This is a genomic window from Pedobacter africanus, from assembly GCF_040548825.1.
Taxonomy (GTDB): Bacteria; Bacteroidota; Bacteroidia; order Sphingobacteriales; family Sphingobacteriaceae; genus Pedobacter; species Pedobacter africanus_A.
Genome location: NZ_JBEPSL010000006.1, coordinates 230,687 through 288,357, shown reverse-complemented (window position 1 = coordinate 288,357; position 57,671 = coordinate 230,687). Strand labels below are relative to the sequence as shown.

Here is a 57,671-nt window from a genome sequence, read left to right as displayed (position 1 = left end):
TTTTCAAAATCATCGTTATATTCGTAAGTGATCAGGGTATCTGCCTGGTTTACCGGCTTGCTTAGTTCTACATCAAAATACCCATTGCAGTATTTCAATAAACTATCGGGATAAATGGTATGTGTTTTAAGCTGAAGGGGTGCAAGCCGGTGAGTTGTTATGGACTTTGCATCAAGCCATAACTTAAGGATGGCATCTTTGTCGAAAACACGGTGGTTAAATACTTTTCCCTGAACCCGGAGCCCTTTAAAATTAAAATCACCCTGCATATGAAAGTGCCCCGCTTTAAACTGCCCTGTTCCTGTGTATTCCTCAAATACATAAGCCAGGTGTGCGCTTAGCGCTTTTAGTTTTTTGATCCCTGGATCGGTGTCTGGCAGGAAATTTTCCCTGTTCATGAGCTGTTCCAAAATCTCCTGAACATTTTCTTTTTTCAGGGAATACGCAACCGCAAATGTCTGCTCATTAAAGGCAACCGTCAGCCCTCCGTTTGCTGAACTTCCGAGGATGTATTTACCCGTATTTTTAAATCTGGTTATCCCCAGCTTTTTGTTGATGAACACCCGCAGCTCAGCAGTATCCGAAACCGGCAGACTGCAGAAGTATGTTTGTGCAGATCTGGAATGAACAGTGTAGATAAAAACATTGGCCGGAATATCCAGACCTGTTTTCAGGGAGTTTCTTTTGCTTTTTTTATAATGAGATGAATTCAACAGGTAATCTGCCGCAAGTGTACGGTAAATCCTGTCTACATCAACTTTGATGATGAAGGCCGCATCAGAATGGATGCGATGCCTGTAAGAAGTATACCGGCGTAAGGACAGATAACCATAAGCAAGGGCAAGCAGCAGTAAGACAACTGCTGCCAGCATTGCAATAATGCGTTTAAGCTTATTTTTGCGCGTCTTCAATAATAGAGAACAGGTATTTTAAAGCATTGGGTTGATTGGCAGGAATATCCATACTTAGCTGGCCGGACAACACATTCCCCTTAAGCGGGTCTGACTTCAGGTAAATATCGCCCATGCTGTTCAATACCCGGTTAACCTTATCCAGTTTCTTGCCCAGCTCTTCTGCCGGGATTTTTCCGGACAGCTTCTTCGCGCTGAAATAGGCTGAGTAATTACTGCTCAGCAAAGCCTTTTTATGTTTGGCCGAAACCTTTGCCACATACCTGTCAGCAGCAATATTATCCATTTCTGCCTTACTGGTACCAAAGAAAATAATTCCATCCTTAATGGTAAAATAAAGCGCCAGCGGGCTTTTAGGAATGCTGATCTCATAATAGCCTGCTCCCCTTTTTACCAGTTCCTTTTTTACCCCATAGGCAATGAGTTTGTCAATTAAACGGGTGTCCTCGGATGAAACCATGAGTAGAAAATCGGGTAAAGTTTCTTTCTTTGTTTTCATTACCTCTTTGCTCTCGAAGTTCTCTTCGTTGTATTCGTAAGATTTATAGCTGACTTCGCTTCGCGACAAGCCGTTAAAAATAAACAGGGCATCTCCCTTTACCACCTTCGCTACCGCGGCCTCATCCAGCAAAAGGGAAAGCAGGTCTGTTGCCATTCCCACTTCATCAGCGTACACAGAACCGTATAACTTTGACATCAGCTTGGGATATTCTTCCAGGTAGGCTTTGGTATCCAGGGCATAGCCCATATAACCGATCATGCGGTCCTCATTTACGTATTTCAAAAAGCGTTTGTTCAACTTCCGCTGGTGCACCTTTTTAAAAACAGCGGCAATTTCATTGCTGAAGGTCATACTTGTGGCCAGGCGGATCAATTTGTCTTCCAGGTAAAACCGGGCGTTTGCACTGCCATAACCATTCAGAAAGTTCATCCCCTTCAGATAATTAAGGGCAGGCATATAGGTATTGAACAGCTTGTCGGCCCCGGAAATCCAGATGATCGCTTCAGCATCCGGGTCCAGGCTTTTCATAAAATCGTTATTGTCCAGTATAGATGCTTTGTTCGTACCCGCAAAAAAATCGTTCACCATATTTTGTACCCAGCCGGCAACAATGGATTTCTTTAGCTGTTCGTCTCCGTAACCGAAATCTGACACGGCCACAGCGGAGTCGGCAGCAACCGCTTCTCCTTCCTCTTCAACCGCTACAATTGCCGAATCGGCAGCAACAGCATCTTCAACGGCTACAGCCGCCGAATCTACCAGTACTTCTTCTGCCGGACTGATAGCTGTCAAACCAAAACGCTCAATTACCTCAGGGCGCAGGAAATATTCCTTTTTAGCACTTCCTGTTACAAAAAGAAAGGTATCGGCATTCCAGTGTGCTACTTCGGTAGAATCGGAATTATAATAAGACCTCAGTCCGTTTTTTACACTGAACTTCTGGCTTGCCTGCTGATAAAGCGCATCTACCTGGGCAAGGTCCTTAACAGGTGCAAGGAAACAGTTATAAGTTACGCTGTCATTGCTCCTGTTGTAATAATAAAATGAAGAACTGAGGTTAAAGCCAAGATCTTCAATGGTTGCAAAAGCTTTGTCAGATTTTTTTGAAAGTTTGGCAAGGATCTCTTTTCCGATAAAAGTATGGTTAAACTCATTTAAGGACATGAGCGTTGTTAAATTCTTACCCTTAATTGTAGCTACGGCAAGTGCATCCGAAGGTATTTTATGCACCAGGTCCTGGGCAGCAGCAGCAAACGTAAAGCTGGTAAAAAATAAAGCAATTAAGCATTTGTAAAGCGAATTCATAGATAGAGTATAATTTAAATGGTAATGTTACTTTGTAAGTGTAATGCTATTGGACAGGTCGGCTTTTCCATTGATCAAACCAAGGACACCTGTATTGAGCATAACAGCTTTTTTTGATTTAGATAGCTTAGCAAGCGGATTGTTACTGGAAGCAACAGGCTGTTCGAAGCGGTAAATACTGGTATAAGTGGCATCCTTAAACACCTTCTTCACTTCCGGCTTCAGCTTGTTGTACTGCACAACGGCATCTTTGGCATGCTGATAACTGCGTTGAAAAACCTGGTTTTTAGGATTATACGTATAAGAAGAATTGCTAACCCCTTTAACCTTCAGTTTTTTAAGCACGTCCTGATTTACATTGTTGATGTTCGCAATGTCTTTAAATGCAAAAGAGACACTTACAATATAGTTCTCAAAATCGACTTTCTTCTGTACATTGCTGATACCAGGCGACTGCCTTAAATAAGCCACAACCTCATCCAGTTCTTTCTGGATTTTTTGTTTAGAGGGTACCTTATAACCCTGAATGCTATCCATCAGCATTACAGAAGCCACCTTTGTTTTACTCGCGCTAAGGTTCAAGGTTAAATTAACAGTTCCTGATCCGGCTTTGGTCAGGTTAATTTCTTCAATAACCTGAAAGCAGGAAGAAAAGCAAAGCAAAATGAATATGGGAAGCAGGTATTTATACTTTGAAGGCATTATACTGGTGTTTTTTATAGGTATGCGGCAAAGATATCATTTTACCTACACAATATAAGTACCTGACCAGCGACTAAAATTTATAAGTAAAGCCTGCGCCAAATATCTGTTTTACCTGCAAGGCTTTATGTTTTTCTGTGATCCCGTTTACTGTTTTACTGATGTCTGTATTGTCGTCATAGATCATCTGCACGCCGGCATTAACGGTAACGAATTTATTGACCTTCATAAACAGGTTGGCCGTATAATCAACATCTACATTTTGCGGCTTGTCCAGGTAGTTGGAATAGAGTTTCAATATATTTTCCAGGCTGATGTTCTCTACCAGGTTTACTTTATAATAAGCATCCAGTGAGGCACCAAATTCGAAACGCGTATTTTTTCCGGGATCGACACCAAAAGCGCCCTGATTTGCCAGCTCATCATCGAATACCATTACGATCCTGGACGCTACAGGCGAGATGTTAACCCTGAAATTATCAGATTTTTTATAGGCAAAACCCGGACCAAAGGTAAGGTAGGCCGGGGCAAAAGCATTGGAAATTAAAGTTCTGTTATTTCCTTCGTATTTATAGCCTTTGGCAAATTGGGTCTGGAAGTTGACATAAAATGTATACAACCAATACTCAGACGCCTTGTAGCCCAGCAAGCTGTTCAGAATGATCCTGTCGTCATTTTTTCTGACACCGATATCCTCCTGTTTGCTCAGTCCATAACCCGCAATCACCTTATTGTCCCAGCTCCATTTGTTCTTTTTGTAATTGAAATCGTAATTAAAGACCAGGTTACCGGCAATCGCATTTACGCCTCCGGCCGACCAGTTGGAGAATGAACTTTGATTGATCAGGAAGGTATTTTCGCCATGGATAGTCCAGTTTTTAGTGGTATCGGCCTTAGGGGCATCCTGGCCATAACCTGCAGCAGCACTGGCCAGCAGGGCAAATAACAATGTAATTTTTCTCATTCGAGGTAAGATTAAGCGTAATCAATAGCTGAATTTAAGTATCTGAGTTGAATATAATTGAATTATACATTAGTTCAAATTGTTCATTAAAAAATGTCTGGCACAAAAAAGTAAACAGAAATATCCGGATTCAAAAGAACCTGGAACGTGATTGAAATAATTTTTCTCTCATTTGTTTTAACTTAGCCATTAAGTAATATAATCTGATGAAAAAAACGAGTTTCCTTTTAGCGCTGTTTACAATTTTGATTTTAGGCACAGCAGCCTATGCCCAAAAAAGGCCAAACGTGATTGTTGTGCTTACTGATGACATGGGCTATGGGGATCTGGCCTGCTACGGCAATCCCTTATTCAAAACCCCTTTTCTGGATAAAATGGCTGGCAAGGGGGTGATGGCCACTAATTTTGTAACCACTTCTCCTACCTGCTCCCCGTCACGTGTTTCCACACTTACCGGGCGGTATTGCAGTCGCGCTAAAATGCCCCGCGTTATTGGCCCGGGCGACAAAACCGCTATACCTGATGAGGAGGTGACCATTGCCGAGATGCTAAAAACCTCGGCCTACCGTACCGCCTGCATCGGTAAATGGCATATTGGCGACTATGGTACCGGCTTGCCCAACAAGCAGGGTTTCGATCTGTTTTATGGCATGCTGTACAGTCACGATTTCAGGGCGCCTTATGTAAAAACGGATACTGTCATTAAAATATTCAGAAACCAGAAACCAGAAATCTACCGTCCCAACGATACCATCCTCACTAAAGCTTATACTGCCGAAGCCATTAAATTCGTAAAGGCATCGGCACAGAAAAAACAGCCATTCTTTTTGTACCTGGCCTACAACATGCCGCACCTGCCGGTGGCTTCTGCCGTACGTAAAGGCAGCCCTAAATCTGCCGGAGGCGAACTGGGCAGTGTGATTGAAGAGATGGATACCGAAATGGCCAGGTTATGGAAAACCCTGGAAGAGAACGGAGAGGCAGACAACACCATTTTTATATTTACGAGCGACAACGGCCCATGGCTGAATGCGCCGCAGCGCATGTACGATGATGGTTTTACCAAGCCTTATCATGTAGGTACAGCAGGTATGTTCAGGGGCTCAAAGGCCACCTCTTACGAAGGCGGCCACCGTGTGCCTTTTATTGTTTATTACAAAAACCACACTGCTGCCCAGGTGCTGAGGACACCCGTATCTAACCTGGATATTTTACCAACCATTGCTGAATGGACACATACAGCGCTCCCTGAGCGGGTGCTGGATGGGGAATCAGTAGTTAAACACCTGTCGCAAAAAGACTATACTGTTCCCCATAAGCCCATTTATTATTTCAATTATACTTTGCAGGGTGTAAAAGACGGCGACTGGAAACTCCGGATCATTAAACAGGATGACAAGACGACAAATGAATTGTTTAACCTTGGCTGGGATCCCACAGAGCGGTACAACTTGTTTGACGATCCCAGGTATGCCAAAGCGCAGCAGCATTTGCAGGCTTTATTTGAAAATTATCCGGACAAATAGAGATTTAACCAAATTCAAAATACTTCCGGACAAATTTGAAAGGCTGCAGCTTCATGCACTCCTATCTTTATTCTTAACAAAGAATAAAAAATCAGACTATGAACAAGACCTTAGGCATCCTCCTGGCTTTTGCCTTTAGCAGCTTAACCAGCTTTGCACAACACGCGGCAATCAGCAAAGTAAGCTTTGACCCCATTAACCTGGCTTATCCCGGATTGGAGAAAGTGAGCAAACTGGTATCAGATGGCAAATACGATGATGCCGCCAAAGCACTGCTGGCCTATTATCAGAAAAAAAGCAAATCCAGGGAACCTGATTTCAGCAACTCCGAAAAGCCTGCCGACCTGCACCAACCTGTTAATAAGGTAACCCAGGAAATGGCTGATAAAGCCTTGCTCCATCAGTTTCAGCCTCACAAGGGCTACGGCTATTTTGATTATGGCACCGACATCAACTGGCAGATGTGGCCGGTTAAAGACAATGAGGTACGCTGGCAGCTGCACCGTGTAAAATGGTGGCAGCCGATGGCCCTGGTTTATCATGCAACCGGCGATGAAAAGTATGCAAAAGAATGGGTGTACCAGTATAGCGACTGGGCCAGAAAAAACCCTCTTGGCTTATCGGCCGATAACGACAGGTTTGTATGGCGTCCTTTGGAAGTATCGGACAGGGTGCAGAGCCTTCCACCCACTTTTGATTTATTTGTGAATTCGCCCGCCTTTACCCCTGCTTTTTTAATGGAATTTCTGAAAAGCTACCACCAGCAAGCCGATTATTTGCCAGCAAATTATGCAGAAAAAGGTAACCATCGTTTATTTGAAGCACAACGTGTTTTGTTTGCTGGCGTATCTTTCCCCGAATTTAAGGATTCTCCAAAATGGAGAGAAAGTGGCATTGAAGTGCTAAACACAGAGATCAAAAAACAGGTTTACCCTGACGGAATGCAGTTTGAACTCTCACCAATTTACCACGTGGCTGCCATTGATATATTCCTTAAAGCTTACCGTTCTGCACAGCGTGTAAACCTGGAAAAAGAATTTCCTGAATCCTATGTACAAACTGTGGAAAGCATGATCATGGCGGTAATCAGTATTTCATTGCCAGACTACAACACACCTATGTTCGGCGATTCCTGGTTAACCGAAAAAGATTTCAGGATGAAACAATTTGCTACCTGGTCTAAAGTTTTTCCTGCAAACGAAGCCATCCGGTATTTTGCTACCGATGGCAAACAAGGCAAGGCCCCAGACTTTTTATCCCATGCACTAAGCAATGCCGGTTTTTATACTTTCAGGACCGGATGGGATAAAAATGCAACCGTTATGGTGTTAAAAGCCAGCCCTCCGGGAGAATTCCATGCCCAGCCCGACAACGGAACTTTTGAACTTTTCATAAAGGGCCGGAACTTTACCCCGGATGCCGGTGTATTTGTATACAGTGGCGACGAGGCCATCATGAAGCAGCGAAACTGGTACCGTCAAACCCGCATCCACAGCACACTTACCCTCGATAACCAGAATATGGTGATCACCAAAGCCCGGCAAAACAAATGGGAAACCGGTGCCAACCTCGATGTACTTACCTATACCAATCCAAGCTATCCGGAACTGGAGCATCAGCGCAGTGTGCTTTTCATCAATAAAAAATACTTTCTGGTAATTGATAAGGCTATGGGCAAAGCTACCGGAACCCTGGGTGTACACTGGCAGTTGAAGGAAGACAGTAAAGCTGTTTTTGACAAAGTAAAAAACAGGGCTTACACCACTTACGGAGATGGCAACAACTTACTGATCCAATCGCTGAACGCCGGCAAGATCAGCCTCAAAGAAGAAGAAGGAAAAGTATCTTATTTTTATAACAAGGAGCTGTCGCGCCCTGCATTTGCATTTGAAAAACTGAAGAATGATGCCGCGAGCCAGCAGTTTGTCAGCATTGTTTATCCTTTCGGGGGAGAAAAGGTACCAGAGATTCGGATCGTACCAAACAAGGGCAACGACTTCCAAAAAGGGACCATTGACCTAAGCCTTACCATCAACGGGCAGCAGCAGCAGATTAAGGCAACGCTTTACTAAGCAGCTGTTCCCCGGCCAATCATTCCTAACCTAAAAAACCAAATATGAAAAGACAAATGATGAACATTGGCGGCTTTGCGGCAATTGCTGTATTGCTGCTTGGTACTGCCTGCAGTAAAAAAACAGGTTTAACCAATGAAGAGGGGGCCGAAAAAAACAAAGTGGAAACCCTTTCAAATGTCCAGGGACTTACCGCTAATGGCGACACCATCCTGAACGTGACCTACGAAAACGGGCAACTCAATTCTGGTATTACAGGGGTAAGAGGCACTGTGGCTCCTGGTGCTGATGCCGCCTATACTGTTCCTGGCGACAGCAGCACCTATGCCATTGCCCATAAGGTTACCCTGGGCAATCCCGACTACTACTCGGCAGAAGCCTATCGCAGTGAATCGGATGCCCTGGAGCACCAGCCCTCTTTATTTTTCCCGGGAATGGAAAGGAGATATGAGTTTAGTGTATACCTGAAAGACTGGGAGCAATGGAATTCGGCAAACCCACCCTATGGAGACAACATCTTTCAACTGAAAGTAACAGGTGGTGATCCGGTTCCGGTAAGGTTGTTAACCAAGCGCAACGCGATTGTAGCCAGGTATGATGCCAGCGGCAATGGTACTGTGATTGCTGATTTCAGGCCGCAGATCAACAAATGGATTCATTTCCGGATTGATGTGAAATGGACGCTGGACAATACCGGTTACTTTAAAATATATACCCGTTACAGCAATGAGCAAAGCTATACCCTAAGGCTGCAGAACCTGAATGCCAGAACATTTACCGGCACACAACTGGCTAACGGACAAAAAGGCTATATCAAATGGGGTGTATACCGCGAAGCCGGAAAAGACGCCAATGGCAATGTCATTACCAGCGACAATGTCCTTACCCGCATTGCCTATCATGACAACGTCAGGATTATAGCTCTTCCGCTTTAACAACAATAGAACCCGATTCAAGGAAAACCCTACCGGATTCATTTATTGATGATAACTGTTGCAAACAGCTGCTCATTTTTGAAAAAACAAACAGCAATGAGAAAAACAGTTATCATCATTTTCCTGGCCCTGGCAACCGGTAGTTGCTTCGGGCAATCTATTGATACCGCTGCACTGGGCATCCTGCAACGGTCCTATAAAAAGTTAGCGGCGATGCAGGTCCTTAGTTATGAGTTAACAAAGGTAGATACCATGATCAGAGATGGTATGCCGCCACAGGTAGAAGTAAAAACAGTTTTTGGGAATATAAAAAAGAATGCCTACTGGCAGCTACGTTTCGACGACAACACCGAATGGTGGCTGATTCGGGGCGACACCTTATATAAAAAAGAAACTTCGGGCAGATCTCCCATCGTATCCTCCGGCAGTTGGGACAAACATTCCATGGCAGCCAACAGCATTTACCATATATTGGGCAGGAACTGCCCAGGTATAGAGCCAGGTATAACTGCCATACAGTTTGCAACAGATACCAGCAAAGGGGATTTATACCTCATAGACGTCATCAGACAAATAGATTACCAGACCGATGAAATCAAGAGTGAACGTTTTTTCAACAGGTATTGGGTCGATAAAAAAAGCCTGTTTTGTAAGCGAAGGATGATGTACTCCCGAAGGCTGGAAAGTGGGCAGGAGGCTATTGATATTTATGATTTTTCTGTATCGCTGAAGAAAAACCCTGCAGACCTTGATTTTAAATATTTTTTCAACGGTCCGGTAGTAAAAGAGACAGTGGTTAAAAAACATGAAAATCTTACGGTTGGTACTATAGCCCCGGATTTCACAATAACCGACGTCAAAACGGACAAACCGCTAAAACTGGATGACCTCAGGGGAAAAGTAGTGCTGCTTGATTTCTGGTATATGGCTTGTATGCCCTGCAGGATCCTGATACCCAGAATCCAAAAACTGCAGGAGAAGTTTAAGAATGAAAATGTCGCCATTATCGGAATAAACATAAGTGATTCTTCTGCCGAAAAAATTCTCTCATTCTTAAACGACAGGAAGATCAGCTATCCTCAGTACTATCAAACAGGTAAGCTGGTACAGGATTATAAACTCAATGCTTTTCCTACTACACTGGTACTCGACAAGGAAGGCCGGGTAAAACTGCTGGAAACTGGTGTTGCAGAAACTACTGAAAGTGTACTGGAGCAGGCAATAAGAAAAGAGTTAGGTTTATGAAATATATTTTGTCCGTATTTTTTTCGACCTTGTTAAAAATGAAATTTTTGCTACTCCCGATCTTCCTGCTGTGTGCTTTCTTTAAGCCAGTTTCTGCGAGGCAACACACAGGTTCAGCAGATGCCGTTCCCTCTTCCAGTATAATCATCAAAAAACGTATAAAAGGCAAGGATTGTGATACCTGTAACTTTGATTTTGCGCTTGATGCCGAACCAGGGTTCAGCTACCTGATCACGGGATCAGGGCATACACCAGCACGGTTTTACGATCAGCTTCCACTTTTCAAAGCATCCGGAGGGGGGCCAAAGACATTCAGTTCTAACCTGCATCTGATCTCTGCCGGACACATCGGGATTACCTTCCTGCCAAATTTTATATCCGAAGGGGGAAAACGGCTGCAGCTCTATCGGAATTTTGGGGGCGAGGATTACCGTAACCTGGAATACCTGACCGAACAGAACGGCAGGGTGATTAAACCCTGGGCACCACTCTATTCACTCGCGGAAAACAAGAAATATGCGATGCTTGGGCACAAAGAGGTATCAGGAATTGAAGTGACCGCTCCCTGGAAACAGACATTTTATGCGGGAGATTTTGACCTGAATATCGGTGACTCATTGCGCGTTACTATACGCAATACCAAAACAAAAAAAATTGTAAAAAAAATATCTATATACCGTGTAGAAGACAGGGCCACCAATTTTGTCTATTACCAGATACCCTTAACAGACGAGCAACTGAGCGTCAATCTCCAGAATATCCTGAATGTAGTATCTGGTGATCCAAACATGGTTGATGGACGATCGTCCGATATATTTGAAAAGGATTACAATGCTGTCGGCGTACTGAGGTTTCATGTGGATGGGCATGAAGAACTCCAGTATTCTTTTGACAATAGCCCATCATCCTGGCAGTCGGTATCCACAGGCTCACGCGACAATGTATTCCTGGTTCTTGGCACCGAATTACCTGAAGGGAAGGATCAGGATGTTTATCTGAGGTACAATACACAACCACAAACCGTACACCAGATAACCATCAGGGTAAAACCCCGCCCCTTTCAAATGCCCTGGTTAAAGATAACCGGGTTAAGTACAGTATTGCTCACTCTGGCTGCCATCTGGGCCTACTTATTGGATAAACGGAACAGGCAGAAAGTTGTAGAACTTAAAAAACGAAATCAGGATACCGAAACTCGCCTTTCCTTATTGAGCGGGCAACTTAATCCTCATTTTCTTTTCAATTCCTTACATGCCATACAGGGTACCATCAACAGCAGTAATCCGGATAAGGCAAATGCCTATATCGGCAGTGTAGCAGAATTTATGCGTGATGTGATGGATACAGGCAGAAAAGAATTCATCTCATTGACGGAGGAACTTAAGATCGAAGAAGATTATTTAAAAATTGAGCAGGAAAGAACCTCTTTTTCTTATACCATCAGTCTTGCGCCGGAACTCACAGCGGCGCAGATTGATTTCCCTCCCTTGCTGCTGCAGCCGGTTCTGGAGAACAGTATCCGGCATGCTTTTAGTAAAGACCTTGAGCATCCTGAAATTTCCATTAACATCTATAATAGAGGCACCACACTTATTATTGAATTGAATGACAATGGCACCGGAGCCTGGAATACAGATCATATCAGAGAAGGCCAGGGGCTCTCCCTCACCCGGAAACGTATTGCTGTCTATAACGAAAAACTGGAATCTATGTCCATTCAGCTTCATATAGATTATATACCAGGCAAAGGAACAATGACTACCTTTACCCTACAAAACTGGCTTGCATGAATAACCTTAACTGCTTTATCGTAGATGATGAACAGGGCGCCATTGAAACATTATCGGTGCTGCTGCATCGGTATTGCCCTTTTCTAACCCTAGCAGGCACCGCCGGTTCAGTAGCTGAGGCCCTGGTGTTTTTGAAGGACACCGTTGTAGACATCCTGTTTCTGGATATTAAAATGAAACAGGAAACTGGTTTTGACCTCCTAAGGCAGCTCCCGGAACGCAGCGCTCACGTAATATTCGTTACTGCACACGATCAATACGGCATCCAGGCTATCAAATTCTCGGCTACCGATTACTTACTAAAGCCCCTAAACCCTGAAGAGCTCATTGCCGCCGTACACAAGGTTGGACAAAAGAAAATAAACCATACTGAGCAGGTTGCCATGTTGCTGCAATCTTATCAGCAACAGCAGAACAACACGCAGAAGCGCATCGCCCTGGCCGATCAACAGGAGATCAGATATGTGCTTATCGAAAACATTGTGTGCTGCAATTCAGACAACAGTTATACGAGTTTTTACCTCTGCGGAGAAACTGAACCAATTTTAGTTTCCAAGTCCATTGCCGAATATGAGGCACTCTTGTCCCCTTATGGCTTTATCCGCATTCATCAATCCTGGCTGATCAGCAGAGATCATATAGAGACTTTTAAAAAGGCCGATGGAGGCTATCTGATTATGGATAATAAATTAAGTGTACCGGTAAGCAGGCAAAGGAAGCATTTACTGAGGGAAATATAAATAAGTGCAGAGTTCTTAGATGAAAAAACAAAAAAGCCTTTCAGTAGTCCTGAAAGGCTTTTTGCAATTGGCTCCCGAAGCTGGGCTCGAACCAGCGACCCTCTGATTAACAGTCAGATGCTCTAACCGGCTGAGCTATTCGGGAGTATCCGGCTATCAAAACGGGCTTTTAGAACTCTTAAAGAACATAAAGCCTTGTTCGTTTTGGGAATGCAATATTAGGGCTTTTAAATTATTTATGCAATATTTGCAGTGAAAAAAATTAAAAAAAAATTCAACGAATTTATATGAGCCTGATAATCATAGGAACTGTAGCTTTTGACGCTATAGAAACGCCCTTCGGAAAAACCGATAAAATAGTAGGTGGTGCCGCAACTTACGCCAGTTTAGCTGCATCTTACTTCTATGATAAAGTAAAAATTGTAGCAGTAGTTGGTGATGATTTCCATAAAGAAGACATCGACACCTTTACAGCACATGGTATAGATACCGAAGGTTTACAGATAAAAGAAGGCGAAAAATCTTTCTTCTGGTCGGGCAAGTACCACAATGACATGAACAGCAGAGACACCCTGGTTACCGAATTGAACGTATTGGCTGATTTTGATCCGATCATTCCTGACAATTACCAGGACTGCGAATACCTGATGCTGGGCAACCTAACCCCTATTGTACAGCAAACGGTAATTAAACGTTTAAAAAACAGGCCTAAGCTGATCGTACTGGACACCATGAACTTTTGGATGGACATCATGATGCCAGACCTGCTGGAAACCATTAAAATGGTAGATGTGCTGACCATCAATGATGCCGAAGCGCGCCAGCTTTCAGGCGAATACTCACTGGTAAAAGCCGCACAAAAGATTTTAACCATGGGCCCTAAATACCTGATCATTAAAAAAGGTGAGCATGGTGCATTGCTGTTCCATGAAGACAAGATCTTCTCGGCCCCGGCACTTCCATTGGCAGATGTTTTCGATCCGACCGGAGCAGGCGATACCTTTGCAGGCGGCTTTATTGGTTATATGGCCAAAGTAGGGACGGTAAACTTCAACAACATGAAAAATGCGATCATTTTTGGTTCTGCCCTGGCTTCTTTCTGTGTAGAAAAATTTGGAACAGAGAAAATCCTGAACCTTACAGCAGCAGAAGTTTCGGCACGTGTGCAGGAGTTTGTAAGCTTGAGCGCATTTACCATCGAGGCATAGGGTTTATTTTATCAGCCCTACTACCTTAAACTTTTCAAAAACCGTTTCTGTATGCGGTGCATCGGGCAGTTCAGCTGTTAAATCCTGTCCTGCCCAATGCTCATAATGTTTACCATTACGCCATAGGCGGCTTTCCGTAACATCATAAATTATTCCTTTATAGGCTACCCATATCTGGGGTTTATCCTGCCCGTTGCGCAAGGCCAGTTGTTGTTTGGTATATACAGGCAGATTATCCATTGGTTTTGCCGGGCTTATGCCTAAAAAACTCAAAAAAGTAGACTGCAAACAGCAGCACCGCCATAAAATAAAAATAACCTTCAATCCCGATGTGGCCCAGCTTCAATTTCAATGTTTCCGCTTCAGAAAATTTAACGAGGCCTTTGCTATCAAGTACCGCAAAAACGATGTAAAACGGGATCAATAAAAGCACATAGCAGCGATAAAATCGATACATAAACCTGAGCTTGTTTTTATATTCAATGAAAAACAACAGGGCAAACAGGGTAAAAAAAGTAATTGCAGTATACCATTTCTGGTAACCAAAAAACAGCAGGGCCACGCAGAGCCCCAGTAACAGGTTACTGGTTAACAAGCTATATTTTTCAAGCGCATTACCGGGGAAACGATCGTTTAAAAACTGGTATAAACCTATAGCAACTGCCGGCACCACAAATGCAGATAACCCCACTAAAACAGGGCTGCTGAAAGAAAGCACCCTAAGGCTGACAAAAAGAAAAGTAAACAGCGAAAACACGGTACCGGTAATCAGCAGGGACAATAAAGCAGCTTTAATCGTATTGATGTTCATTTAAAAGATATCTCTGCCTCCAAAAGTAGCATATAAAATGTAATGGGTATATTTGTTTATGAAGAAAATAGGATTTTTATCGTTTGGGCATTGGTCTAATCATCCTGCCTACAGCACCCGGACAGCAGGCGATACCCTGCTCCAATCTATCGATCTGGCAGTTGCTGCCGAAGAAATTGGTTTGGATGGCGCTTATTTTCGTGTACACCACTTTGCAGCCCAGCTGGCTTCGCCTTTCCCTTTGCTTTCGGCTATCGGTGCCAAAACAAATAAAATAGAGATCGGGACGGGTGTAATTGATATGCGTTATGAAAATCCACTGTACATGGTGGAAGATGCCGGAGCTGCGGATTTAATTTCAGGGGGAAGACTGCAACTGGGGATCAGCAGAGGTTCGCCCGAACAGGTAATAGATGGCTGGCGCTATTTCGGATATGAACCAGCTGAAGGAGAAAACGATGCAGACATGGGACGTCGTAAAGCCCTCGAATTTCTCGATAAGCTAAAAGGCATAGGGTTTGCCCAGCCTAATCCCTACCCGATGTTTCCCAACCCAGCTGGCCTGCTGCGCCTGGAACCACATTCGGAAGGATTGCGGGAACGTATCTGGTGGGGCGCGGCTTCAAATGCTACCGCCGTTTGGGCAGCCGAAAACGGGATGTACCTCCAGAGCTCTACCTTAAAGTACGACGAAAGTGGTAAACCCTTCCATGTACAGCAAGCGGAGCAGATCAGGCTGTACAAGGAAGCCTGGAAAAAAGCAGGGCACCAGCGTGAACCCAGGGTATCAGTAAGCCGCTCTATTTTTGCGTTGGTAAATGATCAGGACCGTTATTTCTTTGGACAGGAAGCCGATCGGGCCGATAAAATCGGGATGATTGAACAGGACAAACGTGCCATTTTTGGCAGAAGTTATGCTGCAGAGCCAGATCAGCTTATAAAAGAACTGGCTGAAGACGAAGCCATTCAGGAAGCAGACACATTATTACTGACCATCCCCAACACTTTGGGTGTTGACTACAACGTACATGTACTGTCTGCTATCCTTGAGCATGTTGCACCAGGATTGGGCTGGCGTTAAATATTACTTCCTAAACGGCAACAGACTAAGGCTCCATCGGGTAGCCGGATTTGATAAACCGGCTTGCTGCGCAGGCAATTGGAAAACCAAGGCAAATGATCAGTATGGCTATAGCAACGACGGCATCTGAAACCCGAAAGGGAGGAACAGTGATCCTGCTCATTCTTAACACCAGCTGTGTGGTAACAAGCCAGGCGGTAAATGCGATTAAAACTGCATTTGCTGCTATGCTTCGATGCAACAAAGACCATCTTGAATAAAGCCAGAAAAAGCAAAATGCGCAGGAAAAAACAATTATATAATGAAAAAGCAATCCGAAAAAGATCATTTCCGGTCCTCCATTGTAGGCTGCTTTGCCCCAGATACCACTGGCGATGTATGCCAGAACCCTGTCTGGCATCACATCATTTGACAGCCATGCATTAATGCATGCTGCTATAATGTCAAGTGTCCCCGCAATTACAGTGGTTATTAAAATAGGTATCCATTTGATAGGGTGAACATTATTTTTCATTACTGAATATACCATTTTTATCTAATCTTTTATAAATAAGGTATTTGTGCTAACTTCGGTTACATATCCTAAAACATCCGCTATGAAAAATTTAATACCATTTAATGTATCCGTAAATCAATCCGAATTGGATGACCTAAAAGCACGCCTGAAAAATACCCGCTGGCCAGGCGAGGCCGAAAGCGCTGGCTGGAATTTTGGCACCAGCGAAACCTATCTGAAAGAGCTGGTTAATTATTGGATCGGCGAATACGATTGGCGCAAGCAAGAAACGGCGCTCAACAAATATCCTCAATATATTACTGACGTAAATGGCATTAAAATCCATTTCCAATACATCAAAGGGAAAGGTAAGGTCACCAAACCCCTTTTACTAACCCACGGATGGCCAGACAGTTATTATCGTTTTCATAAAATCATACCATTGTTAACCGAAGGCGATCAAAGCTTTGACCTGATCATCCCCTCTATTCCGGGCTTTGGCTTCTCTGAAAAGATAGCGATGCCGGGCGAAGCTGTTGCCGACCTATGGAAAACCCTGATGACCAAAAATCTGGGCTATACTGAGTTTTATGCCGCAGGTGGCGATATAGGTATGGGTGTTACCAAAGCACTTGCATCCAAATACCCCGAGGTAGTTGCCGGTGTGCATTTTACAGATGTAGGTTATCCTATGGGGCAGGAAGATCCCGGCACCATGACCGAGGCCGAAAAGCAATTTGCACAATTTGTGCAGCAATGGTGGTACAGTGAGGGTGCCTATGCTATGGTACAAGCTACCAAACCGCAATCGCTGGCTTATGGCTTAAACGATTCGCCTGCCGCACTTGCGGCCTGGATGCTCAGCTTCGGAAATGCAGGCGCTTCTCCTGAAATTTTAGAAAAAGCATTTGGTGGCAGAGATGAACTGCTGACCAACATCATGATCTATTGGACAACACAAACCATAGCTACTTCTGTCAGCATGTACAAAGTAGAGGCAATGGCGCAATGGGGCGGAGCAGCACCCCTGCAGAAAAGCAAAGTACCGGCAGGCGTTGCAGTATTTCCAAGAGAAGCACAATTTCCAAAAGAATGGGCAGAGCGCTTTGTAAATGTGGTAAGCTTTAAAAAAATGGATGAAGGAGGGCATTTTGCTGCGCTGGAGGTACCTGATCCTTTTGCCGAAGAATTGAGGAGCTTCTTTTACAGTATTTCCTCAGGTATATGAAAGCCGTCCCATTTTTACAACAGTATCCTGATCCCGTTTTCAGCCTTGCCACGCAGCTCCGTGAAGTAGTCCTGGAAAATTTACCCGATGTTACCGAACAGGTTGACTTAGCAGCAAAAATGATAGCCTACGTTTACGGGCCAAAATATGCGGATATGATCTGCGTGATCATCCCTTCAAAAAAAGGATTAAAACTAGGCTTTTATAAAGGCATTGAACTTCCTGATCCAGATCAGCTGTTAGCGGGCAGTGGTAAAATTTCCCGCTATGCAGTGATCAAAAACCAGGAAGATGTTTATAACACCGCTTTAAAAACCTTGTTAAATAACGCGTTCGAAGCCTACAAACAAAGAAAGCTGCTTTCATAACAATTGCACTTAAACGCATCTGCGTTCGAGCTGAGTTAGGACTGCGTTCGAGCTGCGTTCGTCTTTTCCAAGCCATTGGGCTGGCTTTGACAAGGGGTTGACAGGGCCCTGGTATAGCCAATTGCCTTATCAAGGGGTAGCGTACGCCTTACCCGCAGCCTGTCATATTACTACGCAGCCCGAACGCAGGTTAAACGCAGGTTAAACAAAGCTACTGGCATTGAACATAAAATACCCGCTTATTGTCGTGATCGCACCTCACGTATGTACTCCATTCCTCTTTAAATTTGGCAATACTTAAACTAATAGCAACAAAATGAGAAAGATCAGAATTTTCGAACACATTTCGCTGGACGGTGTGATCGAGCACGACAAAAACTATACTTATGGAGGATGGACCGCAGCGTACCGAAGCCCAGAAGGTATGGCCATGCTGCTCGGGGCATACGGCGGCAACTTTGACCTGCTGCTTGGCCGAAAAACTTACGATGAATTTTTGGGTTACTGGCCAAATGCAGGTGACTTTCCGATGGCCAATGCCATAAATGCCGCAACCAAATATATAGCAACCCACAGGCCCGAAAGCCTGGAGTGGGGGCCGGTAAAAGATCTGGGCACTGATATCATCGAAGGGATTCGCAAACTCAAATTGACGGATGGCCCTGACCTTGTGCTTTGCGGAAGTATATCGTTGACCGCTATGCTGCTCGATGCGGGATTGGCAGACGAGGTAATCCTGATCGTATACCCGGTATTATTGGGCCCGGGCAAACGCCTTTTATCGGATGGTATTGACGCCAGGGAACTTGAATTCGTTAGTACATTGGCCACACCAACAGGTGTACTGCTCAACACTTATAAGCATGTTGGGGCCTTGAAAAAATAATATTTCACAGGCCTTATTTTCTTTCTAACTGCACATCTGCCACAGTAACCGCGCCTGAGCCCGCACCAAACTTACTGCGCACATAGGTCAGTAACATCGCCATGTCGTTGTTCTCCATAAAAGAAAACTTAGGCATCCGGTTCTTGCCATTCAATACGGTACGGATCAGGTTCCGCTGATCTCCCTTCACCACAGCCGATTTCAGTAAAGCCGGAAATATTTTATCAATCCCCTTTCCATCGGCCTTATGGCAGGAAGCACAATAATTGGTATACAACAAAGCTCCTTTATTTACAGCCTCGGTATTTTTGTGTGCGACAATAGCCGGTTTGGCCGCAGGACTTGCGTGTTTGGCATCCATACGGTAAATACGGATGATCCGGTCGTCATTTTTAGCCGGTGCTGCATTGGGGTTCCAGTCGAGGTTACTGGTAGCCAGGTATACATCACCTGCCGGAGAAACACATACCGAACGCAACCTGCCAAATATTTTTTCAAAGTAGTTTACATCAGCAATGATCTTGTTGCCGGTCGGATCCAGCATTAACGAACGCAAACTGTTTCCCTTTAACGTTGTAAGCAGCAAACGGCCTTTAAGTTCCGGTATTTTAGCTGAACTGTAATAGGTCATACCTGCAGGGGCAATGGTAGGTGTCCAGGCCTGCAATGGCGCAACTACAGCCGAATCTTTCGCAAAAGCTTTTTCCTTATCCGTATTCACCGCTCCTTCTACAACAGGCCAGCCATAATTACCTCCTTTAACCAGCAGGTTCAGCTCATCATCGATGGCATCGCCATGATCTGAGCAGTACAGCTTACCTTTGGCATACACCAATCCCTGCGGATTGCGAAGTCCCCATGCCCATACAGCGCTACCTTTAAAGGGGTTGTCGGCCGGAATGCTCCCATCCAGGTTGTAACGCAATATTTTGCCATTGGGCGACTGAATATTCTGTGCATTACCATCCTGGGCACCATCACCCGTAGCCACCATTACCTTTCCGTCAGGGGCAATCACGATGCGTGAGCCAAAATGTGAAGTCCAGGCGGGATACTCCAAAAATACAACCGGGCTAACCAGTGTATCCTTCAGGGCATCATAACTGTATCGGACTACCTTAGAAACCCTGGTTTTAGTTTTGGAATAGCCGGTATAGTTGATAAAAACATAAGGGTTATTTTTCAGATCGGGATGCAAAGTCATCCCCAGCAGGCCCGAAGTACGGTCGCGAAAAACATCGGTTAGGGTAAGCAACAGTTTGGTTTTACCGGTTTCAGGATTTACTTTACTGATAGCCCCCGATTGTTCGGTATACCAGATGCATTGATCCGGCCCCCAGGCAATCTGCCAGGGCACGTTTAAGTGGCTGGCTACCGACTGGACACCTACCGTGCTGGCGCCAATCCGGAACTGCTGCTCCGGCGGATTGCTCAACATTGAAGAGCTGCAGTGGATAAATGCGCCTGCCAAAGCCAAAAGGGCTGCTGTTCTGATCAAACGTATCATGCTTTTTGAAGTTGGGCAAGGAAATCCCTTACAAAATCATCATCTGTTAATTCCGGATAGGCCTGGCACACCCGGGTAATCTCTTCGGCCTGTCCGGCCGAAAGTTTTTCATTCGGATCCAGGCACCAGGTATCCTGCATTAAACCTTGCCTTCTGAGCACCTCATGTATACCAGGAATACAGCCATGAAAGGCATGTGCAGGATCAAAAATTGCCGCATTCATATCGGTTACAGCAATGCCTTTGCCAAGCAGTTCAGCTGTGCCGGTATAGCCCGCGTCGCGGCAACGCTTTATTTCTTCAAAAAGTTTCACTGAAGCATGTGTCCATACCGCCCAGTGACCCAATAAGCCGCCTTCAAATCTTTTGCTGACGGTCTGCCCATCAATTTCGAACTGATAGGTGGTCAGCAGATCGGCCACTATATTATCGTCGTTGCCCGTGTACAATGTAATCTTATCCCGGCGCTCAGAATGGCATACCGCACGCACAAGGTCCAGCGTTTGGTACCGGTTAAAAGGCGCCGCCTTAATGGCAAGTACATTATCAATATTTGCAAACTGAAGCCAGAAGTCGTACGAAAAGATCCGCCCGCCAACGCTGGGCTGCAGGTAAAAACCAAAAACCGGCATAATTTCGGCTATGGCACGGGTACGTTCAAGAATCTCGGCCTCCGTTTTACCTTGCAGCCCCCCCATGCTGAGCAGGCCCAGATCGTAACCATAGTGCAGACTGGTTTCTGCCTCACGTACGGCCTGCGGCGTGTCACCACAAATCCCGGCTATCTTGATAAAACTGTCCTCTTTTCCCGATCTGGCCACCTCTTCTGCTGCAAGGGCCAGCACCTTTTCGTAGAGGTTTACCTGCGGGTTACGGATAGCAAACTGCGTGCTGTGCACACCTACTGCGATACCACCTGCGCCCGAAGCCAGGTAATATTGACTAAGCAATCGCTGATACACTTCATCCAGCTTTCGGTTGACATTGAGTGCCAGCGGGTGTGCAGGAATAACCGTTCCCTGCCTGAGTATACTTTCTTTTTCTGCGGATAGTTGAGCTGCCATATTTTAAAATTTACCTGTTCTTTCCTGAAAATGAGTTGGTTTATTTAGCGCTTCGCCTCCCTGCTGCATCCAGGTAGCGGTAAGTTCAATAATTTCCCTTATGGTTACTTTAGGATAACCAAATATACGATGACACTCCGAAGCATTGTTGAGCAGCGCTGTTCCGGCGCTTTCATTCACAAATTTTGGTTCTTTGCCGAAGATCAGGCCAAACTGATTGGCTGCCCAGCGGGTAGAAAGGATTTCCGGTCCCGTAACGTTTAATATTTTTGCCGGTGATGCGCAATGCAGTAAAGACCGGATAGCAATTTCATTGGCATCGCCCTGCCAGATCACATTGACATTCTCTGTGCGCAGGTCTATTTCTTTGCCGCTTAATACCGACTTTGCCAGTTCAACCAGTACCCCGTAACGAAAATCGACCGCATAGTTGAGCCTGTAGATCAGCATCGGGGTATTGTTCTTTTGGGAGAAATATTCAAATATCCGCTCTCTGCCCAGGCAGGATTGTGCATACTCACCTATAGGTTCCGGGCTGCTTTCTTCAGATACTCCGCCTGACGTTACCGGCACAAAAGGCAGTACATTACCGGAAGAAAATGCCACGATATTGGAATTGCGGTATTTTTCGGCTACCCGGCCCGGCAGGTAAGCATTCATGGCCCAGGTAAAGGCTTCTTTACCTGTGGTACCAAACTTATGGCCTGCCAGATAAATGACATTTGGGGCATCCGGAAGGGCATTGAGCGCTGCATCATTGAGGAGGTCGGCTGCAATGGTCTCTACACCAACAGCCTCCAGTGCACTGCGCGACGCGGCATCAGAAAAACGGGAAACGCCAATAACACGCTGTCCGCTACCCGCAATGTCTATAGCCTGCCGTGCGGCACGCGCCATGGACGGGCCCATCTTGCCACCTACACCAAGCAGTAAAATATCGCCTTTTATACGGCTCACATCTTCAACCAATGCCGCTGAAGGCTTCAGGATCTCTTGTTCTAACTGGGCTAAATTATTCATATATTGTGTGTTTAGGTTCGAGATCAAATCACTTCAGGAACAGCTCCTGAAAATTGTAAATGGCCAATGCAAAAAGTAACAGCAGACCTGCCAGACCAGCATACTTTATAAAAGATGTATTCACATATTCGCCCATCAGGCTGCGTTTATTGGAAAGCAGGTACATGGCCGTACCAATAAAAGGCACCAGAAAGATGGTCACGCTCTGTGCAAAGATAATCAGTTCCAGCGGGGGTTTTTCATAACTTACGGCTACCATAGCCCCGATAACCATGACCAGCGCAATCAGGCCTTTTACCACTTTGGAATCAAGCTGGCTGCCATACCCAAAGCCATCCGAAAGCAGTGAGCCCCCAATAGTGGCATTACCAATAAGCGAGGAAAAAGATGCACCAAACAAACCAACCAGAAATAACAGGGAAGCATTGTGACCAAACAGGGGCTCAAGCGCACGTGCCATATCAGATGCTTTATTTACCGGAATACCTTTGACATGCAGCACTGCTGCTGCACAGATCATCACTACTGCGCTCATGATACCCAATATCACCATACCTGCAAATCCATTGCTGTTTTCAAGCGGGGCTCCCGGTCTCAGCCTTTTCCGGGCCTGCATCAGGTAGGCCTGGTAAAAAGCGCCAACCACCGAAAAACAGGAAGCAGTAAATGCAATAACCAAGCCTGTGGAACCCTGTGGAACAGCGGGAACAAAGCCCCGCAAAATACCAGATACATCAGGCTGTACCATAAACATGGTTGTTAAAAATGCAAAAAGCATCAGCGCGACAATGGCTATCATCAGCCGTTCCAGGGTTTTATAGAAATTACGAAAAAACAGAAGCCCTATACTGATCACATTAAATAACAATATCCACCGGGTTGGACTTGTACCGGTTGCTTCCGAAAGTGAAATACCAATACCAATGGAATTACCTGCCTGGAAAGACGTGGTGACCAGAAAAATCCCAATCCCCATTAAACCCGAAACCCACTTGCCATAGGTGTTACGTATGGTAGCGAGCAATGATGCATCAGTGGCCACCCCCAGTCTTGATCCTATGGAAGTAAACACGATCATGAAAAATATAGCCACCACCACTACCCATAGCAGGCTATAGCCATACATCGCCCCCATTTTTGAGGTGATGGTGATCTTACTTGGACCAAAAACAATGGCAGCAGTAACAATACCAGGGCCAAGGGAAACCAGCCATTTTTTAACGGAGTTGATCATACAGGTGATTTTTTTCAATACTATGTATACAAATATATTATTTTTTTGTATACAAAAAAATAATATGAAAAATTTCAGAAATTGGTCTGTCAGGCGTATTTGATGTAGAAATACAACACAACTGCCGTGATAATAGCCCACCAGATGAAGGGGTTACGCATCCCTTTTTGCTGATCCCGCTCATTTACGGGCAAAGAGAGGCTCTCGCGTGTCCAGATCAGCCCGGTAAGTTCAGCTTCAGGCTTAGGTTTGGTAAACAGACTAACGCATACGCAGCACAGCATACAAGCCCAGAATACAATTCCTGTACGGTTAAAGAAAGGCATACCAGGCAAGCCATATTCAATAGCCAGCGACAGCGGAATGGTAAGCAATCCGGCTGCCATGGCCCCGGCGTGCGTAGTGCGTTTCCAGAGAATACCGAGCAGGAACATAGCCGCAATACCAGGTGTAAAATAGCCGTATGCGTTCATCAGGTAAATAAAAACAGGTTTTTCTGAATACAGGGTAAGCAAACCGGTACAGATGATTCCCAGTACAATAACAACCACCCCAGCGATACGCCCGAAGCTTACAGATTGTTTTTCGGTAGAGTCTGGCTTAATGTAAGGCAGGTATACATCCATGGTTAGAATGGTGGTACAGGAATTGATCGCACCCGAAAGGTGCGACATCACCGCGGCAATCAGTCCGGCCATCACAAGACCTACCAGCCCGGAAGGCAGCAGATTTTCCACCAGCGTAGCAAACAGCAAATCGGGCTTGTCCAGATTTGGAAATAGTTTCGGGGCTACCAATGCAGGAAATATGATCAGCAAAGGCAGCAGGAATTTAAGGTAATCGCCAAAAATAATGCCCATACGTGCGTGCCACTCATTCTTGGCCGCCAATGTACGCTGCACAATAAACTGGTTGGTGGCATTGTAAAAGATACTGATACACAACAAACCACCCAGGTACATGGTCCAGGGAAAATCAGGGTCATTGGCCGGCATCATCAGCTTCCAGTCTTTAGTCGTTTCCAGTACCGCTGAAAAACCTCCTGCAGCATCAATAGTAGTATAGGAAAGTGCAAACATCCCCAGCATGAGCACACCGAGCTGCACCATTTCAGTCCAGATTACCGCCCGCAGTCCACCCGCAATGGTATACAAACCTGTCGTAATGGCCAGAATGAGCACACTCGTTACCATAGGAATCCCCAGCAGCGATTGCAGCGATAAGGCGCCCAGGTACAGCACAGCGCTGATCTCTACAAAAATATAGGTAAGCAGCACCAGCACTGAATAAATGGTACGTGCACCTTCGCCGAATCGTTTCTGCAGAAACTCGGGCATGGTATAAAAACCATTGCGCAGGTAAAAGGGCAAAAACACCCAAAGCAAGGCATTAAAACCGATCAATATGGCCCCCCACTCTGTAACCATAGCCACAAAGCCCCGGTTATAGGCTACGCCCATTACCCCAACCAGCTGATGACTACTGATATTGGCCGCAATGATGCTGCCACCGATCATCCACCAGGGCAGTTTATCGCCTGCCAGGAAATAGTCTCGCTTAGTGCTGCTGCCTTTACGGGACGCATAAATACCCAATGCGATAATACCCAGGATATATATGCCAAAGACTGCGGCATCAAGTGTGGTGAGGTTTGATTTCATGTGGTTTTGCTTAGTTCAGTAGTTTTTTTGCGGTAACGATTGCAGCCTCGGCTAACTGCTCGAGTGTGCCGGCGGCAAAGGGCGTTTGCCAGACAGCATACATATTTTTAACGTAGAGTTCCTTCGGCGGCAGATACCCTGCATAGCCATTTACAATATTCATTACCGCTACTGCAGCCGGCTGCAGCTGCCGGCGAAGTTCCTGCTGAAAACAAGAATAAGCTTCATTAGGCTGTCCGATCAGACAGGCTTCGCCCAAACGCCAGACCCATAACGGCATCACAGAGACATCCCCCTCTCCTACCGTTTTACGGATTCCCCGCATCCGCCACAAGCGTTCTTTAAGCACATGGTCCTGACATTCGCGCCATTGACTTTCAATCTCTGCAAGGGAAGGCATAACCTTTAAGGCCATTGGAACATCATACAGTTCGACCCCAAGTTCGCAGGCAGCTTTGCGGCTTTGTTTGTTCCATACCGCCAGAGGCGCACCGGATTCTACCACCCGGCTCAATTCCAATCCGGTATTTGCAGGGAACATAGCCTGTAACACGGCCAGTGCAGCATGTCCTAGCCGGTACCCATAGGCATCGGCAAGCGCACAATCACCCGAATACTGCTCCCGCGGAGCCAACTCTCCCGACGCGCCCTGCAAAAAGGCGCAGGGTGCGCCGGTATGCGTTTCTATCAATTCGCGCATGGCCCCGATGTAGTCCGGAGAAATCAGCTTATTATCCCAGGCCAGTGTGGTTGGATGACAGGCATAATTGACCAAAGTTCCGGTAATTTTTCCATCAGCATTGGTAATTCGCCCCACCAGCAGGGTATCGTCGGCCTGTTTCTCCGGATTAAATCCGACCAGCAGCCTGTAAGTCCCTTCTTCGGGCAGGTCGCGATTGCCTGCAAGATCGCATTTCCCATAACGCCAGGAAAGCGTTGAGGGTACAGCGGAACTCAGGGCTGTTCTGACAGCCGAAACCGCACATTCCCGGATTTGCATGAGGTAGGGAACTATAAACTTCCCACCCGGTTTGGCCGAGTCTTCAGAGAACAGGCCCGGACCAGCATGGGTATGGGATAAACAAAACATCAAACGGGAAGCATCCAGCTGAAAGGCCTCCAGCAGGGCATAACGCAGTTCACGTTCATCAGCGGCACTTTTCCACCAGCCCAGATCGGCAGTAATGAGCACCAGCGGCTGGTTTTGCGCATTGTCCTGAAAGGTAATGCAGGTAAGTTTAAGCGGACGGTGAATACCCTGCGCCACATCCTGTGTTGCAGCACCCCAGTTTCTGGCATAAATGCCCGCTGGTGGGGTAATGTCTTCCTGCGCAACACCTATGATGCCACTAAATGATGGATCGCTGATCATACCGAACGTAATGAAAGCCCACCATCCATTAATAAAGTACTTCCGGTGAGGTGCGTATTGGCCGGATGGCAGAGGTACAATACCTGACGTGCAACATCCTCAGCAGCCATGATCTTCCCTAAAGGAACTTTTCCGGCAGCCTCCTGAATTAAACCAGGATTTTGGGCCCAGATCTCGGCACTTAAGCCCGCGTTTACATAGCCGGGGGCCAGTTCATTGACCAGGATCTGGTACGGGGCCAGCTCCAGTGCCATGCATTTGCAAAGCATGCGCAGGCCGGCTTTAGATACGCAATAGGCAGGTAGTCCCGGGTGTACGGCCTCGGCGGCCCAGCTGCCAATAAACACTACGTTTCCAGGCATTTGTTGTACGGTCATCAGCTTTGTCGCTTTTTGGCACAGGTAAAATGCCCCGTCAAGGTTAATGCGCAATTCGCGCGACCATTCGGCTGGGCTGACCTGAAGTACACCGGCCTGTGTAACCGTTGCGGCATTTGAAATGACAAGGCTGGGTATACCCAGCTGCTGCACAACTTCCTGCAGCCAGCTGTCTACAGCAACAGGATCAGAAACATCTACCTGTGTATAATGCGCAGGTACTTCATACTGCTTTTTCAGTTCAGTTAAAAAATCCAGTGATTCAGCCTCTGCACGCAGATCGCCAATGGCAATAGCCGCCCCATGGGCTGCAAATTGATGGCATATGGCCCGGCCAATATCACCCAGTCCGCCGCTAATGACCATTACCCTATCCTGAAACAATTTTTCCATATGCCCTTTACTTTAGGTTTACCAATCGCCTACGCTACCGTCTTTATAAAATGTCCTTTGCAGCACTTCCTGCTGAAAAGGATGCTTCTTAACTTCTTTTTCATTGATTTCGATACCCAGGCCCGGACGGGTATTCGGGCGAACGATCCGCCCGGCTTTTTCAACGGTAAAACCTTCACTTACCACCTCGGAACGCCACGGCACATCATTGTGCACACTCTCGCAAATGATATAACCCGGAGTGGCAAAGCCGAACTCAATAGATGCCGCTGTACTTACCGGCCCCTGCGGATTATGCGGAGCTATTGCAATCCGGTAAGCTTCGGCCATAGCAGCGATGCGCCTAACCTCGCTTAATCCGCCGCAATGGGTAATATCGGGCTGGATTACACTTACCGCTCTTTTTTCAAATAGCTCCCTGAAAGCATGAATGGTTACCAGGCGTTCGCCGCTGGCAATCGGCGTAGACACTGCCCGCTGGATGAGTGCAATATCTTCTATAGATTCCGGCCAGCAAGGCTCTTCAAAGAAATACAAGCCATAAGGCTCCAGTGCTTTGGCAAACTGCATGCCCATGCGCGGACTGGGACGTGCATGGCAATCGACCATAATGTCAATATCGTTTCCAACAGCTTCACGCATAGCGCTAACACAGGCCTCGGCATAATGAATAGGTTTTAAGCCTTCGAGCGGCATGGTTTCAGGCACAGCCATAGATTTAAAAGCTGTAAAACCATCTTCAACCGCCTGTTTGGCCAACTCCCCAAACCGGCTGGCATCATCTGGCCGGGTCTGGTAAAAGTCTTCCATTTTTCCCCCTCCCAGGTGGCAGTATAAACGAATGTAATCGCGAACGCGACCACCCCAGAGTTCATGTGTAGGCACTCCATGTATTTTACCGGCAATGTCCCACAGGGCAATGTCAATGCCACTAATGGCCGTTCCCCTCACGATACCGTTGCCATGCCAGAAGTGCTGGCGGTACATCATCTGCCAGAGGTGTTCTATGCGGCGGGGATCTTCACCGATCAACAGTTGCGATAAATCTTCAATTGCACCAACCACACTTCGGGTATGCCACTCCAGTGTGGCCTCTCCCCAGCCCCAAAGCCCGGGCTGATCGGTAAGCACCTTTACAAATATCCAGTTCCTCATGCGCGCATGGCACACATAGGTTTCTATAGCGGTTATTTTCATTTTTATTTGCTCAATAAAGCTGACAATACTTTTTTACTTTTCTCTAGTGTTTCTTCTATATCGGCCATGCTGTGTGCATAAGATATACTTCCTTGTTTAGAGGCCAGGGGAAAATTAAAAATCCCCTCTGCGATCAGTTTATGGCGATAGTTTTTATCAAATGCGGCATCGTTATGCAAAGCAATATCGTGAAAATCTTTCGGAGCATGGCCCATAAAGTATACACAAAATGCAGAGCCCTGGCGCGCGGTATAAAAAGGCTTGTCGTAGCCCGAAAGTATATCGTTTAATCCCGCCTCGAGGGTTGCCCCCAGCCTTTCCACGTGCGCATACACGGCAAATTCCGGCGAAGCCAGCTTTTTGAGGGTGGCAATGGCAGCAATGGTAGTTAAAGGATGGGCATTAAAAGTACCTGCAATAAGTACCCGTTTTTCCTTATCCGGGTGCACAAAATAATCCATGTATTTTGCTTTGCCGGCAATTACACCCATAGGGTAACCATTGGCAACGGCCTTGCCGAAAGTGCTCAGATCTGGTGTTATGCCGCATATGCTCTGGTAACCGCCCAAAGCATGACGAAAACCGGTTTTAACCTCATCAAAAATCAACAGGAAACCATTTTCATCTGCAAGCCGGCGCAAGCCTTCCAGGTAACCGTTTTCTGGCTTTACTATACCTATGTTTTGCAATATCGGCTCCAGAATGATGCAGGCCACAGGGTAGCGGTTTACAATGTACTGAACGGAATCCAGATCGTTATAGTTGATGACATGAATAAGGGCCTTGTGCTGCTCAGGAATACCTGCAGAAAGCGCATCGAAAGGATACGCTCCGGGGCTTACCCTTGGCCCTACATCTTCGAGGTTACTGATCACATTACCGGCCACATCGTTGTGCCAGCCATTATATCCGCCCTGCATAATGATTACATGATCGCGACCGGTTGCCGCCCTCGCAATGCGAATGGCATGATAGGTAGCCTCAGAACCGGTAGTGGTGATCTGTAGTTTTTCCGCAGTAGGCACACTTTTGCAGAACAGTTCAGCAAATTGACCTTCCAGATCAGTAGGCCCTGCGCCCATCAATACCGACTGACCGTGTATTGCATCCATGACCGCGGCATTTACATCCGGATCGTTGTGCCCCAGGAAAGCAGCAGCAAAGCCAGCCTGATAATCGATGTATTCATTACCTTCAATGTCCCAGGCCCGGCTTCCCATGCCCCTTGAAAAACAAATATTGGGCTCCGATTTACGGTTAAGGGAAACCACCCCGCCCGGGATCCATTTTTCATTTCTGGTAATTACTGCCGCCGATTTTTGCCAACTGTTTATCATTTCTTTAGATTTTAAAATTTTCAATAAACCAATATCCGGGTGAAGCTGAAGTCCAGACGCCGTATGGATACATAGTTTTGTATACAAATATATTTATTTTTTGTATACAACAAAATTATAGGCTATTTAATATTTTTTTATTCCGCTAGCAGCAGCAAAAAAAAAGCCGCACCTGTTTTAAGGTGCGGCTTTATCGTCCGATAAGAGACCTGGCTTATTCTATTTCAAGCGAAGCGACCTCACCACGGAGTAAATGTTTAACCAGAAATTCTTCTGCCTTTTTAAGGCTTTTGGCTTTTAACGACTTCAGAATTTCGCGGTGCTCTTTGTCGGTTAACTCATAATCGTCCATCTGTGTTTGGGAGCGCCCCAGCTTAAGATGAAACAAGGGAATATTACTCAACTCATAGAGATGCTTCAGTTTGACGTTTCTGGACATATTGATTAAGGTTTCATGGAACTTCACATCGGCCTCGCAAGCCCCGGAAAAGTAACCATTCTTCACCATTGCCGAAAAATCGTCGCATATGCGTTCCAGTTCGGCAATGTCCTCATCAGTAACATGGTTGAAAGCCAGGCGCAAAGCCCCCAGCTCAAGCAATTCACGGATCTCGCGGATCTCACGTACATCAGCTGCTGTCATTGATTTTACATAATAGCCGCCTTTTTCTCCTACTTCCAGTAATCCCTCGCCCAGCAAACGGTTCAGCGCTTCACGGACCGACACCCGGCTTACTTCGGTTTTTGTAGCCCAGACATCCTCTTTCAACCTGGTTCCGGGAACCAGCTGATTAGACAATATCTTTCTTCGAAGCTCTGAATATACCTTATTTGATTGCGAATCTTCTTTCATAGCAAATATGTAAACAAATTTATTTGTAAAAAGTAAACAATATTAAAATTCCCGCAAGATACTAAACAATTTAAGCATTTAATATAACATTGCACATTACTTTAAATCACCTGAATCATAAGCTCTTCCGGGAGTTACCACAAACTTTCCACCGGAAGCTTTAAAAGATATGGTGTTTTTACCAGGCACAACATCATAGTTAAAATTCACTTTACCATCAACCCGCTTTACATTCCAGAAACCAGGCTCCATCCCCATCAAAACAAATTCATAAATACCTTCATTTTCAACATCGATTGAAAATGGCGCCTGAATCAGACCACCGCCCGCCCTCATGCTCAGTACACGATCTGCTACCAAGATCTGGTAGCGGCCTTCCAGTTCTTTAAATAACACAGGCAAAGGCTTCGCATCACCCTCCACCATCTGAAACACGGTAAGAAATTTATGATGCCTGCCAGGCTTTTTAGGCGAGATCATAATGCGATGTCCATTCGCCTCGGCCTTTGGAGATACAACCTCATACCGCTCTCCAAAAGTACTATTTGCACTTTTGCCACTCAAGACCTCAATGTTACGGTCTGCAGCAGCAGGAACAAGCATATTTACATGTGTTTTTCCTACAAGGCCTTTAAGCTCATTTTTTAACACCAGGGCTCCGTTTAGTTGTTCAGGTTTATTCAAAGTATTAATTTGCCAGAACTTTTGAAATTCAGGTTTTGCCGTTGTCATATCGTCTGTTAAGACAATTACCGCCGGAACATCTTCCCTTCCCAGGTTCAAAAAACAGAACCCACGGGTATAATTTGTCATTTTAGCGGTATAAGCCCCGGTTAGATCAGCCTTAAAATAACTGAATGACGGCTTTAGCTTTGAAGGACCAAAATCGGCAGACAAAACTTTACCATTATCAAACCAGGGATCAGCGGTAACCTGCTGTGGACTTAACGGGAACCGCTGATTGAAACGTGTACCGCCATCCCGAACTTTCGCACGAAACAGTAAGGGCTCTTCCGGATCTACAGCAAGCATCATACTATGGGCAACAGACCTCTTATTAAAATTATAATCATAAGGAGAACCGTAAGACAAATACAGGCCAATATCACCAACCTGTATGCCGTGGTGATAAATCTGTAAGCTCCCTGCATCAGCCTGTTGATGGTTGCCGAACTGATATCCTCCTCCTTTTATTTCTGCGACTACATCTTTACTGGTTTCTTTACTGTCCCAGCCTGTACGGGCAACCATTCCACCCAGAACTGTTCCAAAGTCCTTGGTCAAAGGAAGCGAATTAAGGTTATGGTCCGCTTTTAACTTAGGATCGTTCACCAGCAGAAACAACACAGGATTATCTGGCAGGCCACCTTCACGCTCAAATTCACCTTTAATGAGCGGATCATTTGCATAGGCAGAACTTAAAAGCATAGTTTGAGCTTGCTTCCAGTACAAAGGCCTGTCGCCACCAAACTTCACACTAAACATATCTCCATCACGAAGCATATAGCCATCAGGCAAACGCATATACAGCCAGTAATAAGGCAAACTTTTAATGTTGTCATCAAAAATAGAAAGACCTGTCATCCTGTAAAAAAGCCATACGGCATGCATTTCCCAGCCAAAACGATAAGCACCGTAATCGACCCCCTGATTGTGCCGCGGCGACTCATATTCGAATTTTCGCATAGGGACCAGGTTCTCTAAAATAGTATACGAAGTATATTTATAGAGTTCAGGATTCTTATCGTATAGCGCAATACTCATAGCCAGCAAATCCCGGCTTATTTGCGCTTCATTGCCATGACCATTAATGATACTATCCATAAATGGCGGCCAGCCTATTTCCATTTCCCTCGCCAGGCCCAACATTTTATCGTACAGCAATTGCTTCTCTTTTGCTGTGAGTAAATCGTAACACCAGTCATAAACCAATGATGAGGTGTAAATTGCCCTTCCGATTTCGCGGGTGATATCTCCATATTTCACATTGCCAAACTCCAGCATAGTCATATAATTAACCATCAATCTGGTCACTTCATTCCCTATTTTTTTATCGCCAGTCATCAGGTAATAGAAAGCTTTTATCTGAACGGCTTTCTCCAGCTCTTCCTGGTAAAAAACTTCTCCATCAGGGTTAAAGCCAAACTTGTACGGCACTTTCGCAGCGGCACTTACCTGAGTCCATGCGGCCAGGTTTTCGCCTTCAGTTAACCTCGCCTTAATTGCGGGCAGGCTTTGCCTGGTAACCCACAGCCGGGGATGACCATTTGGCGGAACTATCTTCGGCACATAACTCCTTGCACTTAATGGAACTTCCGGCGCATTGTAGTTCTTTAATTCTATATACTCCAACTCCAGGTATTTTGGCAACCATACTTTGATTTCCTGATGCTTGCCGCTTAATTCAAATTTACCGGACACCTGATTGCCAGCCTGATGCAAATCATATAAAATTCTTTTTGTTGGGCGCTGGCCACCAACCTGTATTTTTAGATAAGCAGCAATTACATTTCCCTGCTCATCTTTCTTTAAACCTTCGCCAGTCCCTGCAGGAAATGCGCGTGTAGAAATTTCATAAGTTCCGGCTTCCGGCACCTGCACAGTAAATACCAAATCAGGAGCAGAGCGTGGAGCATCTACCATCGATGGAGCGTCCTTTTTCAAACCAACCCTAAGCCCGGCATCAGTAGCCTGAATTTTCTCTGATGTGCTTTCATTCAGCTGAGCCTGCCCCACACCAAGTCGTTTTATGTATTTATCACCAACCACATAGGGATGCACCTGAGTAAATGCAGTCAATGCACTTACGTTTAACAATAGAAAAAAAAACAATCTTAATTTCACTTTCATCATTTTCAAATCAAGGGGAACGGAAACAATACGATACTTAAACTTTAATATAGATTTTATTTTTATTTAAAACCCAGCCCACGCACCAGCAAAACAACATATTTGTAAGCGCGAAAAGCAATGAACCTGCAGGGCCAGGCAAAACAGCCTGAAAAACAACCTCGTTAATCTTCTCATATAAATTGACCGCACCAACGGGGATTTTACGCAACACAACCAGAAGAAGCTCTGCAAGCATATATATGAATAGCGGGTTCTTACCAAAAATGGTAAAGAAACCTGTCCAGCGTTTATCTGCTCCATTTTTTGTTTGTGTAATTAAAACCAAAAAAGAAAGCAGGATCAAATCCATACCTATGGTTAAAAGCGAAAAAGAACTTGACCATATTTTTTTGTTGAAAGGAAATACTTCATGCCATGCAATCGCCAGCAATACGCCGGCAAACCCTGTCAAAAATAAAAGATTTAAGGCAGACCGGGAGTTTCTCTTTTCCTGTAAATACTTTCCCGCAAGATACCCGGCCAGTACATTTACAACCGCAGGAAGTGTACTCAGCAAGCCCTCAGGATCAAATACAGCATGATCGTAATAGAGATGCGCTCTGCCAAAGAGGAAGACATCCAATTTAGTAATGGCATTTCCTTCAACAGAAAAAGGATCACCAGAGCCGAACACAACTAAAACGCCCCAATACAACAACAGTATTCCCGGCACTAAACACAACAATACCTTCTGTTTTATATAGCGTACAGCCAGGGCAATTAACAGGTAGCAGATGGCGATACGTTGCAAGACCCCAAAATAACGTGTTTCGCCTATAGGAAAAGGAATGATATGGTTATCGGCACTTAGTTTGTAAAACGGGAACCAATTCATCAGATATCCAAGAAGAAAAATAAGGGATGCCCTTTTAAAAATATGGAACAAGACCTCAGCTAAGGAGCGGTCTTTATTTTTTTTTTCCGCAAAGCTAAGTGCGTTCCCCACTGCAAAAAGAAAAGAAGGAAAAACCAGATCTGTAGGGGTAAAACCATGCCAGGGGGCATGATCAAGCGGCCAGTAAGGCAAGGCCCCTGAACCCGGGCTGATCACAATGATCATGAAGCATATGGTCATCCCACGAAAGACATCTAATGCGGTAAATCTTGTTGTAGCTTTGCTCATTTCAATAAAATCACAATTCCCCGCGGTAAGCCACGGGGAATTATAAAATTTAATAACCAGGATTTTTTGCAATCCCAGGATTTGCTATTCTTTCCACCTCAGGGATGGGCTGCAGCCTTCTGAAATCTGTGGTCTTAACATCTGTATAAAAAGAATAAGCTTTGGCCCCCATATTCTGGCGGGAAAAATCAACATTGGTCCTTGCCAGGTCAAAAAACCGAAGCCCTTCAAAAGCCAGCTCCTTACGTCTTTCCAGAACAATGGCATCAATTAAGGCCTGCCCTGTATAAGTATAAGCAACGAGCGAAGGATCTCTGTTTTGAGCCACCATATTTAAATACAGCAACGCGTTAGCACCGTCGTTTAGCTTCGCATAAGATTCGGCTAATGTCAGCAATACTTCAGCATACCTGAACAATTTCACTTCATCTCTGTCTGCAAGGCCTACATTCTGGTATTTATTTACGTAATATGCCTGATATGCACTTGCACCAGCACCCCTGGTGCTGTTAAGAATCAGATCTCTTCTTCTATCCGTTGCACTATAAATAGCGTAAGTATCATCTGTCACCAGGTAATCACCTATACCCCCTTTAGCGTACAACCAATCCATACCCTCCACGCCATTGTTAGCTACCGCAGTATTACTGATTTCAAAGATCGTTTCCAACTTATCCGTCCTTGGCAGCGTTGAAGCCCAATATGCGGAAAAAGCCGTTGCCCCGTTTGCCAGGGAATAGCCTGCATTTTTAACCAGCAAAGCCGCATCACGGGCTTTTTCATAATCACCTTTATACAAATAAGCCCTTGCCTGAATGGCCTTAACAGCAGGTTTAGAAATAAAATTGGTATTGGTAACATGAATAGCAGGAGGCGTTTCCGGCATCATCTGATATGCTCTATCCAAGTCACTGATGATCTGCGCATAAACATCCGCCACAGTATTCCTTGCCGGCATAATCAAAACACCAGCCTTGTCAGACGAAACCGTAACCAATGGAACACCATCAGCAGCAGGGTTCACCGTATAAGGCTTGCCGTACCAGTTAACCAGATTAAGATACAGCAAGGCCCTTATGGCATAAGCTTCTGCCTTAAGCTGGTTTGAACTCACACTTTCTTTCAAATCAGACCCGATAATCCTGTTCGCCTGCAATATGGCATAATAACTTTGCGTCCATAAAAAACGGGATTCCGTCGCACCTTCTGCAAAGGAATAATTATTAAGGGTAAGGAGCCTTCCCGAATTTGAACTGCTCAGATAAACATTATCGGCGAGTATATCCCCCATAACAACCGCATTCCGGCCAAATAAAAAATAACTCTGCAAAATCCTGTAAGTACCCGCAAGAGCCTCCATCATATCGCCATCAGTTAAAATGGCTTTATCTACCGAAACTGCAGTCGAGGGATCCTCTTTTAAAAAATCTTTACTGCAAGAACTGGCCAATGTGAGCAGTACAAGCAGGATGACAATATATGTATGTCTAGTTTTCATTTCAATCTAATTAAAGTCCGACATTAATACCAAAAGTGAATGTTCTGTATTGCAGCATATCCTGATCATCAAAACCGGAATAACCTACCTCAGGATCAATCGGCAAGCGCTTATCAAAAGTAATGGTACCTAAATTTGTCGCCCTTCCATAAAGAAAAACTTTACTTAGTCCCAACTGTTTAAACCATGCAACATTCTTAAAATCATAACCCAAACTGACATTTCTTAACCGGATATGATCACCACGATATAAACGATAGGTACTCGTAGCAGGATCATTAGCGGCATTTGTTGCATATTTAGGAACATTTGTAACCTGGCCAATTGTTGTCCATCTGTTATCAAAAACATACTGATATTTATTAAATAAATATTGAGAAGCATTGGTAAAATATATATCAGCGGCACTAGTAACCCAGTATCCTAAATTATAGTTTACATCCACGCTCAAACTAAGCCCCTTATAAGAAAAAGTATTATTGAAACCCCCTGTAACTTTAGGGATCGCCTGCTTGTCCTGCAAAATCAATTGTGCATCAGCAATTTTATTCGTAGTGGCGGTACGGCTTTCATCTACGTAAAATAAGGCGTCACCATTCTGAGGATCCACCCCGGCAAATTCTTTCATATAATAGGTATTGAAGCCATATCCCTCTTTCAAATAAAATGAACCATTCTGCAGTGGTGTATTTGCAGGCAAACGGGTAATTTCATTTTTATTAAAGGCAGCGTTAAGATTGGTGTACCATTTAAAACCATCCCGCCTCAACAAATCGCCCTTAAGCGTAAGCTCCCAACCCTTATTTACCATTGCTCCAATATTCTTACCAACCGTAGAAAAACCTGTAGTAAGAGAAGTCGGCACATTACGGATCAGACCATCAATATTATTGTAATAATAATCAACAGTAAACATAAATCTATCATCAACGAAGCCGATATCTATGCCTGCATCAAATTTCTTAGCTGTCTCCCAGCGAAGATCAACATTACCACTGGTTGAGTATTGCTGACCGGTGTAACCAGCATAACTATAGGCACTGCTGTAAGCAGCCTGTGGCACCCACGAATAGTTACCCATGCTGGCATTACCTGTCGTACCATATGATGATCTTAGTTTTAAAGAAGATAAGATATGCTGCTTTTTAAAGAAATCTTCCTGGTGTACATTCCAGGTACCACCTGCAGAATAAAAATAAGCTCCCTGGTTCTGTGTAGGGAACCTGGACGAGCCATCTCTTCTTACAGAAGCACTCAGTGCATATTTATTTTTAAAATTCAGATCAGCGAGTGCATATAAAGAATTAAAAGCATAATTACTGTACTGGCCAAAAGCACCATTTGGGGTCGCCGCGTTGGTAAGGGCAGTCAATTCAGATTGGGCAGAGGGAAAACCAAATCCATCAGCGGCCAACAGATACTCCTTAGACCGTTGGGCCTCATATCCAAGGGCGGCAGTTACATAAAAATCTTCCATGCCATTTATATCATAGCGATAATCGACCTGGTTACGCGCCAGCCAGTTAAAATATCTGGTATAATAATTCTTGCTACGCCCCTTAAGACCCGCACCATCCCCCATAACCGCATTTAAAAACAAAGTCTCTTCCAGCGTATTGTAATCAATACTGAAATAACTGGTATAATTTAGTTTATCCCAGATATTCCATTTGAGTTTTGTATTCCCCAGAATACGGGTTTGGGATAAATATTTTTTGTCATTTTCTGCTATCCATAATGGGTTATAGATACCCGGAAAATTGGTATTTCCTGCGGTTGCCGTATTGATGGTACCATCGTCTTTATAAGCAAGCTGGAAGGGCCTTAAAACCCGCGATGCCCAGGTAGGACTACCTGAAAACTGTGTGCCGTATGGCGTATTCTGCCCAACATTCGAGAAATTAATCCCCGCCGTAAGCTGAAACCTCTTACTGATTTCATGATCGAAATTAAACAAACCCGATATTCTTTTCAAATCAGAACTAATGGTGGTGGCTTCCTGCTGAAAATAGCCAGCGGAAGCAAAGAGTTTTGTTTTTTCTGTCCCTCCGTTCATGCTCACGTTATACTGTTGCTGCCTGCCTGTCCTGGTTACCAGATCATACCAATTATTACTTTTGCCGCTATTTAAACCATAACTTTCAGCTGCAGTTTCTACCTGAGCAGGCGTATTACCGGCATTGGTTAGCGCTTCCCTAAAAAGCACAGCATAATCAGCAGCATTTAAAGCCTTCCCGGCATCAGGATTATCCATTGCTTTAGAAGAGCCGAACTCTGCATCTACCCGGATTTGAGTTTTCCCGCTTTTCCCTCTTTTAGTGGTAATCAGGATTACCCCGCTACTACCACGGGAACCATACAAAGCTGTCGCAGCGGCATCTTTGAGCACATCAACACTTTCAATATCGTTTTGATTTAACCCGGCCAATGCATTGGCCGTTGTAGAGTTGTAACCCAACTTGCCAGAGTTTACAATCATGCCATCAATTACAATTAATGGACTAGAGCTTAAAGAAAGTGAGCCTAGCCCCCTGATCCTGATGTCTACGTTTGCACCTGGCTGACCGCTGGTTGTAGGAGCAACCAGGCCCGCTATTTGACCTTGCAGGGTTTGCGCAAATGTAGAGTATGGTTTATTCTCCATTACATCACCCTTAATTGAACTAATAGAACTTGTATTGGCCGCAAGCGAGGTAACACGGTAACCATCTGTAATTACAACCTCGTTCAAGGTTTGAATATCCGTTTTCAAACGAATATTAACCTCCGCTTTTGTCACCCTCACTTCCTGTGTTACATAACCTACCATTTTGAATGTAAGCGTAGCGCCTTCAGCCACGCCTTTAAACTGGTAGCGTCCATTTGCATCAGTAGCCGTTGCAAGCGAAGTCCCTACAACCCTAACCGCTACACCTGGCAATGGCACACCGCTTTCGTCAGTTACAGTTCCACTTACATCAATAACCTGAAGAGCAACATTATTGTATTGAACTAATGGATTGTTCACTGTATAGGTAAAAGACGTATTGGAAAAATCGGCATGAGAGGAGCCTGCGGCAAAAGTCTGAGCGTTAAATGAATTGATCACGAATAAACACGATGCAGCGATCATTAAAAATCCTGCCCTACTGCGTTTGAAGGTGATTGCACAAAACAGGAACTGTGCCCCATTTTCAATATGAATTTTAAAACTCATACATTTTTAATTAAATGATTAAAAATTAAATTATTAATTATGGTGGTTCAATTCATTACCTAACCACTTCTAAATGATCAGCTTATGAATCCTAAATATTTTTGTCTAATTATTAATCATATTCCTCCTGCTTTTTAGTGATGCGAATTTCTATTGGCATTAAGCTCAGGGTTCCCTAAACCTCCTAAGCATAAAAACATCCATTGTGTGTCTGTTAAAAAAGTTCGAGTATCTGGTGTTTAGTTTTTTTTGTGTACGGTTTTCCGATGGTTTATATGATCTTTGATTGGTTAGGCCAGCATATATGTATACAAATATATACTTTTTTTGTAAACAAAATAATATTTTTGATTTTTTTATCTGAAAAATAAAATGATTAAGATTCAAGCAGCAGAAAAAAGCAATCTTTTGAAACAACCAAACCACATTTTCTTTCCTGGAGTTAAACAAGATCAAAATCAAAAAAACAAATTATGTAAACCAAATTAAAACAAAAAAGTATACATTAGTCATAAAAGAAACTGCAGCTAAACAATAAGATCTATCAGTCATGCCCCATCACATTGTACATAATCCCGCATTAAAAGCAAATTTACTGCTCGACACTCGTTCCGCATTGGGCGAAGGCGCCATATGGAATGATGAAGATCAGAAACTCTACTGGGTAGACATCGAAGCGCAACTGCTTCACTGCTTTGATCCGCTTACCTCAATTAACCAAACTGCACATTTTGAACAAAAAATAAGCACTGTAGTTCCCAGCACAGATGGCACATTGCTTCTGGCATTAAAGGACGGTGTATATAGCTACGAAAAATCAACAGGCTTGCTCTGCAACCTGCTATCCAATCCCGAAAACCACACTTCGGGCAATCGCTTTAATGACGGGAAGTGTGATCCATCGGGGCGGTTATGGCTGGGAACCATGGGTGCATCAAATTCCGCGGCTCTGTACCGGATAGATGCAGATTTATCCATACATATGACGGAAGCAGGTGTAACCACCTCAAACGGCATCGCCTGGTCGGAGGACAACAAAACAATGTATTACATTGATACCTCAACACACAAGGTTGTGGCCTATAATTATAACGATAAAACCGGGCAGATATCCGATCCTTATGATGCAATCATCATCCCAGAGGAGATGGGAAAACCAGATGGCTGCACCCTGGACGCCGAAGGGATGATCTGGATTGCGCTTTGGGGAGGCTATGCAGCAGGCAGATGGAACCCGAAAACAGGCACTTTACTAGGTAAGGTTGAAGTTCCGGCAAAAAATGTGACTTCCTGTGCTTTTGGAGGGGAAAATCTGGACACACTTTACATCACCACTGCACGGACATCGGCTTCTGAAGAAGAACTATTGCAATGTCCATACAGCGGTGGGTTATTTACAGTAAAACCTGGCGTAAAAGGCATCCAGGCAAACCATTTCGTTAAAAGAACAAAGTGAGTTTTACATCATTTCTGTCCCCAGAATATCTTTAGAATAGGTTTTCAGATATTTTTTCAGAATCTGTCTGGCCACATGGATCCTGGTTTTTACAGTTCCAATTGGAATCTCCAGCATTTCCGCAATTTCGTGGTATTTATAACCCTCAAAGTATTTTACAAAAGGCACATAATACTCTGGCTGAAGGTTAGCAAGCGCTTTATTGATGTCTCCTATAATAAATTTACTTTCGCTGGCATTTTTGGTAGCACTGTAATGCAGGTTGGCCGAGGAAATATCATCTGATTTGGTAATCAAAGCATTTGTTTTCACCAGGCGCCTGTAATTATTAATGAAAGTATTTTTCATTATCGTAAACAACCAGCCTTTTAGATTGGTCCCTTCTTTAAACTTTCCATAATAGGTAACTGCCTTAAGCATGGTATCCTGTACCAGATCGTTTGCATCCTCAATATCTTTCGTAAAATTCAGGGCGAAGGATTGTAAAGAAACTGAATGATTGTTTAGCTGAAGGTTGAACTCATTTTTTGTCATAGTGTTTAAGTTTTAGGGTTAAAAAACTAACAAGCATTTTTTTGAGTGGCGCTCAAAATCTGTTTAATCTTAGACACTAAACTATACACAAGATATGTACCAAAAAAGAGGATATTGATGTTAAGAAATTATTTTTTTTCCAATAAATGACGCTAACAGTCTATTTCACAGAATATTTACTTCACGCTCCAGCTCAACACCAAACCTGGCATATACTGTACGTATGATCTCTTCTGAAAAATCATACACTTCCTGTCCTGTTGCGGTACCATGATTAACCAGAACCAGGGCCTGATTTTTCCAGGTACCCGTCTCGCCAACTACCTTACCTTTAAAACCGCAAGCTTCGATAAGCCAACCGGCAGCCAACTTAACTTTCTGACCGGCAGCGGGATAATGCACAACATCAGGGAATTTAGTCAACACTTCTTTAAACTGATCCTGGTTGATTATCGGATTTTTAAAAAAACTTCCAGCATTACCTATAGTAGAGGGATCTGGCAGCTTGCTTACCCTGATGTGCGATACCACCTTTGAAATATCTGCAATTGTTGGCTGCAATATGTTTCTATCCCGAAGTTCGGCCTGGATTGCCCCATAACTGGTATTCAGTTGCGCCTGTCTATTCAATTTAAAACTGACAGCGGTAATGATATATCGGCCTTTCAGCTCATTTTTAAAGGCACTGTCGCGGTAACCAAACTTACAATCTTCAAAATTAAAGATCCTTTCTTCTGCCGTAGCAATTTCATAAGCGGTACAGGAATAAAAAACATCTTTAAGCTCCACACCGTAGGCACCTATGTTTTGTATAGGCGAGGCCCCTACAGTTCCGGGAATAAGGCTCAGATTTTCTACGCCTGCATAGCCATTTGCCACACAGTAGTTCACCAGATCGTTCCATACCACTCCCGCACCCGCCGTTACCAGCACCTGCTCTCCATCAACAACAGCAGAAATTCCGGGGATGCTCACTTTAATCACCAGCCCTTCAAAATCTTTTGTAAACAGCAGATTGCTGCCACCGCCTAAAACCAGCAGCCGGCGCTGCCTTACCACATCCATCCCCAGCAATTCTTTCAGTGCTTCAACACTGAATACCTCGGCAAAAAGGGCAGAGTTGACATCGACACCAAATGTGTTGTAGGGCTTAAGGGATATATTTTGCTGCAGAATAGACATAAATAAGCTAAATGATTAGATCTGGCACAAATGTAATTGTTAAGACTTGTAATAAATATGTTAAAAGTAATATTTAAAAATTTTGACTATTTTTCGCCTGAATTGATAAAATAGCTTAGTAATACTTGCCCTTAAGGAGAGAACAGTAATTTGTATGGAAAATCAGGATAAAAAGAGAAGCTTAATTATTGAAGCCGCATTGAAACGGTTCGCACATTATGGCCTGTCAAAAACAACCATGACCGAAATCGCAAAAGATGTCTCATTTTCAAAGGCTTTACTCTACTACTACTTTCCGGACAAGCTGAGTTTATATGTAAGTTCTATTGAACACCTGATGCAGATCATCAGCCGGGACCTGGTAAAATCTATCGATAAAACCAGCACTTCGACAGAAGGCATTTATAAACTATTACAAAAAAGACAGTCTTTTATTCAAAAATATTACAACCTGCTGGAATCGACACAGATCATCGGCAATGAATTGCCCGACGACCTTTACGACAAGTTCAGTAAAGCCCGGGCTTTTGAAGCCATTATCATCAGCTCCCTATTCAGCAGAGGGGTTGCAAGCGGAGAGCTTGCCATGGAAGACCCTAAGCTTACCACCGAAATATTTCTGGACGCCCTGTCTGGTATACACTTCAATATCATGTCCAAAGACAAGAACATATTCCCTGGAAAAGAGCAGTTTAAACAGATCTTCATCAAGGAAAAGCTGTTTGCTGAAATCTTTTTACAAGGCTTAAAGCCAAAATCTTAACCAAACGGTCATCTAATTGTCAGTTTACCTGCATTTTAAAGGTAAAATTCTTTAAGCGGAATTATGGCCGTATTTTTGACTACTGAAATAAAAAAGTCAGAAAGTAAAAAAGTAGAATGGTAGAGACAGATAAAAAAAGAGAAGCAATCATTGAGGGAGCGATCAAACGTTTCATACATTATGGGATCAATAAGACCACGATGAATGAAATTGCGGAAGACCTCTCGGTATCCAAACCTTCTCTGTATTATTATTTTCCTGATAAAAACAGTTTGGTACTTGGTGTGATTGAAAAAATATTCAATGACTATTTTGAGATGGTAGAGAAAGATCAGTTTGCTGATGTTCCGCTGGAAGATTGTATGGCCGGCTTCATCGAAATCAGACATCGCTTCTTTCAAAAGTACTACATGCTCCATTTATCGGGAGGCAGCCCTGATTCCTCATTGAACTCGGACGAGCTGAAAGAACATTTCATGAACATGCATGGAAAAAACATACAGCTGCATGCAGATATATTTCAAAGGTCGATAGACAAAAAGGAGATCGCACCAATGGAAACCTATAAAACTGCGGAGCTTTACCTGGACAGTCTGGCAGGGATCACATCCTTATGCATACTTCACGGTAACAAAGAGCTGTTCCCCAGCAAAAAGGAAATGAAAAACATACTGGAAAGGCAGCTTAGCCTGTCACGTATATTTATTAAAGGACTAAAATAACAATAGGCTATATATGAATACAATAATCAAACAGATAAAAATAATTCCACTGGCACTGCTGGGATTACTGCTATCGGGTACGGTTAGCGCTCAGCAAACGCTGACGTTAAAGGAGGCGCTGAACTATTCGCTGCAAAACAATGTCAAAGTGCGAAAAGCGAAGCTCGATATGGACGGAGGTAAATATAAAGTGCAGGAAGTAAGGGCCCAGGCTTTACCACAAATTACAGGTAATGCAGGCTTAACCTACAATCCTATCATCGGAAAATTGGTAGCAGATTTAGGAGGAGGGCAAACCCAGGCCATTAAGTTGGGTCAGAACTGGAATTCTTCTGCCGGAATCCAACTTTCGCAACAGTTGTTCAATCAGCAGGTTTTCACAGGCCTGCAGGCTGCAAGATCCAGTGAGGAATATTACAGCCTGACCTCGCAGTTTACTGAAGAGCAAATTATTGAACTGGTTGCCAACAACTATTACCAGGTTTTGGTGAACAGACAGCAACTGAACGTAATAGATACCAACATTAAAAATGTGAAAGTGATTGAGAAGATCATTTCCAATCAGTATAAAAATGGGTTGGCAAAGAAGATTGACGTAGACCGGATCAAAGTAAACATTACCAATTTAGAGACACAAAGAGAACAGACCATCAATGCCATTACACAGTTGGAGAACCAGTTGAAATTTGCAATGGGCATGCCTGTAAGCACGGAGATTACTTTGCCAAAAACAGAACTTACGGAAGTGACCCGCTTACCGCAGTTTAGTGATTCTCTGGCTATGGACAACAGAACAGAGATCAAGATTCTGGATATCCAGGACAAATTGCTTTCACTGCAGCGCAAGGCTTACGTGTCTGAATACTATCCAAGTCTGGCTTTAACAGGAAACTACACCTATTCCAGCCAGAGCGGTGGTTTCGATTTTTTAAAATCCAACCCCAATGCAATTGGTTTTGGAGCCTCGGCTGTTGGCCTCACCTTAAAAGTGCCGATTTTTAATGGTTTCTTAACCCGTTCAAAAATCCGCCAGGCCGATGTAGACATTCAAAAAGCAAGAGAGGACAGAAGAGAGTCGAAAAACTCATTGAACATGGCCTACGAAAATGCAAAAATACAGTTACGCAACAGCATGAATACCATTAACTCGCAAAAGAAAAATGCTGAGCTGGCTGATGAAATCTACAAAAGCACACAAAACAATTACAACAACGGTCTGGCCAGTTTAACGGATCTGCTGGATACCGAGAATGCACTTACTTCAGCGCAAAACAGCTATACACAGGCATTATTAAATTATAAAATTGCCGAAATACAATTAATCAAATCAAACGGAAATATAAAATCGCTATTACAATGAAAAGAGGGATAATAACAGCCTTAATAATTATACTTGCCTTAGGCGGGATTGCCTTGGTGCTCAGCAACAACAAGAAGAAGAATGCAGCAAAAACAGCCTTTATTGCACAAGGAAGTGGAGCTATTGCTGTTCGCGTTGCAAGTGTAGAGAAAAAAGTAGTTGACCTGGATTTTAGCAGCAACGGAAGCTTTGTACCTAAACAGGAACTGAACTTCCTGTCGGAAAACGCCGGAAGGGTGAGTAAGATCCTTGTAGAAGAAGGCGACCGTGTAAGCAAAGGACAGGTACTGGCACGTATCGATGCGGAGATCATCAATACTGACAGGGAAACCGCAGAAGCAACCTATCAAAATGCGTTAAGGGATGAAGCCAGGTACAAAAGCTCTTATGCAACCGGCGGTGTAACCCAACAGCAGCTGGACCAGGCCAAACTGGCAACACAAAATGCAAAACTACGTTTACAGGCTTCGCAAAGAAGGTTGAGCGATGCAAACATCAAATCCCCGATTACTGGTATCATCAATAAAAAATACATTGAAGTTGGTGCATTTGTTACTGCACAAGGAACACAGTTGTTTGAAATCGTTGACGTTTCCAAATTAAAGCTTAGGGTAAATGTCAATGAGTCACAGGTGGCCAATCTTAAAATAGGCGATAAAATAGAAATCAAGTCTTCTGTTTTTCCTACAGAAAAATTCAATGGCAGAATTACTTTTATTGCAGCCAAAGCTGATGGGACTTTAAACTTCCCTATAGAAATTGAAGTAGACAACAATACCAAAAACAGCCTTAGAGCAGGAATGTACGGTACAGCTGTATTTAACTTTCCTAAACAGGCTCCCGGAATTTTGGTTCCCCGCACTTCTTTTGTGGGTAGTGTAAGCAGCAACCAGGTATTTGTTTTAGACCAGGCCAGCAATACAGCTAAACTTCGCAAAGTAATTGCAGGTCGTATTTTGGGTGATTCAGTTGAAATTCTGGAAGGATTAAATGAAGGCGAGACTGTAATCACCAGCGGGCAGATTAACCTGGCCGACGGCACTCCTGTGAGCATAGTAAAATAAAAAGAAGATGAAGATAACAGATATATCGATAAAAAGGCCCTCCCTGGTAATTGTGGTGTTTACCGCACTTACCCTGCTGGGGCTGTTGAGTTACTTTTCGTTGGGTTATGAGTTATTGCCAAAATTCTCAAACAACGTAGTATCTATTTCAACCATTTACCCGGGAGCATCACCTGCCGAGGTAGAGAATACCGTAACCAAGAAGATCGAAGATGCGGTATCATCAATGGAGAACATCAAAAAAATAAACGCAGTTTCGTTTGAGAGTTTATCTACCGTTACCATTACCTTAACAGATAAAGCCAATATTGACATTTCGTTAAATGATGCGCAACGTAAGGTAAACGCCATCCTATCTGAACTGCCAGAAGATGTGAAAACACCATCATTAAGTAAATTTTCTTTGGATGATTTACCAGTGATCACGATGTCGGCTTCCGCAAAAATGGACGACATTAGTTTTTATGATCTGATGGATCAAAGGATTGCCCCGGTAATTTCGAGGGTGAGCGGTATTGCGCAGGTTAACCTGATCGGTGGTTCGGAAAGAGAGATCCAGGTATCATTGGATGCCGATAAACTTCAAGGCTACAACCTTTCGGTGCCACAGGTGCAACAGATGATTCTGACCTCTAACCTGGATTTCCCTACCGGAAGCGTAAAAACAGAGAACCAGGACGTTTTAATCCGTTTATCCGGTAAATACAGAAACCTGGATGAATTGAGAAACCTGGTGCTGATCACTTCTAAAGATGGTTCTCAAATCCGTTTACGCGATGTTGCCGATGTACAGGATGCTCAGAAAGAAACAGAAAAGCTGGCCCGTATCGACAGAAAAGGTGCCATTGCCATTCAGATCATTAAACAAAGTGATGCAAATGCTGTAGAAGTAAGTAAAGGCGTACATGCCATTATCGAAAAGCTTAAGGTAGAATACGCAGCCAATAATCTCGACATTAAGATCGTAAATGACAGCTCTATTTTTACTTTGGAATCTGCAGACGCGGTTATCCACGATTTAATGCTGGCGGTAGTGCTGGTAGCATTCGTAATGTTGTTCTTCCTGCATAGTTTACGGAACGCATTAATCGTAATGGTATCTATCCCTGCATCCTTAATTGCGACTTTCATTGGCATCAGCCTATTTGGTTTTACATTAAACCTGATGTCTTTACTGGGGCTCTCGCTGGTGGTTGGTATCCTTGTGGATGATGCGATTGTGGTACTGGAAAACATCCAGCGACACATGGAGATGGGTAAAAACAAGGTGAGGGCTGCTTCGGACGCTACAAGGGAAATTGGTTTTACAGTTGTTTCCATTACGTTTGTAATTGTGGTGGTATTCTTCCCTATTGCCGTAAGTACAGGACTGGTTTCCAACATCTTGCGTCAGTTCTGTGTGGTTGTAATTATCGCAACACTACTTTCCTTGCTGGCCTCATTTACCATTGTACCGCTCCTTTTCTCGAGGTATGGTAAACTGGAGCACATTGAAGGTAAGAACGTTTTCGGCCGCTTTATCCTTTGGTTCGAAAAGCAATTAAAAAAATTCACCCTTTGGGTTACAAACATCTTAAAATGGTCTTTAAACCATAAAAGACGTACCATTTTAGCAATTGTCGTGTTGTTTATTGCTTCAATATGGTTAGCCGTTGCGGGCTTTATCGGTTCAGAGTTCTTCCCTAAATCTGATAAAGGTGAGTTCCTGGTTCAGATTGAATTGCCGAAAGACGCGCCTTTGTCGCAAACCAATTTCTATACCCAACGTGCCGAAGCATTCTTAAAAAAGCAACCTGAAATTACGCAGTTGATAACTACAGTTGGACAGGCCAGCGGCGACTTCGGTGGAACCCAGGCTACAGCCTATAAATCGGAAATCAACGTAAAACTGGTTGAACGCGACCAGCGTGAAGGCGTTTCTTCAGATATCTTTGCAACAAAGATGAGTCGTGCCCTTGCCAAAGAACTGGTAGGTGCAAAAGTTAAAACCGTTCCGATCAGTATCCTTGGTATTGCTGAGAACGCACCAATACAATTGGTTGTAATGGGATCTGACCTGGACAGCGCATTAAAATATGCCGAAGGGGCACAAAAGGTCCTTGCAAAAATTCCGGGTGCAACAGAGATTAAATTGTCCGTTGAAAAAGGAACACCTGAGATCAATGTTCAGGTAGACCGGGATAAAATGTCGGCTTTAGGCTTAACCCTGCAAACTGTGGGTTCCACTATGCAAACTGCCTTTGCGGGAAACACCGATGGTAAATACAGGAAAGGGGAATATGAATACGACATCAATATCCAATACCAGGATTTTAACAGAAAAAATGTGGATGATGTGCGTAACCTGGTCTTTGTAAACAATCAGGGTGCACAGATCAAACTATCACAGTTTGCTACCATTACAGAGGGTTCAGGACCAAGTCAGCTGGAGCGTTTAAACAAATCTACCTCAGTTTCTGTTAAGGCACAATCTATCGGCAGGCCAACAGGAACAGTAGTTGCAGAATTTCAAAAGAAACTGGAGGACCTGCAAAAAAGTGGTGAGCTGAAGGCACCTATAGGTGTGAGCTACACCTGGGCTGGTGATCAGGAAAACCAGGCTGAAGGTTTCGGTACGCTGGGTATTGCCTTAATGGCATCCATCATCCTGGTATACCTGATTATGGTTGCATTGTACGACAGTTTTGTTTACCCATTTGTGGTGATGTTCTCTTTGCCACTGGCACTGATCGGGGCTTTCCTTGCGCTTGCCCTTACAAACAACTCTATCGGTATCTTTACCATTTTAGGTTTTATCATGCTGATGGGGCTTGTGGCCAAAAACGCAATTATCCTTGTCGATTTTACCAACCACATGAAAGCTGAAGGAAAATCGACAATAGAAGCGTTAATTTTAGCTAACCACGCGCGTTTACGTCCGATTTTGATGACTACCATAGCCATGATTTTTGGTATGCTCCCTATTGCCCTTGCAAGTGGTGCCGGTGCCGAATGGAAAAATGGTCTGGCCTGGGTTATCGTAGGGGGGTTAACCAGTTCACTGTTCTTGACCCTGATCGTTGTGCCTGTAGTTTACCTGATTTTCGATATCATATTGGAAAAATTAGGCTTCAATAAAAAAGGTAAGACGATAGACGAATTGCTTGTTGAACCTTATGACCACAAAGATGTTTTAGAGTACGACCTTGAAGAAGTAAAGTAACCCTTTAACACATCCGAATAAGAAAGAGGAACCCTAAAAAGTTCCTCTTTTTATTTTAGGGATCAAACAATTTTCAATTCAAAGCTGTATAATTACAGCATGCTGAAATACAACACCTTAATTATATTGCTTTGTCTGTTATTTCCGGCACAAGCTCAACATCCTCCTGTATTTGAAGGAATTGCTTCAGACACCACCAGGATTGTGATGAACGACCTGACCGTAAACCTGGTCAGATACACTTACCGTACACCCAAAATCCAGTTTCTGGCCATACATGATGATGAAGATACCGGTGTAAAGGCCGCATTTGAATACATCAGGTTTAGCGGCGGGACAGTGATCGACTGCCAGTACGGTGGTGTCAGAAATTTCAGGCTATCAAATCAGGGAGAAAAGTTCCAGACAGACCCCAACAGCATTTATACCAAAAAAGGTATTCCAATAGGAATTGAAAAGTATGGGCCTGTAGATGACGATGTGGCAAAGCACCTGGAGCGCGCCGCAAAAACCATATTAAAGCTTTATGATCCGGAAAAACTGGGCTATATCTTTACCTTGCACAACAATGCGGACGGAGATTTTGGAATAGCCTCCTATCTGAAGGGCTATGAACTGGAAACAAGTGCAGATTCTGTGTATATTAATTTTGGTATGGACCCCGATGACCTGGTTTTTGTGACCGATCTCAAATTATTCAATGGACTCAAGAAAGAAAACGTGAATGTGGTTTTACAATCTGTAAATGCACCAGACGATGGCTCCTTGTCTGTGTATGCGATGAACAGTAAAATCCCGTACATTAATGTGGAAGTGCAGCATGGACATTATGATGAAAACCTGAGGCTGATCGAAATTGCCATTAAGGTTTTGTATCAGACGTATCCGCAATTAAAACAAAAGGCCACAGAGTGATCTGCGGCCTTTTTATCTGCTAAAAATTCTTATTAAATGTGTATGGCCCGGTTTTCAGTAGCTGCCATAGCTGCCTCTTTCATTGCTTCCGTATAAGTAGGGTGTGCATGGCATATCCTGGCAATATCTTCTGCCGAAGCACGGAATTCCATCGCTACCACAGCTTCAGCAATCATATCTGCAGCACGGGGTCCGATCATATGCACGCCTAATATTTCATCAGTTTTGGCATCTGCCAGTACTTTTACAAATCCATCGGTATCCATACTTGCTTTAGCCCGGCCACTGGCTTTAAAAGGGAAGGATCCTGCTTTATATTGAACGCCGTTTTCTTTCAGCTGCTCTTCGGTATAACCAACTGAAGCCACTTCCGGCCAGGTATAAACCACACCCGGAATAAGGTTATAATTGATGTGCGGTTTTTGTCCGGCTATTCTTTCTGCAACATATACACCCTCATCTTCGGCTTTATGCGCCAGCATAGCGCCTTTAATTACATCGCCGATTGCATAAACACCAGGAACGGAAGTTTCCAGGTGGTCGTTTACAGGGATCTTATTGCCCCTTTCTTCGGTTTTTATACCAATATTTTCTAATCCCAGTCCCTCTGTATAAGCGGTACGTCCTACTGCAACAATGCAATAGTCAGCTTCAAATTTCAGTTCTTCACCTTTTGCATTATTGGCAGTTACCGTAACTTTTTTACCTTTAACAGTTGCTCCGGTAACCTTATGCCCCATAAAGAACTCCATACCCAGCGACTTCTTCAAAACACGCTGTAACTCTTTTCCCAGACCGGCATCCATAGTTCCGATAATGGAAGGCATAAATTCAATTACAGAAACTTTAGTGCCCAGACGTGCATAAACAGATCCCAGCTCCAGACCGATTACCCCGCCACCAATCACAATCATTTGTTTTGGCACCTCAGTAATGTTTAAGGCCTCTGTAGAAGTAATGATCCTTTTTTTGTCAATTGGCAAAAAAGGCAGTGCCGTAGGTTTGGAACCTGAAGCAATAATTACATTTTTTGCTGTTATGGTTTCCGATTTACCATCTTTGGTAATTTTAATCGTGTTCTTGTCAACAAAAGAGCCGACACCCTCAAATGCATCTATCTTATTCTTTTTGAAAAGATATTGTATACCTGCTGTATTTTGAGCTACCACATCATTTTTACGTGCGATCATCTGCGGCATATCAACCTTCAGATCTTTTAAATTAATGCCATGTGTCTGAAACGTATGTGCCGCGTTATGAAAATGTTCTGATGAATCTAACAGTGCTTTTGAAGGGATACAACCTACATTTAAACAAGTGCCACCAAAAGTTTTATACTTTTCTATAACTGCCGTTTTTAAGCCTAATTGGGCACATCTGATTGCTCCAACATAACCGCCCGGGCCCGAGCCAATTACAACTACATCGTATTGCATATTAAGGATTTTTTTTGCGTAAAGTTAATAAACCTATCCCGTATTCAGTATGCAATTCCATATATTTATGCTTTAAACAAACGCTGACTATGACTTCTTTAAAATTTCTGGTTGTTGCTTTTTTCTTTCTTTTTAGTGGCCTTTCAAGCTATGCCCAACAAACAGATTCTGCCTACGTAAGGCAGCATTATAACAAGTTAGAGCAACTGATCCCTATGCGCGACGGCATCAGGCTCTTCACCTCCATTTATCTGCCTAAAGACAAAACAAAAAAATATCCTATTCTGCTCAACCGCACACCCTATACCGTTTCGCCCTACGGTAAAGACAAATACAAAACGAGCCTGGGCAATTTCCCCGCCGAAATGAGGGAAGGTTTTATTTTCGTATACCAGGACGTAAGGGGAAAATGGATGAGTGAAGGAAACTTTGAAGACATCAGACCGCATGTTGCACATAAAAAGAATAAAAAAGATATTGATGAAAGTTCCGATACTTATGATACGATAGACTGGCTGATCAAAAATATCGGGAACAACAATGGGAAAGTGGGCATTTATGGAATTTCCTATCCGGGATTTTATGCTACAACATCCCTGCCGGGTGCGCATCCTGCCCTAAAAGCTGTTTCGCCACAGGCGCCGGTTACCGACTGGTACATTGGTGATGACTTTCATCACAATGGCACCCTGTTCCTTGCAGATGCATTTCCTTTTATGAGTACCTTTGGCGTACCAAGGCCAACACCTATTACACCTGACAAAGGGCCCAAAAGATTCAAATTCCCTGTTCAGGATCTTTACCGGTTTTATCTCGAAGAGGGTTCCGTTAAAAACCTGAAAGAGAAATATTTTGCCGATAGCATCAAATTCTGGAACAACTTGTTTGCCCACCCTAACCTGGATACCTTCTGGAAAGCCAGAAACATCGAACCGCATTTGACAGGGATAAAGCCAGCAGTAATGGTAGTTGGCGGCTTCTTTGATGCCGAAGATGCTTACGGTACTTTTGCAACCTATAAATCTATTGAAAAACAAAACCCTGGAGCCAATAACATACTGGTTGCAGGCCCATGGTTTCATGGCGGCTGGGTAAGGGGAAATGGCAGCAGTTTCGGCGACATCAATTTCGGGCAGCCTACCAGCACCTGGTATCAGGAAAACTTTGAACTTCCCTTCTTTAGGTATCACCTCAAAAACGAAGGCAGCTTTAAACCTTCGGAAGCCAATATCTTTATTACAGGCAGCAACCAATGGAAAGGCTTTGGTACCTGGCCGCCAAAAGAAACAGAGGAAAAGACCTTGTATCTTCAGCCAAATGGCGGGCTAAGTTTTGACAAGGTAAAACGAACCGATAGCTGGGATGAATATGTAAGTGACCCTAATAGCCCTGTACCTTCACAGGATGGGGTGATGACCTCCAGGTCTAGGGAATATATGATCGATGATCAGCGCTTTACCTCACGCAGGCCGGATGTAAGGGTATTTCAGACGGCCCCACTTGCTACCGACATTACCTTTACCGGACCCGTGCTGGCCAAATTGGTGGTTTCAACTACAGGTACCGATGCAGATTATGTGGTGAAACTCATAGATGTATATCCCGAAGATGAAGCCAATCCGAATCCAAATCCGAAAAACCTGGTGATGGGCGGCTACCAGATGCTGGTACGTGCAGAGATCATGCGGGGTAAATACCGGAACAGCTTTGAAAAACCTGAGGCAATGGTTCCAGGTGAAATCACCAAAGTCAACTACACCCTTCCAGATGTTGCCCACACCTTCAAAAAAGGCCACCGGATCATGATACAGATACAGAACTCATGGTTTCCGCTGGCCGACCGCAATCCACAGCAATTTATGAACATCTATGAAGCAGAACCGGGTGACTTCCAAAAAGCCACACACCGGATTTTTCATGATGTACACAATTCTTCGGCCATTACCGTTACCGTATTAAAACCATAAGCTCAAATGAAGACCTTCCTGTATACAACCGTTGTCATTCTGCTTTTCATCACTGGCAGGGCTTCAGCACAGCTGATGGACGGACCGCACCGATACACCCGGGCCGATACATTGAGGGGAAAGCTAACTCCCTTGCGAAGCTGTTACGACCTGAATTACTATCACCTCGATGTAAAAGTTGATATAGACAATAAATCGATCAGCGGCAGCAATGAGTTTCAATTTACGGCCACCCAAAACTTTAGCCGGTTGCAATTCGATCTCTTCAGCAACCTGAAAGTAGAGAAAGTGGTCTACAAAAATCGGGAACTGAAATTTAAAAGGGAATTTAATGCAGTCTTTGTAACTTTTCCGGCAACCATAAACAAGGGTACAAAAGCAAACTTTACCGTATTTTATTCCGGGAAGCCCGTCATTGCAAAAAGACCGCCATGGGACGGGGGGTTCATTTTCAGCAAGGACAAATCCGGAAATCCATGGGTTTCTGTGGCCTGTCAGGGTTTCGGTGCAAGCTCCTGGTGGCCCAACAAAGACCATCAAAGCGACGAGGTAGACAGTATGCTCATCAGCATCAGTGTTCCAAAAGGTTTGCAAGAGGTATCCAACGGGCGGTTAAGGAGTGTTGTTCAGCAGCCCGGCAACTATACACAATACAACTGGTTCGTAGCCAATCCCATCAACAATTACAACGTAACCTTATACATTGGAAAATATGCACACTGGACAGATGAATACAAAGGCGAAAAAGGGAACCTGTCGCTCGACTTCTGGTCGCTCCAGGAAGACAGTAGCAAAGCCCGGCCACATTGGGACGCAGATGTAAAACCCATGCTCCAGTCTTTTGAGCATTGGTTCGGTCCATATCCATTCTATGAAGACGGCTACAAAATTGTACAGGCGCCCCATCTGGGCATGGAGCACCAGAGTGCGATTGCCTATGGGAATGGTTTCAGGAAAGGCTATCAGGGCAACGACCTCTCAGACTCCGGCTGGGGACTAAAATTTGATTTCATTACCATCCACGAAAGCGGCCACGAATGGTTTGGCAATAACATCACCACAAAAGATATTGCCGACATGTGGGTGCATGAAAGTTTCACCAACTATTCTGAAGCACTGTTTACAGAAAGCAGGTATGGTAAGGAAGCTTCTACGGCCTACGTAAAAGGCATCCGGGCAAACATCAAAAACGACAGCCCCATCATCGGTCATTACGATGTGAACAGCGAAGGTTCAGGAGATATGTATTACAAAGGGGCCAACATGGTGCACCTGATCCGGCAACTGATCAATAATGACGACAAGTTCAGGAATATTCTTCGCGGCCTTAACAAAACTTTTTACCATAAAACTGTTACTACAAAACAGGTAGAAGACTATATAGCTGCACAAAGCGGTTTGAAACTGAACAAAATATTTGATCAGTACCTGCGGCTCAAAGACATCCCGGTACTTGAATACCAGATTAGCGGAGGATTGCTTAAATATCGTTGGCAGACCAACGTAAAAGACTTTGATATGCCAGTCAAAGTTTCGTTAAAACCGGAGGCTTTCAGTTACATTCAGCCATCTGCGACATGGAAAACAACTGCAGTGGATCCACGGGTAACAAACAAATCTTTTCAGGCAGATCCTAATTTTTATATAGACTTAAAGCTGGTAAATTAAAACCTCGTATAAATGGCCAGCTGCACTATGTTGTTCATGGTATTATTGGTGGTTCCCTTCATAGCCTGGTTCATGTAGCCAGCCTCCAGATCAAAACTTTTGGAGAAGCGGTAACCTACTGCACCGTATGCCCTGTTCTGATCAAAAATGTGGTTATTTAATTTTGATCTGTTTTGAACATTAAAGAACAGTTCGTTTTGCAAAGCAATAAATGGCCCTTTTGTAAAAATTTCCTGTTTATGGCCAACAGGCAGCACAAATCTGAAGAAATACCTCAAACGCTGAGCAAAAACATTACCTTGATTGGTCTCCATAAAACGCTGTTCCAACCTGAACCTGTGCTGTATATTTAAGGTTTTAATTTTATGGGTCAGGATGTACTGTTCCCATATCCGGTGTTCGGTTAAGATATTGTCCCTGAGTCCGTCTAAACTTAAATAAGTATTAGCAAGTAAGTAACCTAGCGTCGCATTACTGTTTTTATCGATGTAATAAGTAACACCGGGTCTGAACAAAAAATTTCTTACGCCGTCCCAGTTGTCTTCCGACCGGAGCTGAACATCCAGGTGCGCTCCCCATTTGTCGTTAAATTTAGTACTGTTCAGAATAAACAACCAGCCAGAATGCTGTTGCCTTGTTTGTGAAAAAGAATTTAGTGCAAAAAAAGAAATAAGGAAGAAGGTACTGATTAAAAGTTTCATAAAATGTGCATCGGGTAAAGCCTCTAAAATAAAAAACAATTGCAACAAAAAGGGCACTGAAAATATTCAGTGCCCTTTTCTATTCAATATTTTACAAAATACTACACGCCTAAAAGTAATCTGGCAGGATCTTCCAGTAATTGTTTGACCCTAACCAGGAAGCCCACAGATTCCCTGCCGTCAATGATCCGGTGATCATAAGACAAAGCCACATACATCATCGGACGGATCACCACTTCACCTTTTTCTGCAACCGGACGCTCAATAATGTTGTGCATACCTAAAATAGCAGATTGAGAGGCATTGATAATCGGGGTCGACATCATAGAACCAAAAACACCACCATTCGTAATGGTAAATGTACCACCTGTCATTTCTTCAATGGTCAGTTTGCTATCGCGCGCTTTTGTAGCCAGTTCAATTACTGTTTTTTCAATTTGCGCAAGGCTCATGCTTTCCGCATTCCTGATAATTGGAACAACAAGTCCTTTAGGGGCTGAAACCGCAATAGAGATATCGGCAAACTCGTTATATACCAGTTCTTCACCTTCAATGCGTGCATTTACAGCTGGAAAATCTTTCAACGCTTCACACACCGCTTTGGTAAAAAAGCTCATGAATCCAAGACCAACACCGTATTTTTCTTTAAACTGATCTTTATATTTTCCACGCAAATCCATAATCGGCTTCATGTTTACCTCGTTAAAGGTAGTCAGCATAGCCGTTTCATTTTTTACGCTTACCAAACGCTTAGCTACTGTTTTACGCAGTGGCGACATTTTCTCGCGACGCTCGTTTCTTGAACCTGCAACAGGGGCAACTGCTGCTGCCTTTGGCGCTTCAGCTTTCGCAGCAGGCTGCGCAGCTTTCTGTGCATTCAGGGCATCTTCTTTCGTGATCCTTCCATCTACTCCCGTTCCCTTAACTGAACCAGGATCAACTCCTTTTTCTGCCAGTATTTTACCTGCAGAAGGCGATGGTGTACCTGTAGCATAGCTTTCACCGGAAGGTTTTTCAGCAACTGGTGCAGCAGCTTTATCCGCAGCAGGTTTTTCAGTGGCAGGAGCGGCTTCTTCCTTAGATTTTGCAGGTGCGGCACCTCCATCTTCAATTTTACAAACTACAGCACCTATGGCAAGGGTATCACCTTCGCTAGCTACCGTTCTTAAAGTTCCGGCTTGTTCCGCAGTTAATTCGAAAGTTGCTT

The 57,671-nt window shown here is 44.1% G+C and carries 46 protein-coding genes and 1 tRNA gene (2 of these 47 running past the window's edge); 20 read left to right on the top strand and 27 right to left on the bottom strand.

The annotated features are described in order from the left end of the window. The 4 genes from ABIE26_RS24890 to ABIE26_RS24875 form a co-directional block, all read right to left on the bottom strand. A protein-coding gene (locus ABIE26_RS24890; protein ID WP_354376260.1) for a hypothetical protein crosses the window boundary here: on the bottom strand, positions 1–872 show its 5' portion. 424 nt of this gene lie to the left of the window's left edge; the window shows 872 of its 1,296 coding nt (coding positions 1–872); its start codon is at positions 870–872; its stop codon lies beyond the left edge, outside the window. Positions 873–891: 19 nt separating this feature from the next. Next, positions 892–2,718: a hypothetical protein gene (locus ABIE26_RS24885; RefSeq protein ID WP_310146538.1), complete on the bottom strand. Its 1,827-nt coding sequence runs from the start codon at positions 2,716–2,718 to the stop codon at positions 892–894. A 27-nt stretch (positions 2,719–2,745) separates the two neighbouring features. Further along, positions 2,746–3,420 carry a hypothetical protein gene (locus ABIE26_RS24880; protein ID WP_310146536.1) on the bottom strand — a complete coding sequence of 225 codons (675 nt, stop codon included), beginning with the start codon at positions 3,418–3,420 and terminating at the stop codon, positions 2,746–2,748. A 73-nt stretch (positions 3,421–3,493) separates the two neighbouring features. Further along, positions 3,494–4,384 (bottom strand): DUF3078 domain-containing protein, encoded by an 891-nt coding sequence (locus tag ABIE26_RS24875; protein WP_310146535.1) that lies wholly within the window; start codon positions 4,382–4,384, stop codon positions 3,494–3,496. A gap of 206 nt (positions 4,385–4,590) precedes the next feature. On the opposite strand from ABIE26_RS24875, the gene ABIE26_RS24870 reads away from it, so the two are divergent. The 6 genes from ABIE26_RS24870 (at position 4,591) to ABIE26_RS24845 (ending at position 12,692) form a co-directional block, all read left to right on the top strand. Beyond that, positions 4,591–5,910, top strand: coding sequence for a sulfatase-like hydrolase/transferase (locus ABIE26_RS24870; protein ID WP_310146533.1), 1,320 nt, complete (start codon positions 4,591–4,593; stop codon positions 5,908–5,910). Between the two features lie 98 nt (positions 5,911–6,008). Beyond that, complete coding sequence (gene hepC / locus ABIE26_RS24865) at positions 6,009–7,982, top strand: heparin-sulfate lyase HepC (protein ID WP_310146531.1); 1,974 nt, start codon at positions 6,009–6,011, stop codon at positions 7,980–7,982. Positions 7,983–8,026: 44 nt separating this feature from the next. Further along, the gene (locus tag ABIE26_RS24860; RefSeq protein WP_310146529.1) at positions 8,027–8,917 is read left to right on the top strand and encodes a heparin lyase I family protein; all 891 of its coding nucleotides are present in this window, start codon (positions 8,027–8,029) and stop codon (positions 8,915–8,917) included. A gap of 96 nt (positions 8,918–9,013) precedes the next feature. After that, positions 9,014–10,162 carry a TlpA family protein disulfide reductase gene (locus ABIE26_RS24855; RefSeq protein WP_310146527.1) on the top strand — a complete coding sequence of 383 codons (1,149 nt, stop codon included), beginning with the start codon at positions 9,014–9,016 and terminating at the stop codon, positions 10,160–10,162. 38 nt (positions 10,163–10,200) lie between these two features. Next, complete coding sequence (locus ABIE26_RS24850) at positions 10,201–11,952, top strand: sensor histidine kinase (protein WP_310146525.1); 1,752 nt, start codon at positions 10,201–10,203, stop codon at positions 11,950–11,952. Further along, on the top strand, positions 11,949–12,692 hold the full coding sequence (locus ABIE26_RS24845; protein ID WP_310146523.1) for a LytR/AlgR family response regulator transcription factor: 744 nt from the start codon (positions 11,949–11,951) through the stop codon (positions 12,690–12,692). Before ABIE26_RS24850 ends, ABIE26_RS24845 begins: the two co-directional genes overlap by 4 nt. A 68-nt stretch (positions 12,693–12,760) precedes the next feature. Here the strand turns inward: ABIE26_RS24845 and ABIE26_RS24840 are convergent. Further along, positions 12,761–12,837, bottom strand: a tRNA-Asn gene (locus ABIE26_RS24840). 142 nt (positions 12,838–12,979) lie between these two features. On the opposite strand from ABIE26_RS24840, the gene ABIE26_RS24835 reads away from it, so the two are divergent. Beyond that, positions 12,980–13,900 carry a PfkB family carbohydrate kinase gene (locus tag ABIE26_RS24835; RefSeq protein WP_310146522.1) on the top strand — a complete coding sequence of 307 codons (921 nt, stop codon included), beginning with the start codon at positions 12,980–12,982 and terminating at the stop codon, positions 13,898–13,900. A 3-nt stretch (positions 13,901–13,903) separates the two neighbouring features. On the opposite strand, the gene ABIE26_RS24830 is transcribed toward ABIE26_RS24835, so the two are convergent. Further along, positions 13,904–14,140, bottom strand: a complete 237-nt coding sequence (locus ABIE26_RS24830; protein ID WP_310146520.1) for a cytochrome b5 domain-containing protein — start codon at positions 14,138–14,140, stop codon at positions 13,904–13,906. Continuing rightward, positions 14,133–14,711 carry a lycopene cyclase domain-containing protein gene (locus tag ABIE26_RS24825; protein ID WP_310146518.1) on the bottom strand — a complete coding sequence of 193 codons (579 nt, stop codon included), beginning with the start codon at positions 14,709–14,711 and terminating at the stop codon, positions 14,133–14,135. The genes ABIE26_RS24830 and ABIE26_RS24825 overlap by 8 nt, the downstream gene beginning before the upstream one ends. 58 nt (positions 14,712–14,769) lie before the next feature. Between ABIE26_RS24825 and ABIE26_RS24820 the strand changes: the two genes are divergently transcribed. Further along, positions 14,770–15,792 (top strand): LLM class flavin-dependent oxidoreductase, encoded by a 1,023-nt coding sequence (locus tag ABIE26_RS24820; protein WP_310146516.1) that lies wholly within the window; start codon positions 14,770–14,772, stop codon positions 15,790–15,792. A gap of 25 nt (positions 15,793–15,817) precedes the next feature. Here the strand turns inward: ABIE26_RS24820 and ABIE26_RS24815 are convergent, their stop codons facing one another. Beyond that, positions 15,818–16,306, bottom strand: a complete 489-nt coding sequence (locus ABIE26_RS24815; RefSeq protein WP_310146514.1) for a hypothetical protein — start codon at positions 16,304–16,306, stop codon at positions 15,818–15,820. A gap of 82 nt (positions 16,307–16,388) precedes the next feature. On the opposite strand from ABIE26_RS24815, the gene ABIE26_RS24810 reads away from it, so the two are divergent. The 3 genes from ABIE26_RS24810 (at position 16,389) to ABIE26_RS24800 (ending at position 18,770) form a co-directional block, all read left to right on the top strand. After that, the gene (locus tag ABIE26_RS24810; RefSeq protein WP_310146512.1) at positions 16,389–17,516 is read left to right on the top strand and encodes an epoxide hydrolase family protein; all 1,128 of its coding nucleotides are present in this window, start codon (positions 16,389–16,391) and stop codon (positions 17,514–17,516) included. Continuing rightward, positions 17,513–17,884 (top strand): DUF1801 domain-containing protein, encoded by a 372-nt coding sequence (locus tag ABIE26_RS24805; protein ID WP_310146509.1) that lies wholly within the window; start codon positions 17,513–17,515, stop codon positions 17,882–17,884. Before ABIE26_RS24810 ends, ABIE26_RS24805 begins: the two co-directional genes overlap by 4 nt. A 316-nt stretch (positions 17,885–18,200) precedes the next feature. After that, a complete protein-coding gene (locus ABIE26_RS24800) occupies positions 18,201–18,770 on the top strand; it encodes a dihydrofolate reductase family protein (protein ID WP_310146508.1) in 570 nt (189 codons plus the stop codon). 13 nt (positions 18,771–18,783) lie between these two features. Here the strand turns inward: ABIE26_RS24800 and ABIE26_RS24795 are convergent, their stop codons facing one another. The 14 genes from ABIE26_RS24795 to ABIE26_RS24730 all read right to left on the bottom strand — a co-directional run bounded on the left by ABIE26_RS24795 (position 18,784) and on the right by ABIE26_RS24730 (position 39,494). After that, positions 18,784–20,277, bottom strand: a complete 1,494-nt coding sequence (locus ABIE26_RS24795; protein ID WP_310146506.1) for a PQQ-dependent sugar dehydrogenase — start codon at positions 20,275–20,277, stop codon at positions 18,784–18,786. Next, on the bottom strand, positions 20,274–21,341 hold the full coding sequence (locus ABIE26_RS24790) for a dihydrodipicolinate synthase family protein (RefSeq protein ID WP_310146505.1): 1,068 nt from the start codon (positions 21,339–21,341) through the stop codon (positions 20,274–20,276). The genes ABIE26_RS24795 and ABIE26_RS24790 overlap by 4 nt, the downstream gene beginning before the upstream one ends. Positions 21,342–21,344: 3 nt before the next feature. Next, positions 21,345–22,361 (bottom strand): NAD-dependent epimerase/dehydratase family protein, encoded by a 1,017-nt coding sequence (locus tag ABIE26_RS24785; RefSeq protein WP_310146504.1) that lies wholly within the window; start codon positions 22,359–22,361, stop codon positions 21,345–21,347. A 28-nt stretch (positions 22,362–22,389) separates the two neighbouring features. Beyond that, positions 22,390–23,595 carry an Nramp family divalent metal transporter gene (locus ABIE26_RS24780; protein ID WP_310146502.1) on the bottom strand — a complete coding sequence of 402 codons (1,206 nt, stop codon included), beginning with the start codon at positions 23,593–23,595 and terminating at the stop codon, positions 22,390–22,392. Positions 23,596–23,684: 89 nt separating this feature from the next. Then, positions 23,685–25,256 (bottom strand): SLC5 family protein, encoded by a 1,572-nt coding sequence (locus tag ABIE26_RS24775; protein WP_310146500.1) that lies wholly within the window; start codon positions 25,254–25,256, stop codon positions 23,685–23,687. Between the two features lie 10 nt (positions 25,257–25,266). After that, positions 25,267–26,628, bottom strand: coding sequence for a neutral/alkaline non-lysosomal ceramidase N-terminal domain-containing protein (locus tag ABIE26_RS24770; RefSeq protein WP_310146498.1), 1,362 nt, complete (start codon positions 26,626–26,628; stop codon positions 25,267–25,269). Then, the gene (locus tag ABIE26_RS24765; RefSeq protein ID WP_310146496.1) at positions 26,625–27,398 is read right to left on the bottom strand and encodes an SDR family NAD(P)-dependent oxidoreductase; all 774 of its coding nucleotides are present in this window, start codon (positions 27,396–27,398) and stop codon (positions 26,625–26,627) included. The genes ABIE26_RS24770 and ABIE26_RS24765 overlap by 4 nt, the downstream gene beginning before the upstream one ends. 18 nt (positions 27,399–27,416) lie before the next feature. Next, entirely contained in the window at positions 27,417–28,595 is a 1,179-nt protein-coding gene (gene dgoD, locus ABIE26_RS24760; protein ID WP_310146494.1) for a galactonate dehydratase, read from the bottom strand. Between the two features lie 2 nt (positions 28,596–28,597). Then, positions 28,598–29,932 (bottom strand): aspartate aminotransferase family protein, encoded by a 1,335-nt coding sequence (locus ABIE26_RS24755; RefSeq protein WP_310146492.1) that lies wholly within the window; start codon positions 29,930–29,932, stop codon positions 28,598–28,600. Between the two features lie 214 nt (positions 29,933–30,146). Next, a complete protein-coding gene (locus ABIE26_RS24750; protein ID WP_310146490.1) occupies positions 30,147–30,785 on the bottom strand; it encodes a GntR family transcriptional regulator in 639 nt (212 codons plus the stop codon). Positions 30,786–30,881: 96 nt separating this feature from the next. Further along, complete coding sequence (locus ABIE26_RS24745) at positions 30,882–33,584, bottom strand: hypothetical protein (RefSeq protein WP_310146489.1); 2,703 nt, start codon at positions 33,582–33,584, stop codon at positions 30,882–30,884. A gap of 88 nt (positions 33,585–33,672) precedes the next feature. Continuing rightward, positions 33,673–34,800, bottom strand: coding sequence for an acyltransferase family protein (locus ABIE26_RS24740; RefSeq protein ID WP_310146487.1), 1,128 nt, complete (start codon positions 34,798–34,800; stop codon positions 33,673–33,675). A gap of 49 nt (positions 34,801–34,849) precedes the next feature. Then, positions 34,850–36,298 carry a RagB/SusD family nutrient uptake outer membrane protein gene (locus ABIE26_RS24735; RefSeq protein ID WP_310146485.1) on the bottom strand — a complete coding sequence of 483 codons (1,449 nt, stop codon included), beginning with the start codon at positions 36,296–36,298 and terminating at the stop codon, positions 34,850–34,852. 10 nt (positions 36,299–36,308) lie between these two features. Then, on the bottom strand, positions 36,309–39,494 hold the full coding sequence (locus ABIE26_RS24730; protein ID WP_310146483.1) for a SusC/RagA family TonB-linked outer membrane protein: 3,186 nt from the start codon (positions 39,492–39,494) through the stop codon (positions 36,309–36,311). A 550-nt stretch (positions 39,495–40,044) separates the two neighbouring features. Here ABIE26_RS24730 and ABIE26_RS24725 point away from each other — a divergent pair. After that, positions 40,045–40,950, top strand: coding sequence for an SMP-30/gluconolactonase/LRE family protein (locus ABIE26_RS24725; protein WP_310146481.1), 906 nt, complete (start codon positions 40,045–40,047; stop codon positions 40,948–40,950). A gap of 3 nt (positions 40,951–40,953) precedes the next feature. On the opposite strand, the gene ABIE26_RS24720 is transcribed toward ABIE26_RS24725, so the two are convergent. Beyond that, the gene (locus tag ABIE26_RS24720; RefSeq protein WP_310146479.1) at positions 40,954–41,484 is read right to left on the bottom strand and encodes an RNA polymerase sigma factor; all 531 of its coding nucleotides are present in this window, start codon (positions 41,482–41,484) and stop codon (positions 40,954–40,956) included. Between the two features lie 165 nt (positions 41,485–41,649). Next, on the bottom strand, positions 41,650–42,666 hold the full coding sequence (gene murB, locus ABIE26_RS24715) for a UDP-N-acetylmuramate dehydrogenase (protein ID WP_310146477.1): 1,017 nt from the start codon (positions 42,664–42,666) through the stop codon (positions 41,650–41,652). A 154-nt stretch (positions 42,667–42,820) separates the two neighbouring features. Here murB and ABIE26_RS24710 point away from each other — a divergent pair, with 154 nt between their 5' ends. From ABIE26_RS24710 to ABIE26_RS24685, 6 genes are all read left to right on the top strand, one after another. Next, positions 42,821–43,429, top strand: a complete 609-nt coding sequence (locus ABIE26_RS24710; RefSeq protein WP_310146475.1) for a TetR/AcrR family transcriptional regulator — start codon at positions 42,821–42,823, stop codon at positions 43,427–43,429. A gap of 116 nt (positions 43,430–43,545) precedes the next feature. Further along, the gene (locus ABIE26_RS24705; RefSeq protein ID WP_310146473.1) at positions 43,546–44,151 is read left to right on the top strand and encodes a TetR/AcrR family transcriptional regulator; all 606 of its coding nucleotides are present in this window, start codon (positions 43,546–43,548) and stop codon (positions 44,149–44,151) included. 13 nt (positions 44,152–44,164) lie between these two features. Continuing rightward, positions 44,165–45,511, top strand: a complete 1,347-nt coding sequence (locus tag ABIE26_RS24700; protein ID WP_310146472.1) for a TolC family protein — start codon at positions 44,165–44,167, stop codon at positions 45,509–45,511. Further along, entirely contained in the window at positions 45,508–46,575 is a 1,068-nt protein-coding gene (locus ABIE26_RS24695) for an efflux RND transporter periplasmic adaptor subunit (RefSeq protein ID WP_310146470.1), read from the top strand. The genes ABIE26_RS24700 and ABIE26_RS24695 overlap by 4 nt, the downstream gene beginning before the upstream one ends. A 7-nt stretch (positions 46,576–46,582) precedes the next feature. Beyond that, positions 46,583–49,777, top strand: a complete 3,195-nt coding sequence (locus ABIE26_RS24690) for an efflux RND transporter permease subunit (RefSeq protein ID WP_310146468.1) — start codon at positions 46,583–46,585, stop codon at positions 49,775–49,777. A 99-nt stretch (positions 49,778–49,876) separates the two neighbouring features. After that, complete coding sequence (locus ABIE26_RS24685; protein WP_310146466.1) at positions 49,877–50,692, top strand: hypothetical protein; 816 nt, start codon at positions 49,877–49,879, stop codon at positions 50,690–50,692. Positions 50,693–50,724: 32 nt separating this feature from the next. On the opposite strand, the gene lpdA is transcribed toward ABIE26_RS24685, so the two are convergent. Next, positions 50,725–52,128 (bottom strand): dihydrolipoyl dehydrogenase, encoded by a 1,404-nt coding sequence (gene lpdA, locus ABIE26_RS24680; protein ID WP_310146464.1) that lies wholly within the window; start codon positions 52,126–52,128, stop codon positions 50,725–50,727. 89 nt (positions 52,129–52,217) lie between these two features. Here lpdA and ABIE26_RS24675 point away from each other — a divergent pair, with 89 nt between their 5' ends. Then, complete coding sequence (locus ABIE26_RS24675) at positions 52,218–54,095, top strand: CocE/NonD family hydrolase (RefSeq protein WP_310146462.1); 1,878 nt, start codon at positions 52,218–52,220, stop codon at positions 54,093–54,095. Between the two features lie 6 nt (positions 54,096–54,101). Next, a complete protein-coding gene (locus tag ABIE26_RS24670) occupies positions 54,102–55,763 on the top strand; it encodes a M1 family metallopeptidase (protein ID WP_310146460.1) in 1,662 nt (553 codons plus the stop codon). Here ABIE26_RS24670 and ABIE26_RS24665 read toward each other — a convergent pair. Beyond that, positions 55,760–56,464, bottom strand: a complete 705-nt coding sequence (locus ABIE26_RS24665; RefSeq protein ID WP_310146457.1) for a DUF2490 domain-containing protein — start codon at positions 56,462–56,464, stop codon at positions 55,760–55,762. The genes ABIE26_RS24670 and ABIE26_RS24665 overlap by 4 nt on opposite strands. Positions 56,465–56,565: 101 nt before the next feature. Next, positions 56,566–57,671: the 3' portion of a 2-oxoglutarate dehydrogenase complex dihydrolipoyllysine-residue succinyltransferase gene (gene odhB, locus ABIE26_RS24660; protein WP_354376259.1), read on the bottom strand. Its footprint extends 127 nt past the window's final position; 1,106 of the gene's 1,233 nt are visible here — the last part of the coding sequence; its start codon lies off the right edge, out of view; the stop codon is at positions 56,566–56,568.

What these genes read in the sequence shown, in the direction of transcription:
- ABIE26_RS24885 (WP_310146538.1), bottom strand. Translation starts at nt 2,718, where the DNA reads ATGAATTCGCTTTACAAATGCTTAATTGCTTTATTTTTTACCAGCTTT.
- ABIE26_RS24880 (WP_310146536.1), bottom strand. Translation starts at nt 3,420, where the DNA reads ATGCCTTCAAAGTATAAATACCTGCTTCCCATATTCATTTTGCTTTGC.
- ABIE26_RS24875 (WP_310146535.1), bottom strand. Translation starts at nt 4,384, where the DNA reads ATGAGAAAAATTACATTGTTATTTGCCCTGCTGGCCAGTGCTGCTGCA.
- ABIE26_RS24870 (WP_310146533.1), top strand. Translation starts at nt 4,591, where the DNA reads ATGAAAAAAACGAGTTTCCTTTTAGCGCTGTTTACAATTTTGATTTTA.
- hepC (WP_310146531.1), top strand. Translation starts at nt 6,009, where the DNA reads ATGAACAAGACCTTAGGCATCCTCCTGGCTTTTGCCTTTAGCAGCTTA.
- ABIE26_RS24860 (WP_310146529.1), top strand. Translation starts at nt 8,027, where the DNA reads ATGAAAAGACAAATGATGAACATTGGCGGCTTTGCGGCAATTGCTGTA.
- ABIE26_RS24855 (WP_310146527.1), top strand. Translation starts at nt 9,014, where the DNA reads ATGAGAAAAACAGTTATCATCATTTTCCTGGCCCTGGCAACCGGTAGT.
- ABIE26_RS24850 (WP_310146525.1), top strand. Translation starts at nt 10,201, where the DNA reads ATGAAATTTTTGCTACTCCCGATCTTCCTGCTGTGTGCTTTCTTTAAG.
- ABIE26_RS24845 (WP_310146523.1), top strand. Translation starts at nt 11,949, where the DNA reads ATGAATAACCTTAACTGCTTTATCGTAGATGATGAACAGGGCGCCATT.
- ABIE26_RS24835 (WP_310146522.1), top strand. Translation starts at nt 12,980, where the DNA reads ATGAGCCTGATAATCATAGGAACTGTAGCTTTTGACGCTATAGAAACG.
- ABIE26_RS24830 (WP_310146520.1), bottom strand. Translation starts at nt 14,140, where the DNA reads ATGGATAATCTGCCTGTATATACCAAACAACAACTGGCCTTGCGCAAC.
- ABIE26_RS24825 (WP_310146518.1), bottom strand. Translation starts at nt 14,711, where the DNA reads ATGAACATCAATACGATTAAAGCTGCTTTATTGTCCCTGCTGATTACC.
- ABIE26_RS24820 (WP_310146516.1), top strand. Translation starts at nt 14,770, where the DNA reads ATGAAGAAAATAGGATTTTTATCGTTTGGGCATTGGTCTAATCATCCT.
- ABIE26_RS24815 (WP_310146514.1), bottom strand. Translation starts at nt 16,306, where the DNA reads ATGAAAAATAATGTTCACCCTATCAAATGGATACCTATTTTAATAACC.
- ABIE26_RS24810 (WP_310146512.1), top strand. Translation starts at nt 16,389, where the DNA reads ATGAAAAATTTAATACCATTTAATGTATCCGTAAATCAATCCGAATTG.
- ABIE26_RS24805 (WP_310146509.1), top strand. Translation starts at nt 17,513, where the DNA reads ATGAAAGCCGTCCCATTTTTACAACAGTATCCTGATCCCGTTTTCAGC.
- ABIE26_RS24800 (WP_310146508.1), top strand. Translation starts at nt 18,201, where the DNA reads ATGAGAAAGATCAGAATTTTCGAACACATTTCGCTGGACGGTGTGATC.
- ABIE26_RS24795 (WP_310146506.1), bottom strand. Translation starts at nt 20,277, where the DNA reads ATGATACGTTTGATCAGAACAGCAGCCCTTTTGGCTTTGGCAGGCGCA.
- ABIE26_RS24790 (WP_310146505.1), bottom strand. Translation starts at nt 21,341, where the DNA reads ATGGCAGCTCAACTATCCGCAGAAAAAGAAAGTATACTCAGGCAGGGA.
- ABIE26_RS24785 (WP_310146504.1), bottom strand. Translation starts at nt 22,361, where the DNA reads ATGAATAATTTAGCCCAGTTAGAACAAGAGATCCTGAAGCCTTCAGCG.
- ABIE26_RS24780 (WP_310146502.1), bottom strand. Translation starts at nt 23,595, where the DNA reads ATGATCAACTCCGTTAAAAAATGGCTGGTTTCCCTTGGCCCTGGTATT.
- ABIE26_RS24775 (WP_310146500.1), bottom strand. Translation starts at nt 25,256, where the DNA reads ATGAAATCAAACCTCACCACACTTGATGCCGCAGTCTTTGGCATATAT.
- ABIE26_RS24770 (WP_310146498.1), bottom strand. Translation starts at nt 26,628, where the DNA reads ATGATCAGCGATCCATCATTTAGTGGCATCATAGGTGTTGCGCAGGAA.
- ABIE26_RS24765 (WP_310146496.1), bottom strand. Translation starts at nt 27,398, where the DNA reads ATGGAAAAATTGTTTCAGGATAGGGTAATGGTCATTAGCGGCGGACTG.
- dgoD (WP_310146494.1), bottom strand. Translation starts at nt 28,595, where the DNA reads ATGAAAATAACCGCTATAGAAACCTATGTGTGCCATGCGCGCATGAGG.
- ABIE26_RS24755 (WP_310146492.1), bottom strand. Translation starts at nt 29,932, where the DNA reads ATGATAAACAGTTGGCAAAAATCGGCGGCAGTAATTACCAGAAATGAA.
- ABIE26_RS24750 (WP_310146490.1), bottom strand. Translation starts at nt 30,785, where the DNA reads ATGAAAGAAGATTCGCAATCAAATAAGGTATATTCAGAGCTTCGAAGA.
- ABIE26_RS24740 (WP_310146487.1), bottom strand. Translation starts at nt 34,800, where the DNA reads ATGAGCAAAGCTACAACAAGATTTACCGCATTAGATGTCTTTCGTGGG.
- ABIE26_RS24735 (WP_310146485.1), bottom strand. Translation starts at nt 36,298, where the DNA reads ATGAAAACTAGACATACATATATTGTCATCCTGCTTGTACTGCTCACA.
- ABIE26_RS24730 (WP_310146483.1), bottom strand. Translation starts at nt 39,494, where the DNA reads ATGAGTTTTAAAATTCATATTGAAAATGGGGCACAGTTCCTGTTTTGT.
- ABIE26_RS24725 (WP_310146481.1), top strand. Translation starts at nt 40,045, where the DNA reads ATGCCCCATCACATTGTACATAATCCCGCATTAAAAGCAAATTTACTG.
- ABIE26_RS24720 (WP_310146479.1), bottom strand. Translation starts at nt 41,484, where the DNA reads ATGACAAAAAATGAGTTCAACCTTCAGCTAAACAATCATTCAGTTTCT.
- murB (WP_310146477.1), bottom strand. Translation starts at nt 42,666, where the DNA reads ATGTCTATTCTGCAGCAAAATATATCCCTTAAGCCCTACAACACATTT.
- ABIE26_RS24710 (WP_310146475.1), top strand. Translation starts at nt 42,821, where the DNA reads ATGGAAAATCAGGATAAAAAGAGAAGCTTAATTATTGAAGCCGCATTG.
- ABIE26_RS24705 (WP_310146473.1), top strand. Translation starts at nt 43,546, where the DNA reads ATGGTAGAGACAGATAAAAAAAGAGAAGCAATCATTGAGGGAGCGATC.
- ABIE26_RS24700 (WP_310146472.1), top strand. Translation starts at nt 44,165, where the DNA reads ATGAATACAATAATCAAACAGATAAAAATAATTCCACTGGCACTGCTG.
- ABIE26_RS24695 (WP_310146470.1), top strand. Translation starts at nt 45,508, where the DNA reads ATGAAAAGAGGGATAATAACAGCCTTAATAATTATACTTGCCTTAGGC.
- ABIE26_RS24690 (WP_310146468.1), top strand. Translation starts at nt 46,583, where the DNA reads ATGAAGATAACAGATATATCGATAAAAAGGCCCTCCCTGGTAATTGTG.
- ABIE26_RS24685 (WP_310146466.1), top strand. Translation starts at nt 49,877, where the DNA reads ATGCTGAAATACAACACCTTAATTATATTGCTTTGTCTGTTATTTCCG.
- lpdA (WP_310146464.1), bottom strand. Translation starts at nt 52,128, where the DNA reads ATGCAATACGATGTAGTTGTAATTGGCTCGGGCCCGGGCGGTTATGTT.
- ABIE26_RS24675 (WP_310146462.1), top strand. Translation starts at nt 52,218, where the DNA reads ATGACTTCTTTAAAATTTCTGGTTGTTGCTTTTTTCTTTCTTTTTAGT.
- ABIE26_RS24670 (WP_310146460.1), top strand. Translation starts at nt 54,102, where the DNA reads ATGAAGACCTTCCTGTATACAACCGTTGTCATTCTGCTTTTCATCACT.
- ABIE26_RS24665 (WP_310146457.1), bottom strand. Translation starts at nt 56,464, where the DNA reads ATGAAACTTTTAATCAGTACCTTCTTCCTTATTTCTTTTTTTGCACTA.